This is a genomic window from Mycobacterium sp. D16Q16, from assembly GCF_002013745.1.
Taxonomy (GTDB): Bacteria; Actinomycetota; Actinomycetes; order Mycobacteriales; family Mycobacteriaceae; genus Mycobacterium.
Map to the genome: position 1 here is coordinate 171,798 of NZ_MAEY01000013.1, position 52,979 is coordinate 224,776.

69 protein-coding genes, 1 tRNA gene and 1 pseudogene (1 of these 71 only partly in view) are annotated in these 52,979 nt (G+C 68.3%); 37 read left to right on the forward strand and 34 right to left on the reverse strand.

Annotated elements, in window-relative coordinates; genetic code table 11:
* Positions 1-609 carry the 3' portion of a cysteine desulfurase-like protein gene (locus tag B4394_RS14095; protein ID WP_078311312.1) on the forward strand. The gene continues 588 nt to the left of window position 1, outside the view, so 609 of the gene's 1,197 nt are visible here — the last part of the coding sequence; its start codon lies beyond the left edge, outside the window; its stop codon occupies positions 607-609.
* A 24-nt stretch (positions 610-633) separates the two neighbouring features.
* On the opposite strand, the gene B4394_RS14100 is transcribed toward B4394_RS14095, so the two are convergent.
* Entirely contained in the window at positions 634-1,620 is a 987-nt protein-coding gene (locus tag B4394_RS14100) for an NAD(P)H-quinone oxidoreductase (protein WP_078315367.1), read from the reverse strand.
* Between the two features lie 240 nt (positions 1,621-1,860).
* On the opposite strand from B4394_RS14100, the gene B4394_RS14105 reads away from it, so the two are divergent.
* The 4 genes from B4394_RS14105 to B4394_RS25215 all read left to right on the forward strand — a co-directional run bounded on the left by B4394_RS14105 (position 1,861) and on the right by B4394_RS25215 (position 3,997).
* Positions 1,861-2,229: a MarR family winged helix-turn-helix transcriptional regulator gene (locus tag B4394_RS14105; protein WP_502688526.1), complete on the forward strand. Its 369-nt coding sequence runs from the start codon at positions 1,861-1,863 to the stop codon at positions 2,227-2,229.
* A gap of 31 nt (positions 2,230-2,260) precedes the next feature.
* Positions 2,261-2,347, forward strand: a tRNA-Ser gene (locus B4394_RS14110).
* A 154-nt stretch (positions 2,348-2,501) separates the two neighbouring features.
* Positions 2,502-3,740, forward strand: a complete 1,239-nt coding sequence (locus B4394_RS14115) for a site-specific integrase (protein ID WP_078315368.1) — start codon at positions 2,502-2,504, stop codon at positions 3,738-3,740.
* Positions 3,737-3,997, forward strand: a complete 261-nt coding sequence (locus B4394_RS25215) for a hypothetical protein (protein ID WP_139360193.1) — start codon at positions 3,737-3,739, stop codon at positions 3,995-3,997. The genes B4394_RS14115 and B4394_RS25215 overlap by 4 nt, the downstream gene beginning before the upstream one ends.
* Here the strand turns inward: B4394_RS25215 and B4394_RS14125 are convergent.
* The 10 genes from B4394_RS14125 to B4394_RS14170 all read right to left on the reverse strand — a co-directional run bounded on the left by B4394_RS14125 (position 3,969) and on the right by B4394_RS14170 (position 12,457).
* A complete protein-coding gene (locus B4394_RS14125; RefSeq protein WP_078315370.1) occupies positions 3,969-4,682 on the reverse strand; it encodes a hypothetical protein in 714 nt (237 codons plus the stop codon). The genes B4394_RS25215 and B4394_RS14125 overlap by 29 nt on opposite strands.
* Positions 4,683-4,746: 64 nt before the next feature.
* Entirely contained in the window at positions 4,747-5,376 is a 630-nt protein-coding gene (locus B4394_RS25400; protein WP_078315371.1) for a hypothetical protein, read from the reverse strand.
* Between the two features lie 93 nt (positions 5,377-5,469).
* Positions 5,470-6,618, reverse strand: a complete 1,149-nt coding sequence (locus B4394_RS14135) for a hypothetical protein (protein WP_078315372.1) — start codon at positions 6,616-6,618, stop codon at positions 5,470-5,472.
* 316 nt (positions 6,619-6,934) lie between these two features.
* Positions 6,935-7,267: a hypothetical protein gene (locus B4394_RS14140; RefSeq protein WP_078315373.1), complete on the reverse strand. Its 333-nt coding sequence runs from the start codon at positions 7,265-7,267 to the stop codon at positions 6,935-6,937.
* Entirely contained in the window at positions 7,264-7,590 is a 327-nt protein-coding gene (locus B4394_RS14145) for a hypothetical protein (protein WP_078315374.1), read from the reverse strand. Before B4394_RS14145 ends, B4394_RS14140 begins: the two co-directional genes overlap by 4 nt.
* Before the next feature lie 384 nt (positions 7,591-7,974).
* Positions 7,975-8,364 carry a hypothetical protein gene (locus B4394_RS14150; RefSeq protein ID WP_078315375.1) on the reverse strand — a complete coding sequence of 130 codons (390 nt, stop codon included), beginning with the start codon at positions 8,362-8,364 and terminating at the stop codon, positions 7,975-7,977.
* The gene (locus tag B4394_RS14155) at positions 8,361-8,675 is read right to left on the reverse strand and encodes a helix-turn-helix domain-containing protein (RefSeq protein WP_078315376.1); all 315 of its coding nucleotides are present in this window, start codon (positions 8,673-8,675) and stop codon (positions 8,361-8,363) included. Before B4394_RS14155 ends, B4394_RS14150 begins: the two co-directional genes overlap by 4 nt.
* Positions 8,672-9,460, reverse strand: a complete 789-nt coding sequence (locus B4394_RS14160; RefSeq protein ID WP_078315377.1) for a hypothetical protein — start codon at positions 9,458-9,460, stop codon at positions 8,672-8,674. Before B4394_RS14160 ends, B4394_RS14155 begins: the two co-directional genes overlap by 4 nt.
* 29 nt (positions 9,461-9,489) lie before the next feature.
* Positions 9,490-11,619, reverse strand: coding sequence for an FtsK/SpoIIIE domain-containing protein (locus B4394_RS14165; protein WP_139360194.1), 2,130 nt, complete (start codon positions 11,617-11,619; stop codon positions 9,490-9,492).
* The gene (locus tag B4394_RS14170) at positions 11,510-12,457 is read right to left on the reverse strand and encodes a hypothetical protein (RefSeq protein ID WP_078315379.1); all 948 of its coding nucleotides are present in this window, start codon (positions 12,455-12,457) and stop codon (positions 11,510-11,512) included. The genes B4394_RS14165 and B4394_RS14170 overlap by 110 nt, the downstream gene beginning before the upstream one ends.
* Before the next feature lie 279 nt (positions 12,458-12,736).
* On the opposite strand from B4394_RS14170, the gene B4394_RS14175 reads away from it, so the two are divergent.
* From B4394_RS14175 to B4394_RS25405, 5 genes are all read left to right on the forward strand, one after another.
* Positions 12,737-12,916, forward strand: a complete 180-nt coding sequence (locus B4394_RS14175) for a helix-turn-helix domain-containing protein (protein WP_078315380.1) — start codon at positions 12,737-12,739, stop codon at positions 12,914-12,916.
* The gene (locus tag B4394_RS14180; RefSeq protein WP_078315381.1) at positions 12,916-13,596 is read left to right on the forward strand and encodes a hypothetical protein; all 681 of its coding nucleotides are present in this window, start codon (positions 12,916-12,918) and stop codon (positions 13,594-13,596) included. Before B4394_RS14175 ends, B4394_RS14180 begins: the two co-directional genes overlap by 1 nt.
* A 100-nt stretch (positions 13,597-13,696) precedes the next feature.
* On the forward strand, positions 13,697-14,275 hold the full coding sequence (locus B4394_RS14185; RefSeq protein ID WP_139360195.1) for a hypothetical protein: 579 nt from the start codon (positions 13,697-13,699) through the stop codon (positions 14,273-14,275).
* 92 nt (positions 14,276-14,367) lie between these two features.
* Positions 14,368-14,748, forward strand: a complete 381-nt coding sequence (locus B4394_RS14190) for a hypothetical protein (RefSeq protein ID WP_078315383.1) — start codon at positions 14,368-14,370, stop codon at positions 14,746-14,748.
* Positions 14,749-14,841: 93 nt separating this feature from the next.
* Positions 14,842-15,015, forward strand: a complete 174-nt coding sequence (locus B4394_RS25405; protein WP_176138313.1) for a hypothetical protein — start codon at positions 14,842-14,844, stop codon at positions 15,013-15,015.
* Between the two features lie 75 nt (positions 15,016-15,090).
* Here B4394_RS25405 and B4394_RS25745 read toward each other — a convergent pair whose 3' ends face one another.
* On the reverse strand, positions 15,091-15,276 hold the full coding sequence (locus B4394_RS25745; RefSeq protein WP_286142067.1) for a hypothetical protein: 186 nt from the start codon (positions 15,274-15,276) through the stop codon (positions 15,091-15,093).
* A gap of 196 nt (positions 15,277-15,472) precedes the next feature.
* Positions 15,473-16,102, reverse strand: coding sequence for a uracil-DNA glycosylase (locus B4394_RS14200; RefSeq protein ID WP_078315384.1), 630 nt, complete (start codon positions 16,100-16,102; stop codon positions 15,473-15,475).
* Positions 16,103-16,200: 98 nt separating this feature from the next.
* On the opposite strand from B4394_RS14200, the gene B4394_RS14205 reads away from it, so the two are divergent.
* The 9 genes from B4394_RS14205 to B4394_RS14245 all read left to right on the forward strand — a co-directional run bounded on the left by B4394_RS14205 (position 16,201) and on the right by B4394_RS14245 (position 26,009).
* Positions 16,201-16,878 carry a DUF8548 family protein gene (locus B4394_RS14205; protein ID WP_078315520.1) on the forward strand — a complete coding sequence of 226 codons (678 nt, stop codon included), beginning with the start codon at positions 16,201-16,203 and terminating at the stop codon, positions 16,876-16,878.
* A gap of 372 nt (positions 16,879-17,250) precedes the next feature.
* Positions 17,251-17,565 (forward strand): hypothetical protein, encoded by a 315-nt coding sequence (locus B4394_RS14210; protein WP_078315385.1) that lies wholly within the window; start codon positions 17,251-17,253, stop codon positions 17,563-17,565.
* Positions 17,562-18,056 carry a hypothetical protein gene (locus B4394_RS14215; RefSeq protein ID WP_078315386.1) on the forward strand — a complete coding sequence of 165 codons (495 nt, stop codon included), beginning with the start codon at positions 17,562-17,564 and terminating at the stop codon, positions 18,054-18,056. Before B4394_RS14210 ends, B4394_RS14215 begins: the two co-directional genes overlap by 4 nt.
* A 151-nt stretch (positions 18,057-18,207) precedes the next feature.
* Entirely contained in the window at positions 18,208-18,888 is a 681-nt protein-coding gene (locus B4394_RS14220; protein WP_078315387.1) for a DUF8548 family protein, read from the forward strand.
* A gap of 155 nt (positions 18,889-19,043) precedes the next feature.
* Positions 19,044-21,131: a site-specific DNA-methyltransferase gene (locus tag B4394_RS14225; RefSeq protein ID WP_078315388.1), complete on the forward strand. Its 2,088-nt coding sequence runs from the start codon at positions 19,044-19,046 to the stop codon at positions 21,129-21,131.
* The gene (locus tag B4394_RS14230; protein ID WP_078315389.1) at positions 21,128-23,668 is read left to right on the forward strand and encodes a DEAD/DEAH box helicase; all 2,541 of its coding nucleotides are present in this window, start codon (positions 21,128-21,130) and stop codon (positions 23,666-23,668) included. The genes B4394_RS14225 and B4394_RS14230 overlap by 4 nt, the downstream gene beginning before the upstream one ends.
* Positions 23,669-23,703: 35 nt before the next feature.
* The gene (locus B4394_RS14235) at positions 23,704-24,126 is read left to right on the forward strand and encodes a GNAT family N-acetyltransferase (RefSeq protein ID WP_286142068.1); all 423 of its coding nucleotides are present in this window, start codon (positions 23,704-23,706) and stop codon (positions 24,124-24,126) included.
* Between the two features lie 249 nt (positions 24,127-24,375).
* The gene (locus B4394_RS14240) at positions 24,376-24,663 is read left to right on the forward strand and encodes a type VII secretion target (protein ID WP_078315391.1); all 288 of its coding nucleotides are present in this window, start codon (positions 24,376-24,378) and stop codon (positions 24,661-24,663) included.
* Positions 24,663-26,009 (forward strand): hypothetical protein, encoded by a 1,347-nt coding sequence (locus tag B4394_RS14245; protein WP_078315392.1) that lies wholly within the window; start codon positions 24,663-24,665, stop codon positions 26,007-26,009. The genes B4394_RS14240 and B4394_RS14245 overlap by 1 nt, the downstream gene beginning before the upstream one ends.
* A 2-nt stretch (positions 26,010-26,011) precedes the next feature.
* On the opposite strand, the gene B4394_RS14250 is transcribed toward B4394_RS14245, so the two are convergent.
* From B4394_RS14250 to B4394_RS14260, 3 genes are all read right to left on the reverse strand, one after another.
* Positions 26,012-26,515: a hypothetical protein gene (locus B4394_RS14250; RefSeq protein WP_078315393.1), complete on the reverse strand. Its 504-nt coding sequence runs from the start codon at positions 26,513-26,515 to the stop codon at positions 26,012-26,014.
* Between the two features lie 66 nt (positions 26,516-26,581).
* Positions 26,582-27,007, reverse strand: coding sequence for a helix-turn-helix domain-containing protein (locus B4394_RS14255; RefSeq protein ID WP_078315394.1), 426 nt, complete (start codon positions 27,005-27,007; stop codon positions 26,582-26,584).
* A complete protein-coding gene (locus tag B4394_RS14260; protein WP_078315395.1) occupies positions 27,004-27,588 on the reverse strand; it encodes a recombinase family protein in 585 nt (194 codons plus the stop codon). The genes B4394_RS14255 and B4394_RS14260 overlap by 4 nt, the downstream gene beginning before the upstream one ends.
* A gap of 72 nt (positions 27,589-27,660) precedes the next feature.
* On the opposite strand from B4394_RS14260, the gene B4394_RS25410 reads away from it, so the two are divergent.
* Positions 27,661-27,813, forward strand: a complete 153-nt coding sequence (locus tag B4394_RS25410; protein WP_176138314.1) for a hypothetical protein — start codon at positions 27,661-27,663, stop codon at positions 27,811-27,813.
* Positions 27,814-27,865: 52 nt separating this feature from the next.
* On the opposite strand, the gene B4394_RS14265 is transcribed toward B4394_RS25410, so the two are convergent.
* From B4394_RS14265 to B4394_RS14285, 5 genes are all read right to left on the reverse strand, one after another.
* Positions 27,866-28,129: a hypothetical protein gene (locus B4394_RS14265; protein WP_078315396.1), complete on the reverse strand. Its 264-nt coding sequence runs from the start codon at positions 28,127-28,129 to the stop codon at positions 27,866-27,868.
* Between the two features lie 195 nt (positions 28,130-28,324).
* Positions 28,325-28,786, reverse strand: coding sequence for a hypothetical protein (locus tag B4394_RS14270; protein WP_139360197.1), 462 nt, complete (start codon positions 28,784-28,786; stop codon positions 28,325-28,327).
* A 259-nt stretch (positions 28,787-29,045) separates the two neighbouring features.
* Positions 29,046-32,033: a DUF3987 domain-containing protein gene (locus B4394_RS14275; RefSeq protein WP_078315398.1), complete on the reverse strand. Its 2,988-nt coding sequence runs from the start codon at positions 32,031-32,033 to the stop codon at positions 29,046-29,048.
* The gene (locus tag B4394_RS25750; protein WP_078315399.1) at positions 32,030-32,434 is read right to left on the reverse strand and encodes a hypothetical protein; all 405 of its coding nucleotides are present in this window, start codon (positions 32,432-32,434) and stop codon (positions 32,030-32,032) included. Before B4394_RS25750 ends, B4394_RS14275 begins: the two co-directional genes overlap by 4 nt.
* 86 nt (positions 32,435-32,520) lie before the next feature.
* Positions 32,521-32,724: a helix-turn-helix domain-containing protein gene (locus tag B4394_RS14285; protein ID WP_078315400.1), complete on the reverse strand. Its 204-nt coding sequence runs from the start codon at positions 32,722-32,724 to the stop codon at positions 32,521-32,523.
* Positions 32,725-33,103: 379 nt separating this feature from the next.
* On the opposite strand from B4394_RS14285, the gene B4394_RS14290 reads away from it, so the two are divergent.
* From B4394_RS14290 to B4394_RS14325, 9 genes are all read left to right on the forward strand, one after another.
* Positions 33,104-33,985: a chymotrypsin family serine protease gene (locus B4394_RS14290; protein WP_078315401.1), complete on the forward strand. Its 882-nt coding sequence runs from the start codon at positions 33,104-33,106 to the stop codon at positions 33,983-33,985.
* Between the two features lie 100 nt (positions 33,986-34,085).
* The gene (locus B4394_RS25415; protein WP_176138315.1) at positions 34,086-34,226 is read left to right on the forward strand and encodes a hypothetical protein; all 141 of its coding nucleotides are present in this window, start codon (positions 34,086-34,088) and stop codon (positions 34,224-34,226) included.
* Entirely contained in the window at positions 34,223-35,704 is a 1,482-nt protein-coding gene (locus B4394_RS14295; protein WP_078315402.1) for a hypothetical protein, read from the forward strand. The genes B4394_RS25415 and B4394_RS14295 overlap by 4 nt, the downstream gene beginning before the upstream one ends.
* A 12-nt stretch (positions 35,705-35,716) precedes the next feature.
* Positions 35,717-36,181 carry a hypothetical protein gene (locus B4394_RS25755; protein WP_078315403.1) on the forward strand — a complete coding sequence of 155 codons (465 nt, stop codon included), beginning with the start codon at positions 35,717-35,719 and terminating at the stop codon, positions 36,179-36,181.
* 4 nt (positions 36,182-36,185) lie between these two features.
* Entirely contained in the window at positions 36,186-37,190 is a 1,005-nt protein-coding gene (locus B4394_RS14305) for a hypothetical protein (RefSeq protein ID WP_131822772.1), read from the forward strand.
* Positions 37,191-37,634: 444 nt separating this feature from the next.
* On the forward strand, positions 37,635-37,952 hold the full coding sequence (locus B4394_RS14310) for a hypothetical protein (protein ID WP_139360199.1): 318 nt from the start codon (positions 37,635-37,637) through the stop codon (positions 37,950-37,952).
* A 25-nt stretch (positions 37,953-37,977) separates the two neighbouring features.
* Entirely contained in the window at positions 37,978-38,175 is a 198-nt protein-coding gene (locus B4394_RS14315; protein WP_070943257.1) for a hypothetical protein, read from the forward strand.
* 80 nt (positions 38,176-38,255) lie between these two features.
* The gene (locus B4394_RS14320; protein WP_070943258.1) at positions 38,256-38,537 is read left to right on the forward strand and encodes a glutaredoxin family protein; all 282 of its coding nucleotides are present in this window, start codon (positions 38,256-38,258) and stop codon (positions 38,535-38,537) included.
* Between the two features lie 25 nt (positions 38,538-38,562).
* Entirely contained in the window at positions 38,563-38,781 is a 219-nt protein-coding gene (locus tag B4394_RS14325; protein ID WP_070943259.1) for a helix-turn-helix domain-containing protein, read from the forward strand.
* 58 nt (positions 38,782-38,839) lie between these two features.
* Here B4394_RS14325 and B4394_RS14330 read toward each other — a convergent pair whose 3' ends face one another.
* From B4394_RS14330 to B4394_RS14360, 7 genes are all read right to left on the reverse strand, one after another.
* On the reverse strand, positions 38,840-41,299 hold the full coding sequence (locus tag B4394_RS14330) for a hypothetical protein (protein ID WP_078315405.1): 2,460 nt from the start codon (positions 41,297-41,299) through the stop codon (positions 38,840-38,842).
* A gap of 2 nt (positions 41,300-41,301) precedes the next feature.
* A complete protein-coding gene (locus B4394_RS14335; protein ID WP_176138316.1) occupies positions 41,302-41,484 on the reverse strand; it encodes a helix-turn-helix domain-containing protein in 183 nt (60 codons plus the stop codon).
* 81 nt (positions 41,485-41,565) lie between these two features.
* Positions 41,566-41,862, reverse strand: coding sequence for a helix-turn-helix domain-containing protein (locus B4394_RS14340; protein WP_286142069.1), 297 nt, complete (start codon positions 41,860-41,862; stop codon positions 41,566-41,568).
* Positions 41,863-41,992: 130 nt separating this feature from the next.
* Positions 41,993-42,340, reverse strand: coding sequence for a VOC family protein (locus tag B4394_RS14345; protein ID WP_078315407.1), 348 nt, complete (start codon positions 42,338-42,340; stop codon positions 41,993-41,995).
* A complete protein-coding gene (locus tag B4394_RS26030) occupies positions 42,337-42,525 on the reverse strand; it encodes a hypothetical protein (RefSeq protein WP_078315408.1) in 189 nt (62 codons plus the stop codon). The genes B4394_RS14345 and B4394_RS26030 overlap by 4 nt, the downstream gene beginning before the upstream one ends.
* Before the next feature lie 11 nt (positions 42,526-42,536).
* Positions 42,537-42,941 carry a hypothetical protein gene (locus B4394_RS14355; protein WP_078315409.1) on the reverse strand — a complete coding sequence of 135 codons (405 nt, stop codon included), beginning with the start codon at positions 42,939-42,941 and terminating at the stop codon, positions 42,537-42,539.
* Positions 42,938-43,117, reverse strand: a complete 180-nt coding sequence (locus B4394_RS14360; protein ID WP_078315410.1) for a hypothetical protein — start codon at positions 43,115-43,117, stop codon at positions 42,938-42,940. The genes B4394_RS14355 and B4394_RS14360 overlap by 4 nt, the downstream gene beginning before the upstream one ends.
* A 197-nt stretch (positions 43,118-43,314) precedes the next feature.
* Here B4394_RS14360 and B4394_RS14365 point away from each other — a divergent pair, with 197 nt between their 5' ends.
* From B4394_RS14365 to B4394_RS14385, 5 genes are read left to right on the forward strand one after another with little or no spacing between them, the layout of a single operon-like run.
* On the forward strand, positions 43,315-43,662 hold the full coding sequence (locus tag B4394_RS14365; RefSeq protein ID WP_139360200.1) for a hypothetical protein: 348 nt from the start codon (positions 43,315-43,317) through the stop codon (positions 43,660-43,662).
* Positions 43,662-44,030, forward strand: coding sequence for a hypothetical protein (locus B4394_RS25420; protein WP_176138317.1), 369 nt, complete (start codon positions 43,662-43,664; stop codon positions 44,028-44,030). The genes B4394_RS14365 and B4394_RS25420 overlap by 1 nt, the downstream gene beginning before the upstream one ends.
* On the forward strand, positions 44,027-44,641 hold the full coding sequence (locus B4394_RS26035) for a hypothetical protein (RefSeq protein WP_502688527.1): 615 nt from the start codon (positions 44,027-44,029) through the stop codon (positions 44,639-44,641). The genes B4394_RS25420 and B4394_RS26035 overlap by 4 nt, the downstream gene beginning before the upstream one ends.
* Positions 44,638-45,969, forward strand: a complete 1,332-nt coding sequence (locus tag B4394_RS14380) for an AAA family ATPase (protein WP_078315412.1) — start codon at positions 44,638-44,640, stop codon at positions 45,967-45,969. The genes B4394_RS26035 and B4394_RS14380 overlap by 4 nt, the downstream gene beginning before the upstream one ends.
* Positions 45,966-46,253: a hypothetical protein gene (locus B4394_RS14385; protein WP_078315413.1), complete on the forward strand. Its 288-nt coding sequence runs from the start codon at positions 45,966-45,968 to the stop codon at positions 46,251-46,253. Before B4394_RS14380 ends, B4394_RS14385 begins: the two co-directional genes overlap by 4 nt.
* Before the next feature lie 3 nt (positions 46,254-46,256).
* Here B4394_RS14385 and B4394_RS14390 read toward each other — a convergent pair whose 3' ends face one another.
* The 4 genes and pseudogenes from B4394_RS14390 to B4394_RS14400 all read right to left on the reverse strand — a co-directional run bounded on the left by B4394_RS14390 (position 46,257) and on the right by B4394_RS14400 (position 47,815).
* Complete coding sequence (locus tag B4394_RS14390) at positions 46,257-46,451, reverse strand: helix-turn-helix domain-containing protein (protein ID WP_078315414.1); 195 nt, start codon at positions 46,449-46,451, stop codon at positions 46,257-46,259.
* Between the two features lie 150 nt (positions 46,452-46,601).
* Positions 46,602-46,799, reverse strand: coding sequence for a helix-turn-helix domain-containing protein (locus B4394_RS14395; protein ID WP_078315415.1), 198 nt, complete (start codon positions 46,797-46,799; stop codon positions 46,602-46,604).
* Positions 46,800-47,029: 230 nt separating this feature from the next.
* Positions 47,030-47,122: pseudogene (locus tag B4394_RS25765) on the reverse strand (hypothetical protein); the annotation flags it as partial.
* 171 nt (positions 47,123-47,293) lie between these two features.
* Complete coding sequence (locus tag B4394_RS14400) at positions 47,294-47,815, reverse strand: OsmC family protein (RefSeq protein ID WP_078315417.1); 522 nt, start codon at positions 47,813-47,815, stop codon at positions 47,294-47,296.
* Between the two features lie 115 nt (positions 47,816-47,930).
* Here B4394_RS14400 and B4394_RS14405 point away from each other — a divergent pair, with 115 nt between their 5' ends.
* From B4394_RS14405 to B4394_RS14415, 3 genes are read left to right on the forward strand one after another with little or no spacing between them, the layout of a single operon-like run.
* Positions 47,931-48,731, forward strand: coding sequence for a class I SAM-dependent methyltransferase (locus B4394_RS14405; protein WP_078315419.1), 801 nt, complete (start codon positions 47,931-47,933; stop codon positions 48,729-48,731).
* Complete coding sequence (locus B4394_RS14410; protein ID WP_078315420.1) at positions 48,728-49,405, forward strand: helix-turn-helix transcriptional regulator; 678 nt, start codon at positions 48,728-48,730, stop codon at positions 49,403-49,405. Before B4394_RS14405 ends, B4394_RS14410 begins: the two co-directional genes overlap by 4 nt.
* Entirely contained in the window at positions 49,387-49,722 is a 336-nt protein-coding gene (locus B4394_RS14415; protein ID WP_078315422.1) for a cupin domain-containing protein, read from the forward strand. Before B4394_RS14410 ends, B4394_RS14415 begins: the two co-directional genes overlap by 19 nt.
* A 76-nt stretch (positions 49,723-49,798) precedes the next feature.
* Here B4394_RS14415 and B4394_RS14420 read toward each other — a convergent pair whose 3' ends face one another.
* Both B4394_RS14420 and B4394_RS14425 read right to left on the reverse strand, forming a co-directional pair.
* Positions 49,799-51,688 (reverse strand): family 2A encapsulin nanocompartment cargo protein cysteine desulfurase, encoded by a 1,890-nt coding sequence (locus B4394_RS14420; protein WP_078315424.1) that lies wholly within the window; start codon positions 51,686-51,688, stop codon positions 49,799-49,801.
* Positions 51,675-52,598: a family 2A encapsulin nanocompartment shell protein gene (locus tag B4394_RS14425; RefSeq protein WP_078290701.1), complete on the reverse strand. Its 924-nt coding sequence runs from the start codon at positions 52,596-52,598 to the stop codon at positions 51,675-51,677. Before B4394_RS14425 ends, B4394_RS14420 begins: the two co-directional genes overlap by 14 nt.
* Between the last annotated feature and the right edge of the window lie 381 nt (positions 52,599-52,979).

The following is a 52,979-nucleotide window of genomic DNA, read 5'->3' on the forward strand; positions in this document are numbered from 1 at the left end:
CTGGTGCCCTATCGCGCCTTCGATATCGAGGATCTGGACGCCGATGTTGTCGCCTTCAACGCGACGGCATGGGGTGGACCGCCGGTGGGCGCGTTGGTCTTCCGGGATCCTGCGCTTTTGGATTCGATCAGTTCGATTTCGCTCAACCCATTGGCGAGTGGGCCCGCTCGACTGGAGCTTGGCGGGCATCAGTTCGCGATGTTGGCCGGCCTTGTCGCAAGCGTGGAATACCTGGCCGGTCTGGACGAGTCCGCCTCAGGTACCCGGCGTGAGCGGCTGCTGACGTCGCTGAACTCGGCGGGTGCGTATCTGGATTGGTTGTTCAGGTATCTGGTGAGCGCGCTGCGCACGCTACCGCGCGTCATGGTCATCGGTGCTCCCGAGGACCGGATTCCCGCGCTCAGCTTCACCGTGATCGGGATTCCGGCTGACCGGGTGGTGCAGCGCCTGGCGGACAACGGGGTGTGCGCGATCGCCAACACCAGTTCGCGGGTGCTCGACGCCATCGGCGTGAACGAGATCGGCGGCGCGATAACGGTTGGCTTGGGGCACTATTCGACGGCTGCCGAGGTTGACCAGCTGGTGCGTGCGGTCGCCTCGCTGGGCTGATCGCTGTGGCCTTGCCTCGACGGCTCAGAGTGTGAGCAGCACCTTCCCCACGACCTCCCCGCGCTCGAGAAGGCGATGCGCCTCGGCGGCCTGACTTATCGGGATCTCGGCACCCACGATCGGCCGGACTTTCCCCGCCTCGACGAGTGGCCACAGGTTCTGTGTGACGGACTCGACGATGGCGACCTTGCCGGACGGCCCGTCCAGCGGGCGTCCGCGCAGGGTGGTGGCGGTGACAGAGCCGCGTTTGGTGATCAGCTTGGCGATGTTCAACTCGGCCACCGCTCCGCCTTGCATACCGATGATGATGAGGTGCCCGTCGTTGCCGAGAGCATCGACGTTCCGGTCCAGGTACTTCGCTCCCATGATGTCGAGAATGAGGTCGACGCCGGCGCCGTCGGTGAAGTTGTGAACTGCCTGTACGAAATCCGTGTCCCGGTAGTTGATGGTCAGGTCAGCACCTAGATCGCCGCAGGCGTCGAGTTTGTCAGGTGTGCCGGCAGTCACGGCAACCCGCACACCGAGTGCCTTAGCCACTTGAATGGCGTGGGTGCCTATACCGCTGGAGCCGCCATGAATTAGAAGGGATTGTCCGGCAGTCATTCTCGCCGTCATTACCAGGTTCGACCACACGGTGCACGCGACTTCGGGCAATGCGGCCGCGACGTCAAGATCCACATTCGACGGAATGGGCAGTAACTGACCGACGGGTACGACCACTTTCTCGGCGTACCCACCGCCGGACAGTAGTGCACAGACATGTTGTCCCACAGTCCATTCTGTGACATTCGCGCCAACCTGGCTAATGGTTCCGGAGCATTCGAGGCCGAGTATGTGGCTCGCGCCGGGCGGCATCGGGTACAGGCCCTGTCGCTGCAGCAGATCGGCCCGGTTAACTGCGGCCGCGGTCACATCGATCAGTATTTCGCCTGGTCCTGGAGTTGGGTCGGCAACTTCGGTCCAGCACAGCGCTTCTGGCCCGCCTGGCTGGTCAACGGTGATAGCGTGCATAGCATCCAGACTATGCCGAGCTATGGGTGGTCACCGGGTTATTAGACGCTGCGTATGGAGGCGCGGTCGGGGCCGTAGCTTGGTCGGCGGAAGGGGGGATTGTGTATGAGTACACGTTCGGAGAGTGAAGTCCCAGGACTTGACCTCGCCGAATTTCGTTCGTGGCAAAACTTTTGGGTCGCAACTAATCGGTTGTACTTCTTGTTGAACCGGAAAATGGTTGCATCGCACGGTATTTCGTTGACCGACTTCCAGGTGCTGCAACAGTTGTTGCGATCAGCTAACGGCAGTTGCCGGATGGGGGATATCGCTACCAGCCTGCTGGCCTCGCGTAGCCGGATCACGCATCAAGTGCGCCGTCTGGAGGACCAGGGTCTGGTAAAGCGCGGGTCGATGCCGCAGGACCGCAGGGCGGTGCTGGCGGCGCTCACCGAGCAGGGCCGCACCCTCGGCGAGGCGGCGATGTCCACCTACGCCGAATGTGTGCGTGAGCACTATCTGACTCGGCTGACCCGGGCGCAGCAGGCCGCCATCGCGGAGAGCTTCCGGCGGGTGGGTGAGGGCGCCGAGGACGCACTTAGGGACGCCGACGGTCGCGGCGGCGAGTGATCCCTAGAGTGGAGCCGCTAGGCTTGCCGACGGTGGCGTGGCAGAGCGGCCTAATGCACTCGCCTTGAAAGCGAGAGTCGGCTAACACCGACCGGGGGTTCAAATCCCTCCGCCACCGCAGGTCAGGAGGGGTTTCGGCGTCAATCCAGGCGCCGGGCACTTCTGAAAATTGACACTTTTTGACACAACCGCCGGGGAATTCCTCCGGCGAGGAGTCGGCGTGTCGTCCCGCGAACCGGGCTTTTACCGGATCACGCGATGGGATTGAACACATGGCACGGCTCCCCAGCTACATCACTCGCGCGCAGGGCAAGCGCGGCATCACCTACGAGGCGCGCATCAACTACCTCGCCCCCGACGGCCGCCGGCTCCAACCGAAGCGCAGGTTCAAGACGCTGGACGCTGCGAAGGAGTGGTACGACAAGACCTCCGCCGAACTCGCCGCCGGAACCCACACCGCGCCTTCAGATGTCACTGTGCATGAGGCGATCGAGGCGTGGCTATCCGCGAAGTCCGCGCGGGTGAAGCCCACCACCGGCGACGCATACACCGCGGCGCTGCAACCGGTGGTCGACAAGTACGGCGACGTGCTCGCGCAGAAGATCACGAAGCACGACGTCGAGGTTCTCGTCACCGAATTGCGCACCGGGACAACCGACCGCGGCGTGTGGAAGCGCACGAGCATCAACCCGATGTTGGCGCGATGGAAGACCGTGTGGGGCGACCTCCACGCGCAGGGAGTGCTGGCGCGGAACGTCGTCGCCCTGGTCGAGCCACTCCGCAAGTCGAGCCACGAACCAGCGATGAAGACCGACGACAGCTTGTCCGAGGCCGAGGTGGAGCTGCTCGTCAAGGCGCACGCCGACGGTACCGATTCGTACGCCCGGAGGCGGGAACCGTTCGTGCACCTGGCGCTGTTGGGTCTCCGCCGCGCGGAGCTGGCCGGACTGCGCTGGAGCGCAATAGATCTCGAAGCCGAGGTGCCCACCATCTCCGTGCGAGCTACACGGGTGGCCACCGCCGCGGGCACCATCACGCAGGACGACGCGAAGACGATCTCGTCCCGGCGTACGTTGCCGATCCCGCCGCACCTCCTTCCGATCCTGCGCCGCGCCCGTCTGGAGCAGGTGCACGCGAAGGTGCGGCTCGGGGAGCGGTGGGAAGGTGGCGAGGACTGGCACCTGCTGTGCCACGACCTCGGCGCTGCGCTCAGCCCACGCACGTTGAACGCATGGTGGACAAGGAGTTTGCGTGACGCCGGGCTGCCGCACCGTCGCCTGCACGCCAGCAGACACACGGCCGCAAGCCTGCTCTCGCTGCGGGGCGCGCCGGTGCCGATGATCGCCGCGTGGCTGGGACACGCGGACGGCGGCGTGCTGGCGATGCGCACCTACGTCCACACGCCCGGGGCGGCGCTCGGGGAGACCGCAGCGCTGCTGAGCCAGGGGAGCGGGGCGGGTCGCGCCGCACCACCTGCAGCTCAAGAGGTTCCGGCATCGTCCGCTCCATGAGCAGCTACGACGACATCGTCGAGCACGCCGCGTTCCACGCCGGCCGCGACGCCGCCGCGATCACGGTGGCGCAGTACCCGCCTACCTTCGCGACGGTCACCTCCGCCGGCGGCCCCGCGACGTCGCCGCGCGGCGGGGAGATCCAGAGCGACACCCCCGCGGCGATCGCGATCAGCGCGGCTGCGGCCCACGTGATCGGGTTGCGCGTCCAGGCGTACAGGGCGGCGATCATCGCGCACCTCCCTCGGTCGTCGTGACGCCCGAACCGCGGGCAGTGCAGCCGTACTCCTTGTACGTCCGGTCCAGTGCGTCACCCGCGACCGTCGGGCCGCCGCTGCGGTTCAGGACCCAGCGGACCTCGCCCGGCAGCATCACCGCCGTGTGGCAGGCGGGCTCGGGACCGGAGGGCAGTCCGTAGATGTACGGAACCTTGGCGGCCATCGCAGCCCGCGCCGCCGGCTGATCCAGCGGCTGGTTCGGGGCCGTCGCGTTCGGCGACTGGTTCGGCAACGTCGTGCCGGAGTCGCACCCGTACTGCAGCGTCTCCCTCGACATCGCGTGGCCGGCGCTGCTGATCGACGAACTGTTCAGGATCCAGACCTTGGGGTCGCCCGGCACCAGCAGCGCGCTGTGGCACGTCTCGTTGCCGCCGTCAGGGAGCCCGACCAGCACGGGGCGTCCGCTGGTGAGCGCAGCGGTAGCGGCGGCCGCGTCGATCTGCTCGGCGCCGAACCGCTTGGCCGCCCAGACTGCGGTTTCAGCGGTGGTGGGCCGCCACACCCCGGCACCACCGGGACACGGCGGCGCACCGGGCGGCTGCGTGCACGCAGCCAGGCTGGGCGACGGGCCGGCGTCGTGGAGGACGGGCGGAGTGCCGCAGGCCGTCACGGTGATCGCGGCGATGGTGATCACGGACAGGATGGGGATCGGGATCTTCTTCATGGTGCTTCCTCTCTTTGGTGGAGCACTCCCTGGTTGTCGGTTGGAAGGGGCGGAGTCTGTGGGGTCAGTCGGCCAGGACGTACCGGGAGTCGACCCGATGCGCGCTGGACGGCCGTGCGGTCTGGGTCTCGATCGCCCTGCGGATGCGATGGACGGCGGACTTCGAGGCACCGAGCTCGTCTGCGAGACGGCGGTCGGACAGATCGGAGCGGCTCACCTTCTCCACGAGCTCGACGGTCCAGGCGCTGTTGGTGTGGGCGGCGATCACGGCCTCGGCGATGGCACGGTGGTTGCTGCGGTGCTCCTCGCGCTCCCTGTCCCGCAGCCGTCCCAACTCCACCCGCAAGCCGGGGATCGTCTCCCCGTGGCCGGCTCCGGCCACGGCGGTGAGCATGTCCAGCTGCTCGTCGGTCGTGTCCGCGTTCACGAGGTGATCGATCTGCCCGACCACGCTGCGGGCGACCTCCTCCTGCGCGTCACGCAGCGCCATGGCGCCGGCCCGCAACTGCGAACGGAGCGCGGCCAGCAGCTCGTACACGTCGAGTCCGGCGTACACCTCGCCGGCGAGGGCGCCGCACATCTGGGACAGGTTCTCGTCGTGCGTCCAGGCACTGAGAGTGACCTCGGCGTCGGGCACGAAAGGTGCCGGGTCCTCGTACCAGCGCTCGTCGATCTCGGTGGTGATGTCAGCCATGGTCGGGTTCCTCCCCGTAGTTGAAGCCTCGTTCGGTCCGGCGGACCCCGCGTCGCGCGTCACGGTGTACGCGCGTCACGGCCGCTCGCCGGATCAGCTGGTCTGGTCGACCAGCTCCGCCGCCAGTTCCTTCGCCGCCTTCGTGATGCGGGACACGGCACCGGTGCTGATGCCCGCTGCCTCCGCGAGCTCCCGCACAGGAGTGCCCTGTGCCGCGCCGCGGAGCACGATCACCGCAGCTTCGACCGACGCCTGAGTGCGTCCCGCGTCGACAAGGTGCGCGGCGATACGCACGAACTCGTCGTCCTGTTCCGAGGTCTCAACCGGAGTCGTACCGCGGGACACAGGCTTCTGTTCCACCACGCTGGAAGCCTCCGTATCGCGGGACAGGTCGCCCTGTTCCACGGCCTCTACCGGCTGCGTGTCGCGGGGCACCGCGGGCTGTTCCGCGACCTCGACACGGTGCGACACAGGGATCGGCTCGGTCGGAACGTCGCCCGTGTCGTGCGGAACATCGCTGGTCACAGCTTGTTCCGTGGGCTCTGTACCGCGCTGCGTCGCGACGGTCGCGGGAGCCGGCACAGCGCGGGACACGGCCTCCTGTGCCGCGATACGCACCGACAGAACAGCGGCCTGTTCCGCGTCACGAGCCACCGCAGGGGTGGCCTCCGTATCGCGGGACACGGCGGCCTGTTCCGCGGCAGCCGCGGGCGGCGGGACTGCGGGGGCCGTGGCGTTCCACCACCCGAACCGCCGCGCCAGCCAACCGCGGTACGGCTGCACCCCGGCTGCCTGGTCGTGCTCGTTGGCGATGCCGATCACGACATGGATGCCGGTGCTCACCAGGATCGCGAGGTCGAGCGTGACGGGGAAGACGCCGGACACGAACCAGTTGTGCTGCCGCGCGGCGAGGATCTGCAGGTTCTCGAAGCTGAGGATGAACGCCCCGAGTCCGATGGTCGAGACCCCACCCACGCCCGCCCAGTACACGTGGCGGGTGACGCCAGATGCCTCGATCGCGGCCTGGACGAACTTCGCGAGGAGGTGGCCCATGCTGGCTAGCACTGCCGGCGCGAGCCCCGCAAGCACGAGGTCCTCGAGCGCACCCCCGCGGCGGGCGGCGATGACGACGTTGAAGGCCATGGACGCGACGGTGAACAGCACCATCAGTGCCAAGGCCCAGCGGCGGGCGGCTGCGCGGTGCCGGAGCGCCTCGGGGGTCGGCGTGGTGGTCGTGGTCATCGGGCGTTCCTCCTCGGAACAGGTGGTGCAGGTTTAGGTGCTCTGAGCTGCGGAAACAGTCGGTCCGGACACCCTGTCCGAACTGATACGGCCACGGTGCGACGGTCCAGCCACCCTGTCCGGACTGGAACCCGTAGGGCTGCTTGTAGAGCGGTTTGTAGCGTTCGCGGCCCGTACACCGGTGGCCGATACCGCGCATCGGGGGCTGTTTCCGCAGGTCGCGACGTTTTCAAGCACCCCCACCACGAGCCCGGCGGAGGGTGCGACCGGGGTCGGGCCGATGGCGCTGTAGCGGCCCCCGCATACGTGGTGCGGGTCACGACGCGGACTCCCGCTCGATCCGTGCGTCCTCCAGGCGGCGGGCCACCGTCTGCCGGTTGAGGCCCATCACCTGGCCGAGGCCGCGCTCGGAGGCACCGCACTCCGCGAGCAGGAGCATGACCTCGTTCTCGCGGCGGCGGATCAAGAACTGGCGACGGCGCCACCGTTCGAGCGCAGCAGCAGCGCGGGCCGGGTCATCGGACTCCAGCTCGGCCAGCCCCTCCGAGCTGACCGTGATCTGCGACCGGAGACTCCGCGCCGCGGCACGGAGCTGCCCCGCGGCACGGGCGGCCGCGGCGGTGTCGGTAGTGGTGAAGGTGACTGTCACGGCTGCGCCTCGGCCTCGGCTGCGGCGATCATCCGGTCCACCGTCGCGCGGTTCAGGCTGAGCTCGTTGCCGAGCCCGCGGGTCGACGCGCCGGCGCGGGAGAGCTGGCGCAGCACCTCCGCCTTGGCCCGGTCGATGCGGGCCTGCGAGCGCTGCAGCCGGACGAGGGCGTCGAGCACCTGCTGCGGGTTGGCCGCCGCGTCGAGAATGGCGAGCGGTTCTGCGGCCTGGGCGATCACCGCGGCGAGGCGGCGGCCGGCACCGGGCAGTTCGGCGGCGGCCTGGTTGGAGATGGTGGGGTCGGTGACGACGAAGCGGGCCATCGGGTTCTCGTTTCGATCGGAGTCGGTTGGGCTGTGTGGTGCTGCACGTGCAGTACGGGATCAGCACCTACGCACACGCTACCGGCCCGAAAGTGCTTGAGCCACACCGGTTTAATTCTCTAGAACAGAGAACGCACAGGTCAGAGTGGGTTTCGGGTGCGATCCCCGTAGGAAATTGATAGGAAAGTGGCGCGTCTCTATCACACTGCGGGACTGGAGGTTTCGCAGATACAAATCGAAACCCCCAGCGCGACAGTCGCATAACGCTCACGCGAGCACACCGAGACACGCAACGGGTTCTGATGGGAGACGTGCGCACGTTTCGTTGCGGAATCCCGCACCTGTCTCGTAGCGTTCGCGCACGCGTGTGCGTAGGGCCGCATTTCAGCTCGCGGCGTGCCAGCCCCACGCCGAATACGGTGCCGGGAACAGCTTCGCGCCCACCCATACGGCGGGGGTGCCGGCCAGCCGCCGGGTCAGGGTCCGGGGCGGGATGCCGGTCGCGCGCGCCACTTCTCGGGCGGGCACGCCCTCCAGTACAGCGAGACCGAACAGGTGATCCAGGCGCCGTTCCAGAACGCATCGGTGAGCGCGCAGCTCGGCGAACGCCCCGAGTACGGCCTCCGCCGTGACGGTCGCTGGGTCAGCCTCGGCGAGGGCTTGAAGCGCCGCGACCGCGTCCCGGAACTCCTTCAGCTCCGCGGTGGCCACCTGGCGCATCAGCCCCCGCGCCACCTCCCTGTTCTGTGCCGTGGCGGTGCGGCGGCGCGTCACGCCGACTCCTCGGCGAGCCACCGCGCCACGGTGGCCGGCGCGTACCCGCACCGACGCGCGACGGTGGCCGCGGGCAGACCGGCAGCGATGAGAGCGAGAACGAGCGCCCGCTCCTGCTGATCGACGGTGGCGACCTCGCGCTCCGGGTCGGACACCATTCCGAGCTCGCGCAAGGCGTCGCCGACGGCGTAGGTGGTCTTCGTACCGTTCAGGTACTCGGTGCTGGCGAGGTCTCCGACAGGAGCGAGGGCGCGGCTGTATACGGTGAGCACGTCGCGCACCGCGTCCTGCACCTCGCTCTGCTCGGTCATCCGACCGCGGCCTTCACAGCGTCGTCGATGGCCCGCTGGACCACGGCCTCGTCCAACACCCGCGGCGCGTACCGCCCGACAGCGGCCCGCTCCACGCGCCAGCCACCGTCGCCGTCGGTCACGAGGTCGCAGCCGCGGGCGTTGGCGAGCGGGTGCGCAAGGAGGCGCCGCTGCAGCGTCGCCGCGTTGATCCCGAGCAGTTCCGAGAGCGCGGTGCGCTTAACCCCGCCGAGCACCAGCGCGGCGAGCACCGCGTCGACCGCACCCTGCAGGTCCCGGCGCGCCCTGCGGAGGTGCATGGCCGCCTCGACAGTGGTGTCGGTGACCGCGGCCTCGGGAACCGTGCCCTGGCTCACCGCGGAGAGCGGTCGCAATGCGTCGGCGTACACACCGCCGAGGTCGCCCGCCGCGGTGATCAGCGTCTCGCGGGCGGCGCGCTGCGACATGCAGTCGCGAAGCTTGAACGCTCCGGGCTGCACCTCCGGCACCGCCACCTCGGCCGGTGCCGGAGAGGCGAGCCGATCAGTCAGGGCGCGGGTGCGCATCGCGAGGAGGCGGGCCAGGGTCGCGGCTGGGACACCCGCGGCGAGCAGCTCTCGGTACAGGTCGGTGACGGCGGCGTCGAGCTGGGGCTGCGCCGCGGTGAGGTGCACCACCGCGTGGAGTCCGTCCTCGATGGAGGGCGGAGCGTCCGTGGTGTGGGCGGCGATCGCGGCGAGTGGGCCGAGGGCGTCGAGGTGCACAGCGCGGACGGTGCCGGCGGCGGTGACGAGGTTGTTGGTCATGGTGTTCTCCGTTCGAGAAGATGTTCGGGTCAGAACTCGGCGTGTGCGGAGTTCAGGGGCGGGCTGCCCGGGTCGTAGTCGGGACTGCCCTCGTCGAAGCGGGAGCGTCCGAGGATCGGCACCCCTGGCTCGGACTCCAGAGCGATCGCGGGGATGGAGTCAACGGGCTCGAGGTCGCCGTCGTCGGCGCAGGTGCGCTGCAACCAGGCGCCTTCGTCGTCGGGGAACTCCCAGCCGAACCGGGGTCGGCGACCCGCGGCCGCGAGCGCAGTGTCCATCGCGGCGGAGGCGGCGGAGTCGTTGTAGAACGCCTTGAACGGGGTGACGCGGCCCTCCTGGTCCACCGTCACTCCGAGGCCCATCGCGTTCGGGCCGATGTGCGCGGTCGCGGCCTTCACCTTCGGTCGCTCGCCCTCGGTGAAGAGTTTCACCAGGTGCCCGCCACTGCCTTCCTCGGGCCGGCCGACCATGATCCGCACCCGCATCACGCTGAGGAGCTTCTGGTCGATGCCGGACTCCTTGGCGACGTCCTGGGTACTGAGGATGACGTGCACGCCGAGGCTGCGACCCTGGCGCAGGACGTGCCGCAACTTGATCATCGCGGCCTGGATCCCGGCCTTATCGCTGGCTGCGGCGCCGTCGCTCAGCCCCACGGCCGCGAACGCCCCGAACTCGTCGATCACCAGCACCGTCGGTTCGAAAACGTCGGGCAGGCGGCGGCCGACCAACTGTTTGTAGACCAGTTTCCGGCGCTCCATCAGGTCGTAGGCGTAGGTGATCGCCCTGTGGATCGATGCGGTCTCGATCGAGAGGTTCTGCCCGACGCCCGCGGCGTAGACGGTGCGCATGTCGGCGCCCTTGGCGTCAGCGAGGATCAGCGTCCCGCCCCGGGAGAGCTGGACCTGCAAGGCGCGCAGCTGCAGCCGTAGGAGCGTTGACTTGCCGGCGCCCGAGGTGCCGGCGATGAGCACGTGCGGACGCTCGCGGAGGTTCACCATCACCGGCTTGCCCTCCCGGTCCACACCGACCGGGAGCAGCAGCCCTGACTTCGCGGCGAGCAGCACTTCGGCCCGCGACCGTGGGCGCCACAGCTGCTGGGGCGAGAGCGGAGTGCGGTCCGGGAACGTGCTCGGCGGGCGGTGGTTCAGCGCGATCAGCAGGTTCACGCCGTCGACTGCGACGGTGAGATCCTTGCACCGGAACGTGTTGCGCAGCTTGCCCTGGCACGAAGCCGCGAGCGCGGTTGCGTCCTGGCCGGAGAGCAGGCGTAGGCGGATCTCCGGGCCCCGATCCCCGACGGTGAGCGAGACGACCTCGGGCACCGCGCGTCGCGGCTTGTCCACGCCGAGCCCCGCCGTGTACAGAATCTTCCGCCGAGCCTTAGGGACGTCCGCGTAGAACGACGCAGCGGCGTGGCCGGCGGCGTTCCACTCGGTCGCGTCTTCGGCACCGACGCTCCTGCGGAAGACCGCGATGAGCTTCCCGCCGTGCGCACCGACGCGGCCGGAGTCGCGGCCGCCGTAGTGGCCCATGCCCGCCGCGATGGCTTCCTGCTGGAACTGCTCGATCGCCTTCGTCGGGTCCATGCCGGGGCGGATCTCCGCCTCGATCCCCACGCCGAACCCACTTCCGTCCCGACGCTCTCGGACGGTGGCCACTGCGTCTCGCACGTTGCACCCGAACAGACGCCGCCGCCATCCCTCCTCGGCGAGGCGCTGGTTCCAGAGGCGGGCGACCAGCTCCGGCGAGGTCTCGGTGTCCTCCTCGAGGCGGACCTCCTGCGGGCCAGGGCACTGCGCGCCGGCCTGCACCTGATCCCACAGCCCGGCGAGCTCATCGACCACCGCGGCGATCTGGCGCTGCTGCTCGGCCTTGGCCTCGGCCGCGATTGGTCTGGGCGCTGACTCGGCGCTGGTCTCGGTCTCGGTGTCGACGACGTGCAGCTTCGGCTGCTCCGTCTTCTCCGACCGCGGCCGCTTCGGCACAGTGGCCTTCCGCGGCGCGGGAGGTGAGGCATTGTCGCCGAACAGCTCGTCGAATCCGGTCATGTCACCACCGCCAGTCGTCGTCGCTGTCGACCGGCGCCTCCGCAGCGGGTGCCGGGGCCTTCGCCTTGTCCATCGACAGCACCGTGATGAACCAGTCCCGAGCTGCGTCACGCTCGAACGGCGAGACGGTCTCCACCCGTGCAGTGCGGCGCAGGTGCACCCGCACCCGCTCCAGCTGCGCGTCCCCGACGGTGTAGTCGCGGGGGTCGACGGCGACACTGACGTCGCCGTTCTCGATGGGCCCGTTCACGCCGCGCTCGGTGGCGAACCCGTTCACGTTGACGACGGAGGCCGCGGGAGTGAACGCTCCGGTTTCGGGGTCGGTCTCTCCCAGGCCCGCGAGCTGGCAGGCTTCGGCCCACGCCGAGTGGACGCGGCTGGTGTCGCCGTCGCGGCCGACGAGGTTCCCGAACGCGGTGCCGGGCTTCCACGGAACCGCCCACTGGAACGTCGCGTACCTCTTCAGGTCCGCCGGCGTCTCGACGGACCGCGGCGGCATCGTGAACTCGGTCGTGGGCGGGCGGAGCCCCATGCCGAGAGGGTCGTACTCGGCGGGGTCGGGTTGCGGACTGGCCGCGCGGGCGTCGGCGACCTTCTCGCCGTACGCAGCCTCGGCGATCTGACGGCCGCGGGCGACGGTGGCGGACTCCCGCTGCGCCTTCTCCTTCGCGTTCGCCTTGGCGATGCTGCTCCACACGGCGATCACGATGACCGCGACGCCGAGACCGATCAGCAGCGGCATGTGCTGGTCGATCCAGGCGGTGATGCCGTCGACGCCGCGGGCCGGCCGCGGCGGGAACATTCCCGCGCAGTAGCCGGGCTCGGGTGCGGGCGTCCGTGCCATGCACTTCGCATAGTCGGGGTTCTCGGCAGTCGCGTTGCAGCCTGCGGTGAGGGCGACGGCCGCCAGCCCGAAGGCGACGCTTGCGAGTTTGCTGTGACGCTTCATGCTTCCCACCAATACCCGACTCTGCGCACGTCTGCAAATAGAATCTGGCATTTGTCTTCGGCGTGTCGAGCCAGCTATTCAACGAAACAGAGAATGAAACGTTGCTGCACGTCAGTCGCGAATTCTCGGAAACAGAGAATAGGCACCCCTGTGGCGACGGACGAGTGCTTGAGTCGGCCGCAGGTCGGGTGTACGTTGCATGGCAGAGCCTGGCAATTAGCTGCTCAAAGAACTTTGCTACACAGACCGTAGTGAAGATTCGAGAAGGGAAGAGGAGACGTGGACGAAATCCCCAACGAGATCGACGAGGCGTTCATGACCATGGCCCAAGTGGCCGCCTTGTGGAACTGCTCCGTGGACACGGTGCGGCGCCGCGTGAAGAGCGGCGCTTTGCCTTCGATCCAGGCCGGCCGCGGTGTCCGCATCGCCCGCGAGGATGCGTTGAAGGGGGCACAGTGATGACTGCCGATGACGACTGGGACGACGACTGGAGCGACAGCCCCGCGCCCGCAGCCGGCCCTGACTGGGACCCGCTCGGTCTCGGCCTCGCACGACCTGAGCCGCATGACACGGCGCAGCAGTTCGGCACCCCGCCCCTCAGCGTTGCGGTCACGCCGAACCGGCTCCCCGAGCGTGTCCCGTCGGACCCCCGCATGCGCGGGTGGCGGGTCTACAACCGGAAGACGGCGATCGCGCCGGAGCGGTACCGCGGGGTGAATACTCGCGCGAACGGCGATGTGCTCGTGTGGGAGCATCCGCTGACCGGGGAGCTGCGCCGCTGCAAGGCCGTGCACCTCGACGTGTGGGACGACCCGTGGCGTGAGGACAGCGAACGGATCGCCACTGAGATCAAGAGCCGAATCTGCATGTGCGATCGCGCGCTCGACCCGGACACGTGGGAGCTGGCCTCCTGCTCGTGCGGCCGCGACCGGGGCAGCTGGACCTACTCGGACGACTTCTGGACCGAGAACATCAAGCCGGTCGATGTGCCGAAGCGGCAGCGGAAGCTCCCTGCGCAGTACCCGATCCACACCCGTTGGGGATGGTTCCGTGACCGGTGGTGGCGGGTGACGCATCGACGACCTGAACCGGTGCCCTCCGTCGCCCCCGACTTCGACGATGACGAGGAGTGGATCTGATGACCGAGAACGGCGAGTACAAGGGCCCCGCCCAGCACCCGCGCATCAGCTGGTGGCGCAGGCTCCTGCAGGCGTGGCGGGCACGGCGGGAGGCCCGGCGATGAGTACCGCCGCGATGATCCGTGCCGTTCAGGACCTCGCGCTCTCCGAGGACGCCAACACCGCGGTGGTCGCCGTTTACCGCGGCCTGGTGGCGACGCTCGACCACCTGCTCGGCGGTGCTGCGGACCTCGACGGCTTCCCCGACGACGCCGTGCTGCAGGCCGGCCGTCGCGAGCTCAGCGCGGAGACGGTGGCCCACATGGTCGAGTGGCTGCTCCAGAACGCGGAGTGGATCGAGAACTCGAGCGACGTGCTCGACCAGCTCGACGAGGTGGCCGCGGACCCGTTCCCCGTCGTTCCGCCCGGCGCCGAGGCGTACCGCAGCGCGGCGGAGCAGCTGGTGCACGATGCCGGCCACAGCTGCGCCGCGGTGAGCTGGGCCGGCGTGGAGGCTGCCTTCGAGTTCACGCGCCTGTACACCGACCAGGGCCCCGATCTGCACGCGCTCATCGCGCGTGATCCGGTGGCCACCGCCGCCCTCCGGAACCTGTCCGATGACGAGCTGCACGGGGTGCGCGCGTGGGTGCGCGAGAACTGGATCGAGATCGACGCCATGGCTACAGAGGCGGCCGCCTGATCCGACGAGCGGCGGTGCGGCATCTCCACGACGGAGGTGCGGCGCCGGGTCCGCCGGACCACAACCAGAAACGAGTCCCGAGGGGGAACACCATGGAGCAGGTTCCAATCACGAGCCAGACCATCGACGCCGCGCGGTGCGCGATCGCCGCGCAGGAGTGGGCGGAGGCCCACCCCCGATGGGGACGGCCGGAGGTCGAGCGACACTCCGGCACCGTGACGTGGGCGTGGGCGCACACCCGCTACGGAGAGCAGATGGACCCGGGCCAGGGATCTGCGGTCGCGGTGATGATCCAGCACGCGAGGGAGGCTGCCATGACACCGGGCGTGCGGATCACCAGCAGCTCGGAGGTGCTCGTGGCCGTGGCAGCGCTCGGTGACCAGTTCGATGAGCTGGTTACCGATCTCGAAGCAGAGTGGCCGGCTATCCAGGCTCGCGCCTGGTGGATGGAGGCGCACCGGTACGACGACTGATCCGACGAGCGGCGGTGCGGTGCAGACGCGAGAGCTGCATCGGGCCGGGTCCGCCGGACCAGATGCGTAACCCCTACCCAAGGAGAACCGAAGATGCCCGAAGAGAATCTCACCGAGTTCATGCTCTCCCGAATCAACCGCGGGATGACCGCGGAGGAAGCGGCAGATCTCGAACGGCGGAGCAGCCCGGAGTACGCGGCGTGGGTCGAGGAGCACCGCGCCGAGATCGACGCCGCGAGGGCGAAGATCAACGTCGAGGACTTGTGACGCGGTAACTGACCGACCCGCTCCGTGCCCCTGCCCAACCGGGCGGGGGCACGGTGCTGTGTGGACACCGGTGTTTCAACCCAGTTCGAGGTGCTCACGGACAACCGCGAGGTCCCGTAGGCGGTCACGTGCGACCCGCCGCGATCGCAGAGTAAAGGCGGACCTCTCGATCACGACGAGCCGCAGCCCATGCGCGGGGATCAGGGCGCGCTTGCGCTCGTCGTACAGGCGGCGCTGCTCGCCGCGGCCTACCCCGGACACCGTCTGACGCCGGTCGAAGAACGGAGACGGCTGCGAGTGCTGCTCCTCCTGGAACTCGACGACGAGACCCAGGTCGGGCCAGTACCCGTCAACGGGGAGCGTCGACCCGCGCGGCCGGTTCGGTGCTCGTCGGAGTCCGCACGACTGGCCATGGGGCGATTCTCACAGAGGATGTGCGGCCAAGGCTTCGCCGACCTCAGGGAGCCCGCAGCAGTCCGGCTACCGTCCCAATCGCCTTCTCGAAGACCGCGCGGCCGTCGCCCGTGTTGAGTCCGCGCATCGAGCAGTGTGGGATGTTGCCGGGGACCACGTAGATGTCCGACCGGCTGATCGCAACGCGATTCCACCCGTCCCGCGCCGCGGCTCCGAGCAGCAGAACGATCTCCAGGTTCGGCAGCAGCTCGACCACCGCCCGCGTCCACGGAACGCCGCGCAGTCTCTCCGCGGGAGTCGACCCGCCGTTCTTCACCCCGGCTACCGGGAACGGCACCACGTTCCAGTGCACGACGTGCTGCCAGTCGACGTGGTGTCGGGCGTAGGCCTCTCGGCAGTTGCGGGCGGTCCGGTCGTTGTTGTCCAGGCTCAGCAGCCCGGAGCCGGTGCCTGCCTCGGCCTTCGTCGACGGGTTGTCGAGCAGCACCAGCATTCGCGCCTTGACACCGCCCAGGTCTGGGTCGGTGTACGGGACGTGTCCGTGCGGCAGCCCCTCGGCGTCGGCGACCTTGTCGGCGAGGTCGTTCAGCGGCCGCACGTGCGGATCCCGGATTCGCTGCAGCTTGTCGGCGACCACCTCGGGATCAGCGTTGCGCCCGTTGACGATTGCCATCGCGTGATCGTCTCACCCGTAGCGGATCCGGCTGCGATGAATCGGGAACGTTTCTGGTTCCTGCCTCGGTGTCGGTGCCCTGTGCGACGCTGTCGCCCATGCCACCCACCGACGCCCAGCTGCACGCTCTCGTCGACCGCTGCGAACAGTTCCGCGGCGCTGAGGCCCCTGGCGGCTACCGCGACGGGCTGGCCCTCTGCGTAGTCGACTCCGTGCAGTCCACCGGCGTCACCTACTCCAGCGTGGGGAAAGTGCTCGACCGTTACCGGACGTACCGCCGCGAGCAGGGCGGGGAACCGGCCACCGACGGCACCGCGGAGCTGCTGGCCACCTTCGACGAGCTGGACGGGCCGGACACGTGGGCCCGCCGGATCGGCACCCGCAACCGCACCTCCACCCGCGGCGGGATCCTCAAGGCCGAGGCGATCCGGGACGCAGCCCGCGTGCTCGGCGCCGAGGGGCTCGAAACCACCGCTGCGCTTCGCGCCGCTGCCGCGGATGAGGTGCGGCTGGAGCAGGTGCAGAAGACGTGGTCCGCGGTGAAGGGGCAGCGCTCCGGGATCACGTGGCGCTACGTGTTGATGCTCGCCGGAGTTCCGGGGGTGAAGCCTGATCGGATGATCTGCCGCTTCGTGGCCGATGCGTTGGAGGTACCGCGTCGCAGCGTCGGCTCGGAGTTCGCCGCCGAGATCGTGACCGCCGCGGCGCCGGAGCTCGACATGACTGCGACGGCCCTCGATCACGCGATCTGGCGGTTCCAGCGCGGGCGGCGATAGGGCTGCCGTCAGACTCACCGGATCGGAGCGGTGCCCGGCACGGCTCGTCGGGACCGAACCCGGGGCCGGATCGACCAGCCCCGGGATCAGCCGCTTCGCTACCGGCGCCGTTCTGCCCGCTGGTCCAGTTCCTGCCGACAGCGCGGGCAGTCACCGCACCGCCTCGACGGGTCAGCGCCCGGCGGGATGTATTGGGCGTGGTAGCCGGGATGGTTGCAGTATCCGCAGATCGCCATGATGTGGCTCTCCTGATTCTTCGTGGTGTGAGTGACACGGATGTGCCCTCATCTCTTCATGGCCGCTCCGGCAGCGTTCGACAGTGCCGCGGCTCGCACCAAGGTGCGTGCACCCCTCCGAAGTAGCGTTTCCTGCATGACAAACAGCAGCAGTGATGTGACGGCAGCCGAGCGGTTCTACGCAGCGTCGGGGCCGATGGCCACGTCGGTGATGGAGTGCGACTCGCACTACTACGCCGAGTGCCTGATGTCCGGACGGGGAGCCGTCACGGTGTGGCTGTCCTCCGGCGAGGTGGAGCACATCGCCGGCACCCGCTACCTCGACATGGAGCGGCTTCGCGGTGAAGAGATCGAGGGCGTTCTCGAAGTGATCTATCTCGGGGAGGTGCTGCGGTCGTATCCGGCCGGCACGTGGACCCGGTGGGAGCACGTGGACGGCTCTGGAGCATGACCGCGGCCGAAGTGAGGCAGCGCCGTGCTGCGGCCGCACGGCAGTACCAGCCCGACAAGGTCCGGCTGCTGCTGGTCGCGCAAGCGCCGCCCGATGCCGCTGGCCGCTACTTCTACTTCACCGACGTCCCGACGCAGGACACGCTCTTCCGGTCGGTCGCGCGGGCGATCCTGCCGGGCACCGAGCCCACCCGGGACAACAAGGCGTCCTTGCTGGCACAGCTGCGGGAGCAAGGCGTGTTCCTGGTCGACCTCAAGCCCGATCCCGCCGACGGGTCTGATCTGGTGCCCTACGTGCCTGCGCTGCTGGATCGGATCGCCGAGCTGGAACCCGACCGCATCATCCTCATCAAGGTCGACGTGTACGACGCGGCCTACCCCGCGTTGGCGGCCGCGGGCCTGTCCGTAAGCAAGGTGCGAATCCCCTTCCCGTCGTCGGGGCGACAGAAGGAGTTTGCGGCGGCGTTCGGTCGGGCACTCGCGGGCGAGTGACGGGTTGCCCGCCGAGCTAAATCCCGGGGACGAGTCGCACCCCGACGAGTAGCATCCCGATCGATGCGAGCAACCTCGGCCGGCGGTCCTCAGAGACCGCGGTAGCCCTCCCGCAGCGGATCTGCGGATACCCTCCGGAGACACTGACACGATGCCCGACTTCACCGCTGCGCAGCTGCAAGCCCTGATCACCAGGTGCGAGCAATTCCGTGGCTCCCAGGCCCCGCCCGGCTACCCGGACGCCTTGGCTTTGTGCGTGGTCGACTCCATCCAGTCCACCGGAGTCCGATACCCCAGCGTCGTCGGGATCATCGACGCCTACCGCCGCCACCGCCGTGCGCAGGGCGGTGACCCGGACTCCGATGGTGTGCCCGAGCTCCTGTCGACCTTCGAGGAACTGGGCGGTCCTGCGGGCTGGGCGAAGGCGATTGGCAACAGGCACAGGACCTCCACACACGCGTGGGCGCCACTCAAAGCCACGGCGGTTCGCGATGCCGCCCGGGTGCTCGCCGCCGAGAATGTGACCACGACCGCGGCCCTGTGCGAAGCCGCTGGCGACAAGCCCCGCTTCGCTGAGGTTGAGATCGCCTGGCGCGGCGTCGTCGGGCAGCGGTCCGGAATTACCTGGCGCTACTTGGGGATGCTCGCCGGACTCCCAGGTGTGAAGCCCGACCGCATGATCTGCCGGTTCGTCGCGGACTCGCTGGACCTGCCCCACGGCGTCACCTCGGTGTTCGCCGCGGCTATCGTGACGGCCGCAGCGGACCAGATGTGCATATCTCCGACCGACCTCGACCACGGAATCTGGCAATGGCAGCGGCGCCGTCGGTAGTGCTGCCGTTGCGGTAGGCGCGGCGGGCCGGGAGTGTCGGCGCCTCCGATTAGGCTGGACTACTGCGAGGTCACGGACGTCGGTCCACAGAACCATCTCCGCAGGTACTTAGAAGTTCTTCGCATCCACCGTCTGCACGCATTCGGAAGGACCACATGGCCGACGAGACCAACATCTTGGACCAGCTGATCAGTCGGGTCCAGGACGAGTCCCTGCGCAGCCACCTCTCCCGCGAGGTGGACCTTCTGCGCGGCTCCCGCCACTTCGGTCTCGTCTTCGACCGGCACTTGCCGGAGTCCGTGCGCCTGGTCGACTACCCGATCCGGAAGGGTGTCCGCGTCGCACTGCGTGATGAGTCGAGCACCGGGACCTGGACCGTCGTGGGGTTCGCCGACCAGGATCGCAAAGTCGCAGTCCTCAGCGGTGACGGTGGTGAGCGGCCGGTGGGCGACCTCGCAGTCGTCCGGGAGTTCGGGGAGCCGATCTACCCGGGATTGCGCTCGGTGGAGCGGATCCAGAACGGTCCCGAGGACGCGCCGTGGCACGTGGTGATCAACGGCGAGAACTACCACGCCCTGCAGGCGCTGCGGTCCACCCACCGCGAGAAGATCGACCTGATCTACATCGATCCGCCCTACAACACCGGCAACGACGGCTGGATCTACAACGACAGGTACGTGGACCAGGCCGACCGGGCGAAGTCGTCGAAGTGGTTGTCGTTCCTGGAGCGGCGACTGCTGATCGCGCGGGATCTGCTCAAGCCGAGCGGCGTCATCTGCATCAGTATCGGGACGCAGGAAGTGCATCGCCTCATGTGCTTGTGCGAGCAGTTGTTCCGTTCTCGGTCGGTTCAGTGCATCACGGTACAAACCAGTGGCGGCAAGCCTTCCAACGGCCTCGATTACATGCACGAGTACCTCATCGCCATCACCCCTGAGACGTTCGAGCCGTGCGCTACGACCTTCACCGGAGGAGTTGCCCGAAGCCCGTGGGAGCGCATGACCCTGACGACCTTCACGCCGGTGACGCGACCCAACCAGGCCTACCCGATCTTCGTGGACACCGAGAGTGGTGCGCTGCAGGGAGTCGGCAAGAGCCTCGGGCAGATGATCAGGTCCGGCGAGTACACCGGGGACAAAGCCGACTTCGTGTTCGAGACCGATGACACTCCGGACGGCTGCACGGCCGTGTGGCCAGTAACAAGCCAGGGTAAGGAATGCGTGTGGCGGCTGATTCCAGAATCACTCCGCGAGGACTGGGATGCCGGCCTCATCCGGATCACCCCCGAGAAGCCGCGGGACGGTAAGCCCAGCTTCCGGATCCAGTACATCGCAGGGGGAAACCAGAAGAAGTACCGAGAGGGGGTCCTTGTTCCAAGCGGGAAGGAAGAGGGTGTGCCCACTCTCATCTTCGGTGAGGGCACGACCGCTGGGACCTCAGTCCCTACCATCTGGCGCGAGGCCGGCCACCGAACTAACCGAGGGAACAAGGCGTTGTCCGACATTCTCGGCGAGGTGCGGTTTCCTTACCCGAAGCCCGTCGACCTGCTTACTGACATCCTCCTCGGCTTCGGGCAGGGGAACCCGGAGGCCGTGGTGCTCGACTTCTTCGGCGGGTCAGGCACCACCGCTGACGCGGTGATGCGCCTTAACGCCGAGGACGGCGGGTCCCGACAGGCCATCGTCGTGACGAACAACGAGATCGGTGCCAACGAGGCCAAGCGGCTACGGAAGGCAGGACTGCATCCGGGCGACCCGAAGTGGGAGGAGCGCGGCATATTCGAGTACGTGTGCCAACCGCGGATCTCGACCGTGGTAACCGGCACACGCCCCGACGGCTCCGAATACTCCGACGGCCTGTCGGCCAACGTCGAGATGTTCGATCTGGTGTACCTCGACCCTTCCGCGGTCCGCCGAGGAATCGAGCTCCCCAGGTTGGCGCCACTGTTCTGGCTCCAGGGCGGAGCCCAGGGGGATCGGATCGAAGCCGACCCCGGGGAAGGCTGGGCGCTCACCGGCACCTACGGGGTGCTGTTCGACATCGATACCCTCGTCGCGTTCGCGGATGCCGTCACAGCCACCGCGACCACCGGCGAGCCTCCCCAGGTCCTGTTCATCATCACCGACTCCCTCGCCGAGTATCAGCAGGCCGTTGAGCGGCTACCGGTCGGGATCGATACGGTCCAGCTCTTCGAGGACTACCTGCTGAACTACACCGACAACTTCTCGGGAGGTGCCCGATGAAGTTCACGTTGGAGCCGTACCAGAGCGAATCCGTTGAGGTCCTGCTTTCTCACCTGGCGAAGGCGCGCGCAGGATTCCTGGAGGATGGAGAGCATACGGCTGTCGGACTCACCGCCCCCACCGCTGCGGGGAAGACTGTGATCGCGACCGCGGTGCTCGAAGGGCTCTACCTGGGCACCCCGACCCGGGCACCTAGACCGGAAACCACCGTGCTGTGGATCACCGACGACCGCGCCCTCAACGCACAGACGATCAGCAAGATCACCACGGCCTCTGGCGGCCGGATTGACGTCAACCGGATCCGGCTCCTCGGCGAGGAGGACAGTCGGACCCTCCAACCCGGGCTGATCTACTTCGTGCACATCCAGGCACTGCAGAAGAACTCCACGCTGCACGCTGTCCGCGCCGATGGCACCCGCAACGACAAGCGGACCCACGGCGTATGGGACATGATCGCCAACACGGTGCGTGAGCGCGGCGAGGACTTCGTGGTCATCTGGGACGAGGCTCACCGCGGGTCCGGCACGAGCAATAACGAGCGCAAGACGATCGCCGGCACCATCGTCGGCGGCGGACTGACCAACATCGGCACGGTCCAGCCTCCAGCACCGGTGGTTCTGGGAATCTCTGCCACCCCGGATCGGTTCGACGCCGCGATGAAAGCGGCGAACCGCACTCGGAGGTTGCACGCAGTCAGGGCCGGCGACGTACGCGAGTCTGGTCTCCTTAAGGACCGCATACTGCTCCGCAGCGTCGGTGAGTCGCAGTCCGCCAACAACACCATGCTCGCCCTCGCCGTCCAGGACTTGAAGACTTCTGACCAGGTGTGGCGAGCCCATCACGAGACCACGGGCGACCGGCTGGTGGAACCGCTACTGGTGGTCCAGGTCGAGCCCAAGGTGACCGAGGCACGGCTGGTGGAGATCCTCGCGGTGATCTCATCGGCCTGGCCGGAGCTCACCGACTATGCCATCGCACATGCCTTCGGTGACCCGCACGGCCCGCTCAAGGTCGGCGACAGGACTGTGCGGTATCTGGCGCCGGAGGCGATCGCGGGTGACGACCGGGCGCGGGTCGTGGTGTTCAAATCGGCGCTGACCACCGGCTGGGACTGCCCCCGCGCCGAGGTGATGATCAGCTTCCAGAACAAGGACGACTACACCGAGATCGCCCAGTTGATAGGCCGCCTCGTACGCACTCCGCTCGCCAAGCGCGTCGAGGGTGATGACCGCCTGAACGAAGTGGCCGCGTATCTGCCGGGCTTCCGAGCCGAGCACGTCGCCCGGGTTGTCAACGCGCTGACCGAGGACGAGACCGTCGAGGTGGACATCGTGGTCGCCCCCGTCGTGTGCGAGCGCTCATCGAAGGTGCCGGCGGAGGTGTTCGGCCTGCTCGACACCCTGCCGTCTTACACCCGGCAGAGGACCACGTTCCCGTCGCGTACCGCGCAACTCATGCGTCTCGCCTCGGCGCTTACCGAGCACAAGTTCGTGGAACAAGGGTCAGCTAAGGCCAGGGCGTGGATCGTCGACCAGATGCGGGCGGCGGATGGCCAGCGGAGCGGCGAGATCGACGCGAAGGCCAAGGACATCCTGTCGCTGACGATCAACACGACAGTGGTCGAGTACGGCGAGATGATCATGCTCAGCGAGGGGAAGAGCGACACCCCCACCAACGAGCGCGATCTCGACGGGTACTTCCGCCGCGCCCGCCGCGTCCTACCGGACGGCTCGGCCAACTGGTATTTCAACAACCTGTGCGAAGCGGGGATGGATGAGGTCGACGCCATGGCGCGGCTGACCGCGATGGCTGAGCTCGGCTTCAAGGATACCGTCGAGACGCAGGCTGCGGCGCTGATGAGTACGTGGCGCGACCAGCATCAATCCGAGGTATCACGGCGCCCCCGCCACATACGGGATCAGATCGAACCGCTGTGGCACACCGGCTCCACGCCGATGCTGCCCACCACGGTCGAGGCCCGTGACGTCTACGCGGCGGCGACCGAGAAGGTGCGAGGCGGGACCACCGAGCAGATCACCGCTTACCCGTCGCATCTGTACGTGATCCCCGACGGCAAGCCGAAGGCTGGCGAGTTCCCGGTCGACACCTCGCGTTCGTCGTGGGAAGCCGCGGTGCTCGAGTCGGAGCTCAAGGCGAAGACGCTCGTCGGCTGGTACCGGAACCCCTCCTCGGGGAAGCACGCACTCGCGGTGCCCTACAAGTTCGGCGACAAGTACCAGCTGATGCACCCCGACTTCTTGTTCTGGCACGACGAGGGTGACCGCGAGTACGTCATGGACATCGTCGACCCACACCGCCATGACCTCGCGGACACCTCGGCGAAGTGGGCCGCGCTCTCCAAGTACGCGCAGGACCACCCCGACCGAGTTCGGCGGTGCTTGGCTGTGGCCGAGATCGACGGCGCGATGCGGGCACTCGACCTGACCAAGCACGGAATCGACGAGCGCATCGCCGAGGCCACGAACAAGAACTTGATCGAGGCGATCTTCGCCGCGGAGGGCATGGCGTACACGTGACGCTGGCGCTCGTCGACCATCGCGCCGACGGGGCGGTGAAGAGCTCGTGGACCCCGTTTCCGTCGTCGGAGGGCTACGAGTACCCCGACTGGTGGAGCAGCGCTGCGGGGGCGGTCGGCGATCCGTGGTTCATCGAGGTGCGGGAGTCCGGTGTCGAAGTGGCCCGGGTGCAACTCGACGACCCCGGCGGCATCAACCCGCACTACGCGGACGTCCCCGAGCTCGGCGGTGAGCGTCTCGAGATCCAGCACATCGAGGTGGCCACCGCTGTGCGCAAGCAGGGCATCGGCGCCCGGGTGGTGCGGGCGCTCGAGATGCAGCACCAGCACCGTCGGCTGTACGCGTACTCCGCCGAGCGCGCCGACGGGTTCTGGGTGTCTCTCGGCTGGGAACCGTTCTACGATTCGCGCCCCGGACCGCCCGGCCGCACCCTGTTCATCCAGCCGGCGGACTGGTGAGCCACCGCGACGGTTCCTCGGCCGATCTCTCGGCCGTCACCGCCCCGGTCCCCCGCAGGAAGCGGTGCCAGGCCCGTTCCCGGACGAAGTAGGCCTCTACGACGTTGGGCAACTGCGGTCCCGGCAGATCCTCTGCGTACTCGTCCACATCGGTTTAGACGCGCCCCGCGGGTGATCGGTTCCACCGAATCTCCGACTGGCCGGTGCCCAGCATGCCCTTATCCTGAATCCGGGGATCGGGGGTTCACGATGGCGGATGCGATCAAGGTCGACGCCGAGGGGCTGCACACGCACGCCGCCGTGTGCGACACCGCGTCCGCAGCGCTGACCGCCGCCGAGACGCCCGCAGCTGCCGGAGCCGCCCACCAGGCCACGACAGCAGCGGTTCAGAACGGCAACGCGCTGGTGCAGGCCGCTGCGGCCACCCTCGCAGGCCGGGCCACGTCGACCGGCGACAAGTTGCGTGCCGCGGCGGGCGGCTACACCACCACCGACGGCGGCTCCGCGCAGGCGATCGCCACCACCATCGAAGTCTGATGCCCGCGAGCAGCGCAGCCGGAACCCCGACCCGGTCGCAGATCGAGGCATGGGAGACCGCGCACCTCGAGGCCGCGGCCACCCACTGGACCGAGACCGCGCAGGCATGGGAAGGCCACTTCACCACCATCCACACGGGGATGTCCCGGCCCGGCGGGACGGCGTGGGAAGGAGCCGGCGCGGACTCGGCGGCCGACAGCTCCTGGGGCGACGTGGTGAAGGTGCGCGGCGCCGCCGACGCGCTGCACTCCGCGGCGGCTGCCGCACGCAACGGTGCCGACGACATCTCCTGGGCCAAGCGGCAGGCCACCGCCGCGATCACCGAGGCGGAGCAGGCCGGGTTCACCGTCGGGGAAGACCTGTCGGTGAAAGAGAACGCGGCGGGCTCGCTGATGCGAGTCTCTGAGGCCCGGAAACGGCAGATGCAGGAGTTCGCCGACGAGATCGCCTCGCGTGCACAGACTCTCGCCGCGGTCGACAAGGCGGTGGCCGGCCAGATCACCGGGGCGCTGGCGCCGCTGGAAGGGCTGAGCTTCCCTGAGGACGGCAAGCCGGGCCACGAGCCGACGGTGCAGCTGGTGGACCACCGGTTCAAGCTGAACCCGCAGCAGGGCGATGACTCCGACAAGAAGCCCAACCCGAAGGATCCGCACGAGACCGATCCGAACCGCAGCCGCGACGGTACGTACGGCCCGGGGAACAGCGGCGACGGCAAGGCAGCTGAGAAGGCAGCTCTCGACGCGCGCGAGCAGGAAACCGGTATCCCGATCATCCGTCAGCAGGTGCGGGCGACACATCCGGATGTGCGTCACCCCGACGGGACGCCGCAGAACCGCTACTACGACGGCCTTCAGCCGACGGGTAACCCAGACGAGTACATCGGGTTTGAGGCGAAGACGAACACAGAGTCCCTAGATCCGAAGCAGCAGCGGTTCGACGCCGCTGTGTCGCCCGAGAGGCCCGCGAGGGCGATGCTCAACGGGCGCGAGATCAAGATCGTCGGTGCCCAGGTGGTCTACCCGCCAGAAGGGTGGGTGCCCCCGTCACAGCAGCTGGGACCGGGTGCGGGCGCGTCGGCTGGAGAGGCGACTGCCGGACGGGCCCCGGTGGACAGTGGCAGCAGCAGGTTCGGCGGGACGCACGCAGAGGGTGCTGTGCCGGTGGCACCGACGCCCACACCCCCAGCACCGACGCCAACGCCTCACTTCCCGGATTGGGGTACGCATCTCACGCCGCAGCAGCTGATCGACAGCGACGACCCTGCGATGCGGGTTCTCGGTCAGCAGCTTCTCGAGCAGCAGCGGCAGCGGAGCGGCAACGTGTACGACCCCGACAGCATGGCCTGACGCTACGCGGCGCCGCCCAGTTCGACGAGGTCGCCATCGGCCGTGTAACCCTCGACCGGCCGGAGCACGTACCCCTCGGGAAGATCGCCCGTCCTGTAGTACGAGATGAACAGCTGCGCGGCCTCGTCGGCATCGAAAACCTCGGCGCGGCTGACCATCTGGTCACCGTTGGGCAGCGGGATCGCGACGTCCAGCGGTAGGTCGCCGTCGTGCGGGTGGCCGATCGTGTAGCGAACCCACTTCGCGCCCCACTGCTCGCCGCCTGGCTTACGGATCTCCACGGTCATCGCCGCGGCGTCACCGGCAGCTTGGATGAACTGCTCGGTGGCCTCGTTGCGGACCTCCTCGAAGGTCTTCCCCTCGGGCAACCTGTAGAACAGCAAGAACCAGTTGCCGTTCTTGCCGAACTGCCGCAACGGGCCGAGGAACTGCAGCGGCCCCGAACCGCCGTCCATGGTCGCGGCGCCACCGCTGGTGTACACCATCGCGTGAGTCGGAACCCCCATGCCCACCACCCTATCTGGAACAGGGGTGGGGTGATGGCGGCGAAGTGGGCGCTCGGGCACTGAGCGCTACGCCGCCCTACCCTCCACATCCGCTGCGCGGATCAGCCACGCGCCCGGGACCGGTGTGCCAGCGCCGGCCCGCACCGCTGGCTGCGTCCCCCGAGTGATGCGCACGTTCAGAGCTTGGCGGGTGATGCCGAGCTCCGCGGCGGCTTCGGCCACGGACAACCACCCGTGCTCGCGCCGCCACGCTGCGGCGCCGTGGCTGGTGCGTGGCGCGGCGTCGATCCATTCATGCCGGGTGACGACGCGGTCCTCGACGCGTGTGGCCTGGAGTCGGCCGTCTCCGATCATCCGGCTCACGGTGTCGCGGTGCACGTTGAGCAGCGCTGCCGCGTCGGCGACGGTGAGGTAGCCCTCCGCATGGAGGGCCGCCTCTTCTCGTCGGAATCGGGCGCGGAGGGCTTCGGCGGCGGGGTCGTGCTTGGTCATGCTGCACTCTCTTTTCGGTTCGCCCGCTCCACCGCGCGGTACACGGTGCTGCGGCCGACGCTGAACAGCTCGGCGAGCTCGGCGATGGTGTGCTCGTTCTTCTTGTACAGATCCACCAGGTGTCGTTCCTGGGCGGCGGAGAGCTTGGGCTGCTTGCCCCGCAGCTTTCCCTTCCGCTTCGCGACGGCCATGCCCTCGCGGGTGCGCATGCGGATCAGGTCAGCCTCGAACTCGGCGAAGGTGGCGAGGATGTTGAACAGCATCTTGCCCATCGGGTCGTTGGGGTCGTAGGCGGAGTTCCCGAGCCGCAGTGTCACCCCGCGCTCGACGAGCTCGTCGGCGATGTCCTTCGCGTCGCGGATCGACCTGGCGAGCCGGTCCAGCTTGGTGACGACGAACTCGTCGCCGGGGCGGCTGGCGGCGGCGAGCGCTTCCCGGAGCCCCGGCCGGTCGCGGTTCGTTCCGGTAAGCCCGTGGTCGACGCGGATGTCCCGCTCCTCGACACCGAGCTTGCGCAGCGCGACGATTTGGGCTTCTAGGTCTTGCTCGGAGGTGCTGACCCTCGCGTATCCGATCTTCATGTCTTCAACAGTACCGAATAGGGGGCCGTCATCGGGACTATTTACCGGACACCTCTAACGGGACGATGCGGCATGGGGAAACGCGGCCTGGCGTCGCGCCTACACGCCGTCCCGGTTACCGACCGGCTTACGGACGCGCCCGGACGCCAATCCGCGCTGCGCGGTGCCGCGACCCGCAAGGCCAACCGCGAGGCGAAGAAGAAGGCCGCGGCCGCTCGCGACTGATCCCCAACAGCAGACACCCCGGCCGCCATGGGAGCGGAGGCCGGGGGCTGTTTCATGTTCGGCCAAAGGTGTCGATGGTACCGACACCTTCATATATCCGTTCGCTGTACACGTCGCTCTCCGCGGTGCCCGGCAGCCGATCCCGCAGCAGGTTCTCCACCAGTTGCCGCGCGGCGCCCTCCGCGGCGTGGTGCGTCACGAAGCTGTTCTCCCGGCCGCGTTCGCTGATCGTGTAGCCGACTACCCACTCCGTCATCCCGGCCGGGTCGGTCCGGGTGCTCAGGCGGATGCGAACGGCGTGCCGGGTGATGCTCACAGCGGGGCGCTACGCGCGGCGGGTGACAGTCATCAGCTTGGCGGTGAGACCTGACGTCGCGGTGACTTTGCGGGATCCCACAAAGTAGCTCAGGACCATTTCCGCGACAGCACGAAGAAGGTCCGCCTCGGGTCCGGCGCTCAGCGGTCGATCATCTTCGTGCTGTCACGAAGATGATGCCAGCGGTGTGGCGACCTACTCCTCGGGCTTCTTCCGCTTCTTCGTGGGTGGCTTCGGCCTGACCGCAGCCCAGTCCACCGTCACCCTCCGCGTGCTCCCTGGGTCTGGTTCCGGCGGCGGGACGCGGAAGACCACGTAGCCATCGGTGCCAGCCGGGTTCGGGCGACCGTCTCGTCGAAGTTCGACCCTGTGCGGGCGGCCGCCTTCGGGCCAGCGCTCGGTGAGGTAGGGGATGAACTCGTCGACGGCCGTGAGCGGGAGGGACTCGTCCGGTGACAGCTCGGCGAGGTTGAACGGGACCCAAGTCTCGGTGAAGTTCGGCGGCATGGAGGCATTCTCTAAAACAGAGAACGCGGCGAGGAGGCGGGTCCGGGGTGTCGTTACGACATCGCACCCATGTCGTAGCCGATGTCGTAGCCATCGTTGCAGCTCAGCGGTGGTGTCGTAGATGTCGTAGGGGTGTCCCCGTCTGAGCACATTCGCAGCTAGGTAGGCAGATACTAAGCAAAGCTAAGAATCTTGATCCTTTTTCACTTCCGTTACGACGCATGGAAACGGGGACACCCCTACGACATCTACGACATGTGCTCTGACCTGGTGAAACAGCTACGACATCGCTTACGACACCCCTACGATGTCGTAACGACATGTCGTAGCCGCCGAGCCGAGCTCAGGACACGCAACAACCCCGTGACTCGAAGTCACGGGGTTGTGCTCCGCAGTGAGGCGTCGGGTATCAGGCCGCCGCGACGAGAGCAACCCGGTGGATCTCCTGTCCGCGCACCTCAACCTGACCTCGGCGGGTGAGCTGCTCGAGCGCCGCCTCGACGTACGGGCCGTGCCGCTTGGAGCTACGCACCTTCGGTCGCAGGATCATGTCGCCGACCGCCGGAACCTTCTCCAGGACGTAGTCGGCGGCCTGCTCGACCAGCTCGACGATGGTCACGGTTTCCGGCGCGTTGGTTGCAGCATCGAAGCTGCGCATCATCCAGTGCGCGATCTCCCACCCGCTCTGCATGTGGTGGGCCTGGATCGGGTGGACCTCGCTGCCCAGGTCCGTCACATCCAGCTGCGCGAAGCAGCGGGCGATGCGGACCGCCCGGCCGATGACCTTGCCCCAGGACTCCGCGCGCGTTCCGGGCTGCCGCTTGATCCGCTCCACCAGGTCGTAGTGGTCCGCGATCACCTCGAAGGCCTCCGGGGTGAGTCGGAAGCGGAGGTTCGCCCACGCCTCCCGGTCGCTGGCCGAAAGCATGTAGGAGCGCACCCACTCCGCGGTCACCGCCTCCGTGTACGCCTTCGCGGCCACCGGATCGATGCTGCGGTCACGGCGGAGCGTGTCCTCCTCCGATTCCGGTACCAGGACGAAACCCTGTCGGTCGCTCCATCCGTTCGTGGTGATCTTGCTCTTGCCGCCGCCCTGCCGAGGCGCGTACGCCTCCTTCACCGGGTCAGGCTGCACGATCAGCAGGCTGCACATGGACGGGCGGTCGATTTCGGTCACGCCGCGGGCGATGCGGTGTGTGCTGATGTACTCCTCGTCGTACGCGGAGCAGAACTTCGCGGTCTCCATGCCCTTGGTGTCGGTGCGGGTCGCCGAGGTCAAGATCTCCGACGCCTCGGGGTGGATTAGAAAGCCGCGGCCCTTCTGACGTGCCAACAGCTCCATCATCGCCTCGGGCGTCGCGTCGGTGAACACGGGCTCAACCTCTGGCGGGACCGCCGCCTGTGCCTCTTCGGCCATCTTCTTCAGCATCGCTGCCTTCGCCGCGAGGTCGGTGGCGAGCCCCTTCGCAGTGGGCGGAACCCAGGTCCCATTTGCGGCCGCCTTCGCCGCCGCCGATGCCGCACGTGCGGTGGCATCGGGATCGTCCACCAGTTCCTTCGCGGCCTGCTTCATCGCGACTTTGGCGTCGTTCTCGGCCTCCTCGGCGGCCTCGGCCAGGGCGTCGGCCTCCATCTGCAGCTCCGCACGCTGCTCGCCGAGAGCGAGGTTGATGATCCGGACGGCCTCTGTCATCGGCGCCTTGACCACCTTCAGCACCGGCGTCTTCCGGGTCGACGGCGGCGACACGATCATGATCCAGACCGCACCGGGCTCCGCCTCCCAGCCGTCGGTGACGTAGATGGTGGCCGGACCGCAGCCGGCCGCGAGGACGGCGATCTGCATCGGCGCGACCAGCTCCACCGGAACGGCCATCGACGCGGCAACGGCGACCGCGAAGTCACGCAGCACCTCCGGCAGTGCGTGCACAGGGAAGGGGCCGGCGCCCGTGTGCGGACGCGGTGCGACAGCAGCCGGCCCGCCGAACGCCGGCGGCACAGTTCCCGCGCTCAGCGGCACCTCGTTGCCCGACACCTGCGGCTGGCCGACCGCCCCCGCGTTCACGCCGGGAGCCTCCGTGCCGATCATCGGCTCAGAGAGGAAGGTTTCGCTTCCAGCCTGCCCCGCCGCCCGAGCCTCGCGCTCGGTCTGCATTGCCACCGCCGCCGACCTGAACCGAGCCGCGCGGTCCGTCTTCCCGGTCCGATCGAGGTAGTCTGCGATCGCCACGAAGTCAGCAGGTCGCGTGGCCGGCAGCGGGTCCCGCTCCGCCATCGTGATCAGATCGAACTCGCGCATCAGGTCCGCGCGGGTGAGGGGTTCGCCGACGTGGTCCCGCGCGCTGTTCCGCAGCCCCACAGCGAAGTCCAGACGCGAGACGCGAGCCCAATCCAACCCCAGCTCCGCCATGGTGGTGGTGCTGAACAGATGCGCCTTCCCTTCGTGCTCCTCGCACTCGTGCAGGTGCCCCGCCGTGTCGCTCGACTGCCCCTCGAAGTGGAAGTGGTTGCAGCCGCAGCTGCCCACCGAGTCGAGCAGCTGGATCCGCGGGTCGCCCGCGATCCACTCCGACCACGGGATCTCGACGATGGCGTCGGACAACGCCTGCGACTCGGCGCTGCGCTCGGCCCGCTCCCTCGGCGTCGGCGACGCGACGGCGCCATGGACCTGCGCGGCGTCGTACGGGTCCATGGTGTCCGGCACCGGGACGGTGCGGTCCCACAGCCAAGGCGGCGCCTCCGCGATGGCGGCGCCGGTGAACGCGTAGCTCCGGCCGTACGCCTCGTCCAACCGCGACGGCGGCGCGACGACCTGCCGCTCTTCCCGGCTCGCGAAGATCTCCAGGCGGCCACCGTTCTTCAGGTGGATCATCGACCGCGTGTCGCCGAGCTCCTCCGGCGCATCGTCCGGCAGCCGGAGCCACGCATGGCCACCACCCTCCTTGTCGTTGAACTCGCCGGTCGCCAGCACCGGACCCGCGCCGGACTTCGCGGGGATCACGGTGAGCGTGAAGCCCATCGCAGTGAGCCAGTCCACGCCAGCCTGGTTCTCGGCGTCCATCAGCACCATGCGGCTACGCCCCGGGTCGATGCCGACGTTCCCGCCCTCGGCGACGTGCGCGCGGGCAGCCTCGGGGGTGAGTCCGGGCTTGTGATTCCACCCGTAGCCGATCGGGTGCTTGAGCCCGGGCTTGACCTTCACCGTGAGAGCGCTGGATGCGAGCCCAGCGGCCAACTCGGCGTCGGCGGCGGTCATCATCCCGGCGGAAACGGCGGGGGCAGCAGACTCCTCGGTGGCCCCGGACTTCGCGTTCTGGACCGCCTCGGCCTTCCAGTCCCGCATCTGGGCCCGCATGTCGCGGGCGGACGCGAGCGGGTCGCGCTGCTCGGCGGCGGTCATGCTGCCACCGCCCCACGCGCGATGTAGGCCGCGCGCATCGTGCCGCGCCAGTAGCGGGGCACCGCCCCGCAGGCGCGCACCGCCTCCGCGACGGACACGGGGTCGGTGGGGTCGCACTCGGCCCAGCCGCCGCCCGAGTTGCACTCGACGATCACGCCGCCCTCGTCGGGCAGCACCTCGTAGGGGGCGTCGTCGGCGCTCAGCGCCGGCATCGCACCGGTGAGGGAGACGAAACGCTGCGCGCACAGGGTGCGCTCGGCGGTCGGGGTGCTCGGGTGCGTCATCCGGGCCAGCAGCGCATCAGCGCGGCGGCGGATTGCAGCCGAGTAGGTGAACTGGGCCCAGTCAGCATCGTGCGTGTCGTGCGGGAGGGTTGCATCGCCCGGGTCGTGTGTCATCATGGAGATGTCTCCTTCTTCGAGGGTGGAGCATTTCGAGAAGCGATCGGCCGGCCCGCAGAGCCGGCCTTTCGCGTGTCTGGGGCCTGTTAGCTGACGACGGTGTTGTCGAGGTACGCCTGAGCGTCGCTCGGGCGGATGCGCAGCTGGCGGCCGACCTTGCTGGCGCGCAGGGCGCCGGAGTGGATCAGCGTCTTGATGGTGTCGGTGTGTACGTCCCACTCAGCAGCGAGGCGCTCGACGCTCAGCAGCATTTCGGTTGTCGGTTCGATGGCGGTCGCGGTGGCGGTCACTGCTTCCCCTCCCTATTCGGTCTCGATCGGTCGTCACCCACGCTACACGCCGAAATCCGTTGGGGGATTCTCTATTTCAGAGAATATACCGCATATGCGCAGGTCAGACGCCCGATCCGGCCCGAAACAATCACTCGTGACTTTTCTCGCGAAACCCGTTCCCGCTCAAGGCCGTAACTCAGATCCATTCTCTAAAGTAGAGAACAGAAACATCCCTGCTCCGCAACGAATCACTAACCAGCACAGCAATATTCACGTCTCTCGAACACGTCACGCCGCCCAGTTTTCTCGTAACCCGTTGCCTCCCAACCCCGTATCGACGGAGGACGTGACATTCCGTTCTACCGTTCGTTTGACCCCACCCGATAGACTCGAACACATGAGCCGGTACCACATCGCACTGACAACCGCCGCGGCAGCTGCCGCGGCGGCGCTGCTGTCGGCGTGCTCTCCGACCGAGCCGAAGCCGTGGCCCAGCGCCGGACAGGCGGCCGCTGCTCCGACGAGTGCGACGGTGCTGCCCGCCGGCAGCCCCGAGAAGCCTGCGTTCACATGGCAGGACGTCACCGGGCAAGGTGTCGAGGCCCGGCGGGACAGCAACCCGCTCACCCTCGCGCAGTACGGTGCTGTTCCCGTCCCCGGCATCCAGGTTCAGCACGCCGAGAACGGCGAGATGCACCTGTGCACCATCGGCCCCGCCGTGGTGCCCGCCATGTCCCAGCAGGTCCGCGGATTCCTCACGGCCGGGCACTGCGCTCCCGCCCCCGGCGGTGTTCAGCAGTGGTTGCAACACACCCCTGACGGAGACCCGACCCCTCTGGCTCCGGCCACAGGGAGCGGAGACACGGTTGCGGTGTGGACTGCGGCTGTCCCTACGACGGCGACCCTGATCGCCGACACCTGGCCCGTTGCGGGCGTGCTCACCGTGGCCGGCGTGCAGCAGCTGGTGCCGGAGGGCGCGATGGTGTGCGTCAACGGCGCCCGCACGGGCGTGAAGTGCGGACCCCGCGGCACTGACGAGGACGGCATGATCACGTACGACGTCGCGACGCTCCAGGGAGACTCCGGCGCCCCCGTGTTCGTGGTGGATCAGCAGAACCGCGCGGTGCTGGTCGGCATCCACCAGGACGGGAACGGATTCCGGGGATTCGCAAGCTACCTCGACCCGGCCCTGCGGAGTGTCCGGGTGCAGATCGCCGCGGGTGTCGCCCCACTGCGAGGTGAAGGGTTCTCAGCGCGCACGACAGCAGGCAACAGCTGACAGCAACCGGCCCGCCTGGACCGTCGCCCGTCCGCCACCGTCCGCCCGAAATCGGTGTCGCCGGACCCGTAACCATGTTCTAGCTGGAACAATGGTTCGCATGACGTACATCGATCCCGACTTTACCGCCATCGACCCCCTGCCTGACCCCAGCGCCACAGCAAACCTAAACGAGCGACTGGACGAACTGGCGGGCGCTATCCGCACCACGGCCTCCGGTGAGGGAGAGCAGTCGGCATGACGTACACCGACCCGGATTTCAGCGGTATCGACGCACTCCCGGACCCCGACGGCCCCACTCGCCTGTCCGCCACGCTCGAGGACCTCGTCGGAGCGATCCGCTCCGGCCGCGACGGTGTCAACGGCACCTCGGCGGGAGTGGCGCCCGACAAGGTGGTGGAGGTCTCGGGGCAGGCCGAGACCGCCGCCCGTGACGAGTCCACCAACGCTGCCACCCGGCAGGCCGCGGTGAAGATCCTCAAGGACGCCGCGGCTGCCTGGAAGCGTGACGCCCCGAAGGCGGACGCGATGAACACCGCGGAGAAGAGGCTCGCTGACGCCGTGACGGCTGACGAGCAGGCGCGGGCGGCTCTGGCTGCCTGCACGACGGACGAGGCCCGGACGTTCATGCAGCCGATCGTGAACTCCGCCTCGTCCGAGTTGCTCGCCGCGACAACCGCTCTGGAGAGCCTGAAGGCGAAGCGTGACGCTGCGAACAAGGCGTTCGAGCGGGCACGCAAGCAGGCCGCCGAGAAGCTGGCGGGGGCCGCCAGGCAGGGCGGCCAGGACGGCGGCACCGGGAAGCCAGTGCCGGGGACCGGTACCTCCTCGACCTCCACTGGTGCTGGATCGGGCTCCGGCAGCAGCTCGGGCAACAACCGGACCGCCTCACCCGGCGCCGGCAAGCCCGCCACCCCCTCGATGCCCACGGTCGGGCAGACCTCCGCGCCCGCTGCGACGAAGACCAGCTCCGACAACAAGAGCACCGACCCCTCGGCGTTGCTGTCCGCGCTGTCTCAGAACGGCCAGCAGGGTCAGGGGCAGCAGCAGTCCACCCCGCAGGCCCAGGCTCAGCCCGCCGCCTCGACGCAGCCCCAGCAGCAGAACCAGCAGGACGGCAAAGACAAGGGCGACCCCTCCAAGAAGACGCCGGGCGTGATCGACGTCGACGACATCGCCCGCGAGCTCGGCGAAACGGGGACTGGTGCCGCTGCCGCTGTGCTCGGCACCGCCACGCCGGCGCCTGCGGTCAACGCGGCCTCCACCGCTCTTCGTCCAGGTGTGCAGGTTCCCGGCACCGGCCCGGGCGGCACACCTACCCCGCAGCCGGTGCCGGCCACGTCGGGCAACTCTGTCGAGGGACTCAACACCAAGAGCGACGTGGGCGGCCGCAGCACACCGACGCCCGGTGCCTTCGACTCGACGAAGACCACCACCAGCGCGGCGCACACCGCCGAGACGGGCCAGGGCACCCAGCAGCAGACCGCGCGCCCCGCCGGTACCGGCATGCCGATGGGCATGATGCCGCTGGCACCCGGAGCCGCGGGGCCTTCGTACGGCAGCCCCGCCAAGAAGGACGAGAACGGGAAGATCGTCGGGTACGGAAACAACCCCCAGACGTTGTTGCTCAACGGCGGCTACGCGGTCTCCGAAAGCGTCAAGGGCGGCACGATCTGCCAGGCCCTCAACCAGGAGAACCAGGCCCTTATCCGGGTCTAACGAGAGGACAGCATGACCGGCAAGATCACGATCAAGGACCGCGCCACCGTGCAGGGCCACATCAACGGCCTGACCGCCACCAAGACCAAGCTGACCGCTGCCGCCGAGCGCGCCCGCACCGAGCAGGCGGCGGTGATCGCGGCCCTCGGTGTGAGCGTGGACGGCAACGGGGGCGGTGAGGCTCCCGCAGCGGGTAACCCGGGAGCGCAGGCGGACGCCGCGGCCACTGCACTCGGCACCGCGACGACCGGGATGCAGTCCTGGCTGGACGGGCTGGAGACGGTCGACACCGAGGGCGCTACCGGGGTGCAGTCGGCGGACGGCGGCACTCCCGAGCCGACCGAGCCGAAGCCCGCGGACCCGAAGCCGTCGACTCCCACTCCCACCCCGGCTCCCGCGCCCACCACGCCGCAGGCGAAGCCGTACAGCACGTCGGGCGGCACGACCGGCGGCACCTCGCCGTACCCGGCGGGGTGAGGTGATGATGAACGCGCACGACGTAGATGTCGCCCGGTTCCGCCGCGCCGGGGAACTTCTGGCACGGGAGAGCCTGCTGCCGCTGCAGGGCCCAGAGATGCTGGAGGAGCACCGGATTCGGGTGCGCGGCGTGGTGTACGCCGGCACCGCCGCAGCCGCGGCACGCGTCATGACTCTCCGTGCCGACGAAGGCTATTCGTACGCGGACGCCTTGATAGAGGTACTGACCGCTGACCGGCTGGGCAACCAGTCCGCGAATGAGCTCGGAGTGCTGAACTGCCTGCGCGCCGAGAACTGGATCCAAGCGGTTCGGGTCGAGCTCTGCGCCCGCGCCGGGGAGATCGCCGTGCCCACCCTGACCGACACCGAGAGGTTCCACCGCCTGGCTGCCGTTGAGTACGCCTTGGACCATGCTCGATTCGACGGCAACGTGTCGACTGCGGCCGTGGTTGCGTTCGTCGAGGTCATGGCCGCGGCCCGGGTCCGGTGGCACCTCGGCGAGTTCGACCTCATGGAGGACATGGACCCCGCGGACCTGATCCGCGACGTGGTAACCGCCGAACCGGTAGCCGCGACTGCCGACGCAGAGCTCGACGAGGGTTGGAAGCGTTCAGCTGCACAGTTCATGTCGGAGAACTGGGACGAGATCCGCGAGAAGGCCGCCGATCTGGAGGCCGCCACCGCGATCGAGACCACCGAGGTCGGACCTGCGCAACGGGTGGAGGCCGCCCGCCGCGGTGCACGGCGGTACATGCAGGAGCTCGGCCGGGAGCACGGCGTCGACTGGAACCGCGAATACCTCTCGTACGCCGCCGCGGTGGCCGCCGGCCGCGCGCAGTGGCAGGAGACCGGCGGTGACCCGCAGCAGCAGGACCTGTTCGAGGTGCAGGCGCCGGGCATGGACCCGGCTTCCGGAGCGGACCAGCTGACCGACGAGACGCGCGAGCAGGTGCGGCAGCTCGTGGCGTCTGCGTGGGCCGAGATCGCGGGAGACACCGCCGCCGTCTGACCCGCAGCAACAAGCAGCCCCGGCACCACCACTAGGTGCCGGGGCTGCTGCGTGTAAGCCCCCGTCACGCGGTGAACGATCGACCGTCGCCTTGTCCTTGACGCTGATCTTGGAAGCACCCCCGTCACGCGGGGAACGGCGCAGCACCAAGCAGCCCCGGCGCCTCAACTGAGGAACACCCCCGGCCACGCGGGGAACGGGCTGCCTGCTTCCACTCCTTGTCGAACGCCTCGGGAACACCCCCGTCAAGCGGGGAACCGGTCGCCCGTCAACAACCGTACCGCCTAACAGCAAACCGCCTCGGACGCCGCATCTGACCCCGCACTCAACCGGTTTGTGATCCCAAATCACTGCTACAGCATATCAATTAGTGGCGCGTAACCTATTCCAGCGGTAGCGTTGATTACACCGATTCCACCGGTTCAGCAAACTCAGGAGATCACCGTGACCGCGACCCTCACCGCCGAGAACCTCGTCCAGTCCCACACCTGCCCGGACTGTCAGCACACGCAGCGCATCGACGCGATCGCCGCCGCCCTGGACCCCGACCGACTCGCCGACCGTGTCCGTGCGCAGCTGCGCAACTGGACCGGCGACGAGGACGACGCCGACCTGATCCTGTACGGCTCCGGCCACGAGTTCGCCGTCGATGTCGCCGAGCACGAGGTGTGGGAGGGCCAGTACACCCGCTCCGCCGAGCAGCAGCTGCACCTCGCGCTGGTGCACATGGCCGCCGCTCTCGCCGCCGGCGCGAAGCTCTGACACCCCAGACCTGAAGGAGCACAACATGACACGCGAGTTCGAGGTAACGATCCCCGAGGATCACTGGCTCACCCTCACTGAGATCGGCGGCGAAGGGCACGTGGTGCGGGCGCCGTGCAGCAACACCGCCGACATCGACGCTGTCGAAGGCGCACTGCTGGCGGCGAACTTCCGCCCGCAGTGGGAGAACGATCCGGTGCGCCTGACCGCCCTGCTCGGCTGACCCATCCAAGACTCCGGCCGCCGCATCTGTCCCCCTCGGTGCGGCGGCCGGCTCCACCTCCACGAACGAAGGAGTTCCCAATGCCCCTGTCCGCCACCGTCCTGAGCAAGCCGGGCTGCGCCCCATGCAAGTGGGTGAAGCGCACCCTCGACCAGCACGGCGTCCCCTACACCGACCGCGATGTGACCACCGACGCCGACGCCGAGCAGCTGATCCGCGACATCTACGCCGCCCGTCGCCCTGGTCAGATGCCGGCCACGCCCGTCACCCTGCTCACCTCCCCGGAGGGCACGCTCACCGTGTTCGGCCCTGACATCCGCGGTCACCTGCGCGAGCTCACCCGCGCCGCGGCCGCTGCCTGATCGGAACATCAACTAGGACAGGCACATGGACACCACGACACCGCCCGCACACGAATTGATCTCCCGTCCCGAGGCCGGCCGCATGCTCAGCGTCGGTCCCCAGGCCATCGACGGCATGGTGCGCCGCGGCGAGCTGCACGCCTGGAGGATCGGCGACCGGGTGAAGCTCCGGCGCCAGGAAGTGATCGACTACCTGATGAACGCAGCGGGGTTCGTGCCCGCCGGCCGCGACCCCTCGCACTGACCCCGAACAGCAAGCAGCCCCAGCCGATCTGGCTGGGGCTGCTGCCGTTCCTGACCCTCTACCTCACCGCACCTGGATCGAGCGCACCACCACCGCTGCTCGGACCGCCCTGACCGGTACCGGTCTCGGTGCTCGCCGCGTTGGCCGGACCCGCACCGCCCGGCTTCGGCACACCGGGCGCTCCGGTGCTCGGCACGCCACCGGTACCGGCCGGTGCACCCGCCGCGGGCTGCGAGGCATCGGCCGGACCCTGCAGAGCACCCGTTGCGTTCGGCACCGGGTTCTGCACCCCACCGGTCTGGCCGGACACCGGACCCGGCTGCTGTGCCGGTGCACCGGCCGGTGCCTGGTCTCCCGGCTGCCCCGGTGCGGCCTGACCCGGGTTCGGATCGTTGAGGTGGAAGTACCCCGCGCGGTCACCGAGGTTCTGCGGCAGGTCGCTGGCGCCGACGATCTTGTAGTCGGTGAGGTCGTAGAACTTGCCGTCACCCAGAAGCATGTAGCTCTTGTCCGCCGCGACCATGATGTCTCCGGGCTTCGCCTGGGCCGGGTTGACCTGCGTACCGGGATCCTGACCCGCCACCGGAGGCGTGAGACCGGCCTGCTTCGCCGCATCCGCCAGCGAGACCGGATGGGTCGGGTCGGCCTTCGACAAGATCTCGGCCAACTTCGCGGTCTTGGCGTCCGGGAACACCGTCTTCTGGCCCTTCACGTCGACCTCCTTGTTCGGCTCGGCCGCCTGCGCAGCGTGTGCCGCGTTGGCCTGCGCCGGGGTGGGTGCTGCGGCACCGGGTGCGGTGACCGCGGCGGCGGGCACGGGAGCGACCGGCTTCTGCCCCTGTCCGGGCACCACAGCCCTGGCCTGCTCCGGCTTGGCCCCGCTCAGCGACTTGTCGTCCCCGAGCTTGCGGGGCTCGGCCTTCTTGTCCTCCGTCTTCTTGTCGTCGGCCAGCTTCTTCGGCTCCGACTTCTCGCTCGAGTCCGGCTTGCTCGTGGCGAGCGGAGTGCCGCCGCCCGTACCGCCGCCGGTACCTGCACCGAGAGGCGACCCGCCGCCGAGTCCGCCGCCGGACCCGAGCGGGTTCGAGGTCGGGGTGGCCGCCTTCTGCTGGCCCAGCTGCGACAGCAGCTTCGACAGGTCGTCGTTGTTCTTGGTCGGCGTCTCGGTCTTGGCCGGGGTAGCCGCAGCGGGGGTCTGTGCAGCAGGGGTGACCGCGGCGGGGGTCGCGGTGACGGGCTTGACCGGCTCCGTCTTCTTCTCCGGCTTCGTTCCACCCGCCGTGAGGTCGCGCACCAGGACCACGGCCGGCGGCGTCTCTGCCCAGAGTCGCTCCAGCTTCGAGTTCGCCGCGGCGATGCCGGACTGCCCCTTCTGCACCTCGGTCTCCATCGTCGTGGCCGGACCGTGATCGTTCAGGCTGCCGCTGCTGGCGAGCTGACCACGAGCCGCCGCGTTCGCGGTGGTCACCGCCCGGTACGCCAGCGCGCCGCCCTGGTCAGCAGCCGAGAGCTGATCGGTCAGCTGCTTGACCTGGGTCTTGAGCGCGGCCATCGCCGTGAAGTGAGCGGCCAGACTCGCCCGCTGCTCAGTGAAGTACTGCTCCCCGGATCCGGTCAGCGCCTTGTCGATCGCCGCGAAGTGATCGGAGATCCCGGTGAGCCACGCCTCGGCCGCGGCCTTCACCTCCGCGTTGCTCAGTTCCAGCGCGGGAGGCGGCGACGCATCCCACACCGAACCGGTGGGGCCGTCCTGGAACGAGAAGACGTTCTGCTGCGCGGTACGCAGCGCCGCGTCAACCTCGCGTACGTTGGAGACGTCCTTTGCGTCGGCCTGCAGCATGTAGGTGTTCGTGCCGTCGGGCTTGGCCCACTCTTCGTAGCGGTCGCCGAATCCGCTCATTTCCCAGATCGCCGAGGCTCCCAGCGCCACCCAGCCGACCGGGCCCGGGATCATCCCGATCGCGTTGAGCGCCGCGCCCACGTAGTCGCCCTGCTTGAAATTGTGGATCGCGGCGTAGCCCGCCACCGCGGCGCCGAGGCCGGGCACGAACTTCGCCGCAGTCTTGAGCGCCCCCTTCCCGAACTTCGAGGGGACCAGCTTGCCGACCTTCTCCGCGCCCCTACCCGCCCAGTGCTGGCCGGCGTTCCACTGCCCCTTCGCGAGGCCCTTGATGCCGGCGACGCGCTCGCCCGACTTGATGTTGCGGACTGCGCTGGGCGGCACGCCCAGGTTGGTCATAGTCTTACCGACGGCCGGCGAGAACCGTTTGGTGTCGCTGGCCTTCATGTCGGCCGACGGCTTCGTGTCGGCAGGCTTGGTGTCGGGCGCGGGCTTCGTGTCCACAGCGGGCTTCGGAGAGTCAGCCGGGGCCGCAGCCGGCGTGGTGGTCGGCTTCGGCTCGGCCTTCGGCGTGGGCTTCCCCCCGAGGCCCTCTCCACGGCTCCACCGCTGCTGCGGTTCTGGGATTCCGCTCGCCAGGCCGCGCAGCACCGAGCTGGGGCTTGCAGTGTCGGCCATCGTCACTCACCTCCCAGAGCATCGCGGTACCGCATGACGGTGCGCGGGGAGATGCCGTATTCGGCCGCGAGGGCCGAGACGGACTCGCCGGCCTGTGCGCGCTGCGCGATAGTGAGTCGAGTGTCCTGGTCAGGCACCGCGTAGGGGAAGAATTTCCCGGGGATGCCTCTTGTTTGCTGGTCCATACCTAAGTGTGACACGCAGCGTGTCATATCTGCAGAAACGCAACGCCTTTCGGAGCCAGACGACACCGATAGTCGAGTTTGCTACTCCTCGCCCAACAGCCCCCGCACCACCGCCGGGCCCAGTTCCCGTTCCCAGCGCTTCCGTCCACCGCGTGCGCAAGCGTGGATGATGCTCTCGCGCTCCCAGAGGTCGAGCTGCCGGATCTTCGCCTGCGCCTCTTGCCATCCCGCTGCGTACGAGCGGACGGTAGAGACGCTGATGTCAAACTCTTCCGCGAGCTGCTCGACCGGGATGCCGTCGCGCACAGCAGCGGCGATGTCCCTACGGACGCTGGGGTTGGGCACAGCGTGGGTGAACCTATCCGAGTTACTCATCATCCCGGCGCTCCTCGTCGTCCCACTGCTCGCCGTCGTCGCGCAGGTCTTCGGTGTCCGTACACGGGGTCGGATCTGTGCTCATGGCGGGATGATCACCGCGGCGGCCCGGTCATGGTGGTGTGGGGCGCGGCTACTCCGTCCGCAGCAACACCACCGTGTTGCCGATCGGGTCGTGGCACCACCAGCCCTGCCCGTCTCGCGTGCGCTCCGGCAGGGCGAAGGCCGTGTCCTGGAGCCGGGTCACCGCGGCCTCGGCATCGCCGCGGAACTCTAACCTGGTCGACGTGTGCGGCCGTTGCCCGGACGGATATACCTCGATCACGAGACCCGCGTCCGGCGAGGTAACCGACCAGTGCTGCGGCCCGTTGTCTCCGTGCCGTTCCCGTACCGGCTCTGCGTCGAGCACGGCACCGTAGAACCGGGCGGCGCGCGGCAGAGTCGGCTCGGGGCAGTAGATCACGAGCAGCGAGAGCCTCACGGCCGCTCCACTGCGTCGGCGTCGTCGGAGTCCAGCCACTCCACCTTGGCCGAGCCGAGCCCAGCAGCGAGTGCGGTGGCCGTCTCCCGCCACGAGGTCAGCTCCTGCCGCAGCCCGCCCCGCAGCGCAGCAGTCGCGAGGTTCCACACGCAGCGGACTCGGTCGGCGGGCGACAGTGCGAGCATCCAGGGGAGCCTCACCGTGCCAGCTCCTGCAGCAGGAATGTCACGCCGCCGAGCTCGACGTGCCCAGCCCGTTCGGGATGCGTCGGTGACGGTGTGACGGTGAACCCCGCCGCGGCAACCCGGGCCACCGCGGCGGCGTAGGCGCGCGCACCCAACGGCACCCATTGCCGCTTCGGCGCCTCCACAGGTTCGACCCGGAACAGGATGGTTCCGACGACCACCCGGACGACACCGCTGGGCAGTGCGGGCTCCGGTGTCAGGTCGAACCAAGCGGCGAGGAACGCGGCCACCGCCGCCACGTCGTCGGTCTCGATGATGCGCACCTCGCCCGTGATCGCATCGGGCGGACGTGACTCGATCACCTCCCTGATTCGTGCCTTCTCCGCGTCGGTCGGGTCGTCCTCGCAGAAGCTCACGCGGCCGTCTCCGCCACGATCATCACCAGATGCCGTTCCGCCGGCGTCGGTACCGCTTCGTCGACCGCGGTGATCGCCACCGGAGCGTCGAAGAGGGTGGACAGAAACTCGGCCAGCTGCATGATGTCCGAGACGCTCGCGCGGATCACCGGACGTGTGGCGGTAACGTTGCTCATGCCGAAATCGTGCCACGGGCTCCCGACGAACCATCAGTGGAAAACTGCAGTCGCTCAAGCCCGTTCGGTGATCCTGCAACACCACGCGACGCCGCCGCTGGTCCAGCCGAAGTTGCCGGATCAGGTGCACATGCACCAGTTCATGCATCCGCATATTCGGTCGCGACGTGTCAGTGGAGGCCGTCAGACTGGCCCACATGACGGAACCAGAGTCCCAGAACGGCTGGCCGCGGATCGACCCGGATGACGGGTGGGCGCAGATCCTGACCGACCTCCAACGCGACCTTCTCGAGATCGATCCGGGCCACACGGTGCGGCAAGTGAAGCAGAAGTTCGGGGTGCTCTGCGTCTACGTCACCGCGAGCGACCCCGCGCTTGCTGAAGCCGTTCACGAACGAATCACCGCGGCCGAGGAGCAGTCGACCCGCACGTGCGAGCGCTGCGGGTTGCCCGGGCGGATCCAGCAGAAGCCGAACGGCTGGCTGCAGGCGCTCTGCGGTGAGCACGCAGCCGAAGCCCCGAAGGAAGAGTGGGGGGAGGGCTGATGCCCACTACCGAAGACCGTGATCGCCGCGCTGCTGATCTGAGCGAGCGCGCAGGACTGGTGCGCGCGAACGGTTGGTTCGACTACGTGAACGTCTGGTCTGCCGGTGAAGTCCTTGGTGTCCGTGCCGTCTTGGGAGAGCCAGATGCAGTCGACGCCGCGGTGGAGCTGTGGGCACCCACGCTGTGGGGTACCGCCGCAGCCGAGGCTGACGCCCGCACCGGCTACGCGTCGACGCGGCGCTGGTTCCTCACACAGCAAGGTGTCGCCGCCCTCGACGTGCTTCATGACGCGGCGGAGAAGGTGGCTTCCCGCAGTGAGTTCCGCACCCTGGACGAATTGCGTTCGCGCCTTGCGGGACGCCGATGAAGTACGACCCGGATACCCACCGTCTCGAGCTCACGACCAGGAACATCACCTCGTTGCTCGACAAACTCGACGACCCGCAGAGCGCCCGCGCCATCGGGTCACCTTGCGGTCGGATCACCGTGCGCGCCGTCGAGGACGGCGACCGAACAAGCACCGACACGAGCGGCGGTGTCGTCACCGTCACACGCTCCGAGCTCGACGAGCTGCTGGCCGGGGAGACGGTGGCCGTGGGCGGGATCGCCCTGGTTCCGGTGCCCGACGCGGCGCACTACAGCAACCGCCCGGCGGGTGATGTGCTGATGCCCTCGACTGGTGAACTTCGCCGCGGTGTGATGGCGATGTCGCTTCGACACATCTGCGAGATCTGCGGTGTCGAGGAGATCCTCACCCCGGAAGAGGCGTACACGGCAGGCTGGGACTACCCGCCGAGGATGGGTGCGTTCGGGATCATCAGCCCGCGCACGTGTCCGCGATGCCCGATGTTCGGAACGGTGTGGGCGGCGCTCGCGTCGGACGGCTACACGGAGGACATGCTCACCGACACGCAGCGAGAGACCATGTCCAGGATCCTCGCGGAGCCGGGCTCGATCATGGTGCGGGAGACCCGATGAGCATCACCTCCAACGGCCACGCCCCGATCACGGACATCGCCGCCTGGCTGGCAGAACACGGCGAACACACCGCGCTCCGCGCCCTCGGAGAGCTGCTGCTCGGCGTCACCAGCTCCGAGCCACGCGCGGAAACCGCCGAAAGATTCACCCTGCGGCACACCGGAACTGCCACCTCCGCGGAGTTGATCGACGAGGAAGCCCACCTCACCGCCGTCACCCGCGTGACCGCTGCCCTGGCGCTGGCGGAGCTGATCTCCGCACACACCGCGGAAGTGGGGCCTCCCGAGCACACCGGCCCGCCCAGCTACACCCAGACCGAGATCGCAGCGGGTGAGCATGTGCGGCATCCGCAGGCGCTACGCGCCGGTTTCCCCGCCGGCACCGTGGCGCAGGTGCCGGTGGTGATCCGCATCGAGAGTCGCGCGGACAGCATCCATGACCCCGCCGTCACCGTGTACGCGGCGCGGGAGCACCAGCTCGCGGCGCAGGCGGTGCTGGACCAGATCATGGCCCGCGCCGATCAGCTGAACCCATACCGCGGCAGGGCAATAAGGGCGACTTTCGCCCGAGGTATTACGTTCACCGTGATCGACCTGCCCCCGCTGAGCCGCGAGACCATCGTGGTGCCGCCCGAGGTCTGGACAGAGATCGATCTCGGCGTACGAGCGGTGCGGGACCAGCACGAGCTGCTCAACGCGCACAGTCTCGGATGTAGGCGCGGGGTGCTGCTCGTCGGCCCGCCCGGGACCGGCAAGAGCGCCGTGAGTGCGGTGGTGGCGCGGGAGCTGCTGGCCAGCGGCTTCACCGTGATCTACGTGGAGGCGCGGGCCGGCCAGCACCTGCTCACAGCGGTGATCGAAGAGGCGCGGCGGCTTGGCGGTCCCATCCTGCTCGTGCTCGAAGATGTCGATTTGTACGTGCGGAACCGCGGAGAGGCTGGGGGCGCGGGCCTGTCGGAACTCCTTCAGGCGATGGACATCGAGCCCGACGCCCGCATCCTGACGCTCGCCTCCACCAACGATGCCAGCACGCTCGACGCCGCGGCGATCCGCACCGGCCGCTTCGACTCGATCGTCACGGTGGGCTACCCGGACCGCGACGCCGCGGCGCGCATCCTCACCGCGCTGGTGAGCGGGATCCCGGGCGAGGTGGACACCGCAGTAGTCGCGTCGCGCCTGCCGGATCAGACCTCCGGCAGCGACCTGCGCGAGATGGTGAGGCGTGCGGTGCTTTCCGGAAGCGGTGAGGTGTCCACCGCCGCGCTGCTACGCGAGATAGGCAGCGGGCGGTACCGGGCCACGCTGCCGGGGCAGGGGCAGTACCTGTGACCGACACCGAACCGCATCAGTGGCCGGCCTGCCCGTGGCCCGGGTGGGCACAGCTGTACGCGCACCTGATCCGCGAACTCCGGGTCCTGGACCCGGATCTGATCGTCGAGGAGTTCGGCGGTGCGGTGCTGTCGATCGGCACCGTCACCGCGTCCTCGGCTGAGGTCGCCGACGTGGTGTTCGACCGCATCGAGGAAGCGGAGGACCTGTCCGCGATCACCTGCGTGGTGTGCGGCGGCGACGGCAGCGGGTGGCCACCACTCTGCGCCGAGCACGACGGGTAGGCGTCAGTCGCCCAACGCCTCGTCGATCAGCCTCTCGATTTCCTTGTACGGCACCAGTACCCGCGCGCCGAGCCGCACCACACGGAGCCTGCCCTGCGCCCGCATCCGGTACATCTGGCTTCTGCTGATGCGCAACTCCTCGGCGGCCTCGGGCAGGCTGAGCAGACTGCGGACGCGCTCTGTGCCGTTGGGGATCATGCGGGCACGGTATGTCCTCCGTGGGATACCAGCAGACGAAATCGGTATAGCTTTTCCGTCGCGGTCCCGGGCGTCCTGTGCCCAAACAGCAATACCGGCAACGGGATAACCCGCTGCCGGTCTCGTTGCAGATCCTGTTGCACGTTCAGATCAGGCCGCGCGGTTGGCCGCGATCACCCTGTCGATCTCGGTGGCCTCCACCAACACGCGGCGGCCGAACCGCACCGCGATCAAGTCGCCGTTCTTCCTCATCCGGTAGAGATACTCACGGCTCACCCGCAAGCGCTGGGCGGCCTCCTCCATCGTGTACAGCTTCGGCGGCTCGGCCGCCACGTCGTTCTCGCTCATGTACTGATGGTCTCCTGGAGATACGACATACTCCACTGAGAGGTCGCCAGTGCCTTCGGCGTGTCGTGGGACCGGCAGAGAGGCAACCGTGCACGCTGAGACACAGCGTCGCGGGGGAGGGGTGTCCGCGCTGGTCGCAGGGGTGAAAGTTGACACCGTTCTGACACAATCGCCTCCTGCGGGAACTCCCACGGGGGCATCCGGGTGCACGTCAGTACACACCGGGTTAATCAGCTAACATCCTGTTTACCCAGTTCGCGGCGTCTTGAAAGCGAGAGACGGCTAACACCGTCCGGGGGTTCAAATCCCTCCGCCACCGCTCTTAACGCCGCAGCTGGACCGTGCGCAGCTGCGGATGTTCCGGTTCCCGCCCGGCTCGAACGGGCTGCCTCCCTCGCCAGCTGCGTGAGCAGCGGACCGCGCGTACCGGTTAGCACGGTCTAGGGCGGGGCGCCGGTGATCCTCTCAGCGAGGCCCCTCGCCCGGCAATAGATTTACGACTGCGGCCGCGTGATCAGTTGCGTGCGCACAGGAGTGGAGCCGGTGGTCAGGTCCAGCACCGGGCAATGCGCGTCCACGGCTTCCTGAAGTTCGCGGTACCGCTCGTCGCTGTCCGGCCCGGAGACCGTCACCGTGACGCGGATCTGCTGGAAACCTGGCCGGACGCTGTCGTCCAGGCCGAAGAATCCGCGGACATCGAGGTCTCCCTCGGCGCTTGCGCTGAGCGTGTCGACGTGAATCCCCAGCCTCTCGGCCCAGAAGCGGTAGGTCACGACCTGGCAGGACAGCAGCGATGCCAGGTAGTACTCGACGGGGTTGGGTGCCGTGTGCTGACCGCCAAGGCTCGGTGGCTCGTCGACGTGGACGCGGTACTTGCCGAGGGTGATCTCGCTGCCGACGGCGCCCTCCGGCTGGGCGGACGCCTTGAACACCACCGTCGCGGCGCTCGGGTTGTCGGCGACCGCCGCTCGGGTCGCATCGGTGATCGCGTTGAGGGATGTTGTCGAGGCAGTCACGCGCGGTGACGTTAGTCCGATCACCGCCGCGAAGGGAGGTTTGCGTCCGTGGTGAATCCAACCCTCCGAGGGCGTGGGCCTATTTAAAAGGAGAAGTATCCTCTAAAGTGGAATCATGGCTGACAGAGAAACGCTCCCACTGGCCGGGCGCAGGGACGAAGACCTTCCCGGGCACTGGCTGCTCGCGCGACTGGGCAAGCGCGTCTTGCGTCCGGGCGGGCTTGAGCTGACCACCCGTCTCCTGGCCGCCGGAAAGGTGACTGACGCCGATGTGGTGGAGCTCGGGCCGGGGCTCGGCCGGACCGCGCGCGACATCGTGGCGCTGCACCCGCGGTCCTATGTCGGTGTCGATGACACCGCGGCGGCTATCTCATCGGTGCGCGACGTTGTCGCACCGTGTGGTGGCCGCGTGATCGTCGCGGACGCCGCCAGGACGGGGCTGCCCGATGCCAGCGCCGATGTCGTGGTCGGCGAGGCAATGCTGACGATGCAGACCGATAAGGCCAAGCGGGCCATCGTGGACGAGGCCTACCGGGTGTTGCGGCCGGGCGGGCGGTACGCGATCCACGAGCTTGGGCTGACACCGGACTCCGTGGACACCGCCACCAAGGACGACATTCGCCGGGCCCTAGCCCGCTCGATCAAGGTCAACGCCCGGCCGCTCACCGTGGCCGAGTGGAGCGAGTTGTTGAGGGCGTCCGGATTCGAGGTGGTGAGCACCGACCGGGCGCCGATGGCGCTGCTCAACCCGCGGCGCGTCATCGCCGATGAGGGCATTGTTGGAGCTTTGCGGCTGTTGAAAAACGTTCTGCTGCATGGCGCCGCGCGCAAGCGAGTGCTCGCGATGCGCCGTACGTTTCGGCACCACAGAGATGCGCTGACGGCGGTCGCCGTGGTGGGAGTCCGGCCCGAATGACGGCTCACCGCGGGGCGGGTCAACAGCGGGAGCGCGTCCTGGGGCTGCTGAGGGAGGCGCCGCAGCCGGTCGGTGCGCAGCACATCGCCGATAGTCTGCGGATCCACATCACCACGGCGCGCTTCCACCTCAAGACCCTGGAAGAGCAGGGGCAGATCGTCCGGCGCGGTGGCAGTGCAGGCCAGAAGGCGGGCAGGCCCAGCCTCGCCTACGCGATCGCCCCACGGCTCGACTACGCCGATGTCGTGTCACTGTTCGCAGTTCATCTCGGTGGCACCCCCGCCGAGCGCGAATCACGAGCGGCGTTGGTGGGGGCCGATCTGGCACACCGGGTAAACGTGGCACGGCACCGGGCCGCGATCCCTGCGGCCGATTTGGTCGTGGAAACCCTTGGAGAATTGGGGTTTACAGTGCACTCCACGCTGATGTCCTTTGGGCGAACCACCGTGCAGATTTGTTCCTGTCCACTTGCCGAGATCGCCGAGACTGCCCCGGAAGTGGTTCGCGGAATCCAGCGGGGTCTCATCCAAGAAGTTCTCGATGTCAACGCCGAGGCGGTCGGCGGGCAGTTCCAGGTGACTGTCGCACCGGATGCCGGTCACGGGGACTGCACGGTCAGCCTGACTCTGGATCCACAGGTGAAGGGAGATAAGTCATGGATGTCATCTCGATAACTGCTCTAGGGGAGGAGCAGGCCGAAACAGCGCGGAACGCGCACAGTGGTCGGTCCGCGCACACGGTGCACGGTGGCAGGGACCACGCACTGAAGCAGGTGGTGTTGGCCCTCGGTGCCGGCCATAAGCTTGCCGAACACGAAAACCCTGGCGAAGCAACATTATTGGTGCTCAGTGGGCGGGTGGAGCTCGCGACGGCGACCGCGAAGGCCGCGCTGGCCGCCGGCGATTACGTGGTAATCCCGCGAGAGCGGCATGACCTCACCGCGGTCGAAGACTCGGCGGTGCTGCTGACGGTGGTGGGCCGGGCGGGCTGAGCTCGTCGAGTGCATATCAGGTGCAGGGCATTTCGATGAGATGCCTGCGCGCGGTATGCACTCGACGAACGCTGCTCTACGCCTTGGGCCCGCCGCTTTCCGCCAGGCGCCGCACCGCGTCGATGAAGACGTCGATCTCGTCAAAGGTGTTGTAAAACGCGAACGACGGCCGCACCGTCTGCTCCAGCCCCAGCCGGCGCAGAATCGGCTGCGCGCAGTGGTGCCCGGCGCGCACCGCGATGCCGTCGGCGTTGAGCGCCTTGCCAACTTCCACCGGATCGTGTCCGTCGAGCACGAACGACAGCACCGACGCCTTGTGATCGGCCGTTCCGACCAGCGTTACGCCGGGGATCGCGGCCAACTGCGGTGTGGCGTACTCCAGCAGCGCATGTTCGTATTCAGCGATCCGGTCGATGCCGATGCGCTCCACATACCGCAGTGCCTCACCCAGTCCGACGGCGTCCGCGATGTTGCCGGTGCCCGCCTCGAACTTGTTGGGCGGACCCTGGAACACCGCGCGCTCCAGGGTGACATCGGCGATCATGTTGCCCCCGCCCTGCCACGGTGGTGTCTCGGCCAGCGCGTCCTCGCTGCCGTACAGCACGCCGATCCCGGTGGGGCCGTAAATCTTATGACCCGAGAAGACGAAGAAATCGGCGCCGAGTTCCTGCAGGTTCACCGTGAGGTGCGGTACCGATTGCGCACCGTCGATGAGTACGCGTGCGCCATAGCGGTGCGCGATCTCGACGATCTGCTTGGCTGGTGTCACCGTGCCCAGCGCGTTGGAAACCTGGGTGGCCGCAACCAGTTTGGTACGCGGACCGACCAAGTCTTCCAGCTCGGACAACAGCAGGTTACCGGCGTCGTCCACCGGGGCCACCTTGATGACGGCGCCGGTCTTCTTCGCGATCTGCTGCCACGGAACGATATTGGCGTGGTGCTCCAAGTGGGTGATGACGATCTCGTCCCCGTGCCCGAGGTGCTTGCCGCCCCAGGCGTGCGCCACCAGGTTGATGGCCTCGGTGGCCCCGCGCACAAAGATGATGTTCTCGTCCGCCTCGGCGCCCAGGAACTTGCGGACGGCGCCGCGGGCATCCTCGTACGCGTCGGTGGCCCGTGCCGCCAATTCGTGTGCGGCACGGTGGATATTCGAGTTCTCGTGCTGGTAGAAGTGCACCAGCCGATCGATCACCGACTGCGGCTTCTGCGTGGTCGCGGCGTTGTCGAACCAGATCAGTGGCTTACCGTTCACTGTCTCGGACAGGATCGGGAAATCCGCCCGAATCGACGCGACATCGAAGGCGCGCGCGTCTTCGTGAATTGGTGCCGCGGCCGGCGCCCCGCCCAGGAAGTAATAGTTCGCCTCGTCGCCGCCGGTCGGCGCCACCGGGGTCGTCCAACCCAGGTTCGGCACCCCGGGTGCATCCGAGTGCGGAGCCACGCGAGGTGAGGTGGCGGCTGGTGCGCCGGAGTTCACCGAAGGGATTGCGAGCACCCCGGGGATCGTCGGAACCAGCCCCGAGGGAACGGCGAAATCGGCCAACCCCGTCGTGGGATAAGTCGGATAACCGGTTGCGGTGGTGTGTGCGGCGGATGTACCCGATGTCAGGTCACCGCCACCACCGCGCGGAGCCACCGGCACCGCTCCGGGAATTCCGTCGGGGGTCGCCGAACCGAAGGCCGTAACCGGCGGAGCCACCGTTGCCGTCGACAGGGCGTCCGCCACCGGTGCCGGTGCGTACGGACTGGCCAACGAGCCTGCCGTGGCTGCGGCGGACGAGCCCGCGGTCGCGTCCGGGACGTTGCCCCGGGGCGCCACGGGTACGGCCGGCCCCGGAGTGTCGATACCCGGTGCTCCGGAAGGTGTTGCCTCCCAGAACAGCTGAGTGGCCAAGGCCGACAGCTCCGCCGCGGATGGGAAGCCAGGTGGGCTGTCGGTTACCGGAATCGCGTCACTTGTAGACATGGAACTTGTCCACCTGCACATCGTCGAGAACGGCAAGTGCGTCATCGGTCAGCACAGCCAGCGACGAATACAGGGTGACGAGGTATGAGGCGATGGCCGACCGGTTGATGCCGGTGAACCGCACCGAGAGACCCGGCGCCTGCTCTCCGACCAGACCGGGCTGGAACAGGCCGACGACGCCCTGGCGCTCCTCGCCGGTGCGCACCAGCAGGATCTTGGTCTTGGCGTCCTTCACGGGAACCTTGTCCGACGGGATGATCGGGATACCGCGCCAGGTGATGAACTGCGCACCGAACAGGCTCACCACAACCGGCGGCACGCCGCGGCGGGTGGCCTCGCGGCCGAATGCCGCCACACCCAGCGGGTGGGTCAGGAAGAAGCCGGGGGTCTTCCACACCTTGGTGATCAGGGCGTCCAGGTCATCCGGGGTGGGGGCGCCACCGAGGGTCTTGATGGTCTGCTCTGGCGTCGCCTGGGCCAGCAGGCCGTACTCGGCGTTGTTGATGAGCTCGCTTTCCTGACGTTCCTTGATGGACTCGATGGTCAGGCGCAGCTGCTGGGCGATCTGGTCGTGCGGGCTGGAGTACAGATCAGAGACCCGGGTGTTGATGTCGAGCAGCGTTGAGATGGTCCGCAGCGTGTACTCGCGCGGGTTGGTCTCGTAATCGACGTAGGTCTGCGGCAGCGGGGCCTCACCCTCGCCCTGCTCTTCGCTGTGGATCGCAACCTTGTCGGGGTTGATCACGCGGTTCACGCGGTAGATGCCGGCCTCGACGGGGACCCAGTTCAGCAGGTGCAGTAGCCACCGCGGGGTGATCGTCGACAGCTGAGGGACGGTCTTGGTGGCATTGGCTAGCTGCCGTGCGGCGAGATCGCCGAGGGCCTGGGATTCGTTCTTGGCAGCGGGCACAGCGGTTTCCTCCTGGGCGAATGGGATTAAGACCTGATGTCTGAAATCCTAATCGGGATTGGGTCGGCGCATCAGGTAACGAACACCCGTGCGCCAAACTCCGCAGGACGGGGTTTGGGTGACCCGCGGTAGCGCGGCGGGTTCGCCGCGCGGGTGCCCGCGGTGGGGTGGAGAGCCGGCAAAAATCCGGCCGCCTGGCCAGACGTACGTAGACTGGATGCATGCAGCACGTCGCACCATCGCACCGACTTCGGGCGATCAGCGGGCTGCGCGCCGACACCTTCGGGGCGCGCAGCGCCGCCGTGTGTTGCTGTTGTTGTTGATTCCCTAACCCCGCCCCTGGCATCCCAGCAGAACGTCCTTCGACGTTATCGAGCTTCT

Coding starts and splice junctions, on each gene's coding strand:
- B4394_RS14100 (WP_078315367.1), bottom strand. CDS start 1,620: ATGCACGCTATCACCGTTGACCAGCCAGGCGGGCCAGAAGCGCTGTGC.
- B4394_RS14115 (WP_078315368.1), top strand. CDS start 2,502: ATGGCACGGCTCCCCAGCTACATCACTCGCGCGCAGGGCAAGCGCGGC.
- B4394_RS25215 (WP_139360193.1), top strand. CDS start 3,737: ATGAGCAGCTACGACGACATCGTCGAGCACGCCGCGTTCCACGCCGGC.
- B4394_RS14125 (WP_078315370.1), bottom strand. CDS start 4,682: ATGAAGAAGATCCCGATCCCCATCCTGTCCGTGATCACCATCGCCGCG.
- B4394_RS25400 (WP_078315371.1), bottom strand. CDS start 5,376: ATGGCTGACATCACCACCGAGATCGACGAGCGCTGGTACGAGGACCCG.
- B4394_RS14135 (WP_078315372.1), bottom strand. CDS start 6,618: ATGACCACGACCACCACGCCGACCCCCGAGGCGCTCCGGCACCGCGCA.
- B4394_RS14145 (WP_078315374.1), bottom strand. CDS start 7,590: ATGGCCCGCTTCGTCGTCACCGACCCCACCATCTCCAACCAGGCCGCC.
- B4394_RS14155 (WP_078315376.1), bottom strand. CDS start 8,675: ATGACCGAGCAGAGCGAGGTGCAGGACGCGGTGCGCGACGTGCTCACC.
- B4394_RS14160 (WP_078315377.1), bottom strand. CDS start 9,460: ATGACCAACAACCTCGTCACCGCCGCCGGCACCGTCCGCGCTGTGCAC.
- B4394_RS14170 (WP_078315379.1), bottom strand. CDS start 12,457: ATGAAGCGTCACAGCAAACTCGCAAGCGTCGCCTTCGGGCTGGCGGCC.
- B4394_RS14180 (WP_078315381.1), top strand. CDS start 12,916: ATGACTGCCGATGACGACTGGGACGACGACTGGAGCGACAGCCCCGCG.
- B4394_RS14185 (WP_139360195.1), top strand. CDS start 13,697: ATGAGTACCGCCGCGATGATCCGTGCCGTTCAGGACCTCGCGCTCTCC.
- B4394_RS14190 (WP_078315383.1), top strand. CDS start 14,368: ATGGAGCAGGTTCCAATCACGAGCCAGACCATCGACGCCGCGCGGTGC.
- B4394_RS25405 (WP_176138313.1), top strand. CDS start 14,842: ATGCCCGAAGAGAATCTCACCGAGTTCATGCTCTCCCGAATCAACCGC.
- B4394_RS14200 (WP_078315384.1), bottom strand. CDS start 16,102: ATGGCAATCGTCAACGGGCGCAACGCTGATCCCGAGGTGGTCGCCGAC.
- B4394_RS14205 (WP_078315520.1), top strand. CDS start 16,201: ATGCCACCCACCGACGCCCAGCTGCACGCTCTCGTCGACCGCTGCGAA.
- B4394_RS14210 (WP_078315385.1), top strand. CDS start 17,251: ATGACAAACAGCAGCAGTGATGTGACGGCAGCCGAGCGGTTCTACGCA.
- B4394_RS14215 (WP_078315386.1), top strand. CDS start 17,562: ATGACCGCGGCCGAAGTGAGGCAGCGCCGTGCTGCGGCCGCACGGCAG.
- B4394_RS14220 (WP_078315387.1), top strand. CDS start 18,208: ATGCCCGACTTCACCGCTGCGCAGCTGCAAGCCCTGATCACCAGGTGC.
- B4394_RS14225 (WP_078315388.1), top strand. CDS start 19,044: ATGGCCGACGAGACCAACATCTTGGACCAGCTGATCAGTCGGGTCCAG.
- B4394_RS14230 (WP_078315389.1), top strand. CDS start 21,128: ATGAAGTTCACGTTGGAGCCGTACCAGAGCGAATCCGTTGAGGTCCTG.
- B4394_RS14240 (WP_078315391.1), top strand. CDS start 24,376: ATGGCGGATGCGATCAAGGTCGACGCCGAGGGGCTGCACACGCACGCC.
- B4394_RS14245 (WP_078315392.1), top strand. CDS start 24,663: ATGCCCGCGAGCAGCGCAGCCGGAACCCCGACCCGGTCGCAGATCGAG.
- B4394_RS14250 (WP_078315393.1), bottom strand. CDS start 26,515: ATGGGGGTTCCGACTCACGCGATGGTGTACACCAGCGGTGGCGCCGCG.
- B4394_RS14255 (WP_078315394.1), bottom strand. CDS start 27,007: ATGACCAAGCACGACCCCGCCGCCGAAGCCCTCCGCGCCCGATTCCGA.
- B4394_RS14260 (WP_078315395.1), bottom strand. CDS start 27,588: ATGAAGATCGGATACGCGAGGGTCAGCACCTCCGAGCAAGACCTAGAA.
- B4394_RS25410 (WP_176138314.1), top strand. CDS start 27,661: ATGGGGAAACGCGGCCTGGCGTCGCGCCTACACGCCGTCCCGGTTACC.
- B4394_RS14275 (WP_078315398.1), bottom strand. CDS start 32,033: ATGACCGCCGCCGAGCAGCGCGACCCGCTCGCGTCCGCCCGCGACATG.
- B4394_RS25750 (WP_078315399.1), bottom strand. CDS start 32,434: ATGATGACACACGACCCGGGCGATGCAACCCTCCCGCACGACACGCAC.
- B4394_RS14290 (WP_078315401.1), top strand. CDS start 33,104: ATGAGCCGGTACCACATCGCACTGACAACCGCCGCGGCAGCTGCCGCG.
- B4394_RS25415 (WP_176138315.1), top strand. CDS start 34,086: ATGACGTACATCGATCCCGACTTTACCGCCATCGACCCCCTGCCTGAC.
- B4394_RS14295 (WP_078315402.1), top strand. CDS start 34,223: ATGACGTACACCGACCCGGATTTCAGCGGTATCGACGCACTCCCGGAC.
- B4394_RS25755 (WP_078315403.1), top strand. CDS start 35,717: ATGACCGGCAAGATCACGATCAAGGACCGCGCCACCGTGCAGGGCCAC.
- B4394_RS14305 (WP_131822772.1), top strand. CDS start 36,186: ATGATGAACGCGCACGACGTAGATGTCGCCCGGTTCCGCCGCGCCGGG.
- B4394_RS14315 (WP_070943257.1), top strand. CDS start 37,978: ATGACACGCGAGTTCGAGGTAACGATCCCCGAGGATCACTGGCTCACC.
- B4394_RS14320 (WP_070943258.1), top strand. CDS start 38,256: ATGCCCCTGTCCGCCACCGTCCTGAGCAAGCCGGGCTGCGCCCCATGC.
- B4394_RS14325 (WP_070943259.1), top strand. CDS start 38,563: ATGGACACCACGACACCGCCCGCACACGAATTGATCTCCCGTCCCGAG.
- B4394_RS14330 (WP_078315405.1), bottom strand. CDS start 41,299: ATGGCCGACACTGCAAGCCCCAGCTCGGTGCTGCGCGGCCTGGCGAGC.
- B4394_RS14335 (WP_176138316.1), bottom strand. CDS start 41,484: ATGGACCAGCAAACAAGAGGCATCCCCGGGAAATTCTTCCCCTACGCG.
- B4394_RS14340 (WP_286142069.1), bottom strand. CDS start 41,862: ATGATGAGTAACTCGGATAGGTTCACCCACGCTGTGCCCAACCCCAGC.
- B4394_RS26030 (WP_078315408.1), bottom strand. CDS start 42,525: ATGCTCGCACTGTCGCCCGCCGACCGAGTCCGCTGCGTGTGGAACCTC.
- B4394_RS14360 (WP_078315410.1), bottom strand. CDS start 43,117: ATGAGCAACGTTACCGCCACACGTCCGGTGATCCGCGCGAGCGTCTCG.
- B4394_RS14365 (WP_139360200.1), top strand. CDS start 43,315: ATGACGGAACCAGAGTCCCAGAACGGCTGGCCGCGGATCGACCCGGAT.
- B4394_RS25420 (WP_176138317.1), top strand. CDS start 43,662: ATGCCCACTACCGAAGACCGTGATCGCCGCGCTGCTGATCTGAGCGAG.
- B4394_RS26035 (WP_502688527.1), top strand. CDS start 44,027: ATGAAGTACGACCCGGATACCCACCGTCTCGAGCTCACGACCAGGAAC.
- B4394_RS14380 (WP_078315412.1), top strand. CDS start 44,638: ATGAGCATCACCTCCAACGGCCACGCCCCGATCACGGACATCGCCGCC.
- B4394_RS14390 (WP_078315414.1), bottom strand. CDS start 46,451: ATGATCCCCAACGGCACAGAGCGCGTCCGCAGTCTGCTCAGCCTGCCC.
- B4394_RS14395 (WP_078315415.1), bottom strand. CDS start 46,799: ATGAGCGAGAACGACGTGGCGGCCGAGCCGCCGAAGCTGTACACGATG.
- B4394_RS14405 (WP_078315419.1), top strand. CDS start 47,931: ATGGCTGACAGAGAAACGCTCCCACTGGCCGGGCGCAGGGACGAAGAC.
- B4394_RS14410 (WP_078315420.1), top strand. CDS start 48,728: ATGACGGCTCACCGCGGGGCGGGTCAACAGCGGGAGCGCGTCCTGGGG.
- B4394_RS14415 (WP_078315422.1), top strand. CDS start 49,387: ATGGATGTCATCTCGATAACTGCTCTAGGGGAGGAGCAGGCCGAAACA.
- B4394_RS14420 (WP_078315424.1), bottom strand. CDS start 51,688: ATGTCTACAAGTGACGCGATTCCGGTAACCGACAGCCCACCTGGCTTC.